Origin of the sequence: Pseudogemmobacter blasticus, from assembly GCF_003071405.1 — a bacterium.
In the GTDB taxonomy this organism is placed as follows: Bacteria; Pseudomonadota; Alphaproteobacteria; order Rhodobacterales; family Rhodobacteraceae; genus Pseudogemmobacter; species Pseudogemmobacter blasticus.
This window is the reverse complement of record NZ_CP020470.1, coordinates 3,332,843-3,387,440: the sequence shown is the minus strand read 5'-3', so window position 1 is coordinate 3,387,440 and position 54,598 is coordinate 3,332,843. Positions and strand designations below refer to the sequence as shown.

The following is a 54,598-nucleotide window of genomic DNA, read 5'->3' as shown; positions in this document are numbered from 1 at the left end:
GATTGCCACCCCGATGTGATGCAGGCCCGTGGCCTGCCGCCCGAAGCGGTGCGTCTGGCCGAGCGCCGCCTGATCGCCATCAACGCCGCCTGGGCCGAGATTTCGGGCAAGGTCGCTGCCTGATGGCCCGCGACTTCCTGCGTCTGGCGACCTATAACGTCGAATGGTTCAACGCGCTGTTCAACGACCGGGGCCGGATGCTGGAAGACAGCGCCCCCTCGGCCCGCCACAAGATCAGCCGCGCCACGCAACTGGGGGCGCTTGGCATCGTCTTTACCGCGCTGGACGCCGATGGCGTCATGGTAATCGAGGCGCCCGATACCAGTTCGAAACGCTCGACCGTGCAGGCGCTGGAAACCTTTGCCCGCCATTTCGGCCTGCGGGCGCGGCGCTGCCTGCACGGCTTCAATTCGGAGACCGAGCAGGAGATCGCCTTCCTGTACGATCCCGACCGGATCAGGTCAACGCATGACCCGCGCGGCAACCATCAAGGGCCGGGCGGCCCACCCAGCCCCGACAGCCCGCGTTTCGACGGCAGCTTCCGCTATGATCTGGACACCGACACCGCGCCAGAGACCATCGCCTTTTCCAAGCCACCGCTGGAAGTGGCGCTGACCGGCCCCGACGGGCAACCGCTGCGGCTGATCGGGGTTCATGCCAAGTCGAAAGCCCCGCATGGCGCGACCGACCCGGTGCAACTGCTGCGCCTGTCGATCGAGAACCGTCGCAAGCAACTGGCGCAATGTATCTGGCTGCGCGCCCGGGTCGAGGAACATCTGGCCCGCAAGGAAAGCCTGGTCGTCATGGGCGATTTCAACGATGGTCCCGGACTGGACGAGTTCGAGCGCCTGTTCGGCAAATCGGGGATCGAGATCGTCCTTGGTTCGGACGGCGATCCGGCGTTGCGGCTGACAGATCCCCATGCCGCCATGGCGCTGCAAAGCCGCGTCGCCATGGCGCCCACCTCGGCCCGGTTCTGGCACGGGCCAAAGCAGCATTACTTCGAGGCGCTGCTGGATTTCATCATGGTCTCACCCGATCTGGCGCTGCGCAGCCCGGACTGGCGGATCTGGCACCCGTTCAATGATCCGGCCATCGCCGCCGTGCCCGAGTTGCGCGAGGCGTTGTTGCAGGCGTCGGATCATTTCCCCGTCACGCTGGACCTGCCGCTTTCCGCCAAGGCGCCCCGCCGTCGCCAAACGTGATTTGCGCGGGCGCGGGGGTCTTCCCATATTAAGCCAGAGTTACTGATGGGAGTGCTGTCCATGCGCCGCACCGCTGCCTGCATGATGATCTGCCTTGCGCTGGCCCCGCTGCCACTTGCCGCCGAAGACCCGGCCCCCAAGGGCGAAAGCGAGGGGTTCTCGCTGATGGAGGAAGGCGCGAAGCTGGTGCTGCGCGGGCTGATGTCGGAAATGGAACCGACGTTCAAGGAAATGGACAAGGCGCTGTCCGACATGAAACCGATGGTCGAAGAGATCGGACCGCGGTTTCAGGAACTGATCGCCCTGATGGGCGACGTGCATAACTATCAGGCGCCCGAAGTGCTGCCGAACGGCGACATCCTGATCCGCCGCAAGGTTCCGCTTGTGCCGAAGATCGGCCCCCGGCTGCCCGGCCCGAATGGCGAGACCGAGCTTTAAGACCATCCCATGATGCCGCCCGCCACCAAACGGCGGGGGCGGCGGACAGGATCAGATCTGCTTTTCGGGCATGTGGACGATCAGCCCGTTCAGGGCCGGCGTCACCTTGAGCTGGCAGGTCAGGCGCGACCGCACCGGATCGGGCTCATAGGCGAAGTCGAGCATGTCCTGCTCCATCGCGTCCTTCTTCGGCAGCTTGTCCACCCAGGCCGGATCAACATAGACATGGCAGGTCGAACAGGCGCAGGCGCCGCCGCAATCGGCCTCGATGCCCGGAATCCCGTTGTCGCGCGCGCCTTCCATCACGGTCAGCCCGTCGCGGACCTCGATCTCATGCGCCTTGCCGCCGTATTCCACATAGGTGATCTTCGCCATCGCCGTCCCCGGATCTTGCTGTCCTCGCGGACATAGGACGATTCCGCCGCCTTTGCCAGAGGGGCAGGACGCTTTCCCCCGGCCGCGCGGGCGGTTAGGCTGGCCACCCGCCAACAGGAGCCTACCATGAACGCCCTGCCCCTTGCCGCCCTGCAATCTGCCTGCGAGGCCGAACTGAACCGGCTTTGGGCCGGGCAAGACGACGGGGCGCATGATCTGGGCCATGTCCGCCGGGTGCTGGCCAATGCCCGCCGGATTGCCCTGGGCGAAGGCGGCGCGGATGAAGAGGTGCTGGTTCCGGCCGCGATTCTGCATGATGCGGTGAACCTGCCCAAATCCGACCCGGACCGCGCCCGCGCCTCAACGCTGTCGGCCGAAGCGGCGGCGCGGTTTCTGGCCGGCCTGCCGGGGTATCCGGCGGCAAAGATCCCCGCCGTCGCCCATGCCATTGCCGCGCACAGCTTTTCCGCCGGCATTGCCCCCGAAACGCCCGAGGCGGAAATCCTGCAGGATGCAGACCGGCTTGAGGCCCTGGGGGCCATCGGCATTGCGCGGATGTTCCATGTGGCGGGGCAGATGGGGGGCGGTCTTTTCGACCCCGATGATCCCATGGCGCTGCATCGCCCGCGCGACGACCGCCGCTTCGCGCTGGACCATCTGGAAACCAAGCTGTTCCCGGTGGCCGAAGCCATGCGCACCGCCACCGGGCGGACCATGGCGGCCGAACGGGCCGACTGGATGGCCAGCTTCCGCACCCGCCTGCTGCATGAGGTAGAATAACGAAAAGGGGCGGCCGGGTTGCCCCGCCGCCCCTGCCCCGCGCGGTGCTGGCCCGCGCCGGATCAGTCTTCGATGTTCAGCGCCACGAAGCGCGGGTTGCCATCGCGGCGCACCAGCAAGAGCAGCGACTTGCGTCCCGCCTCGCGCGCCTCGGCCACGCGGTCTTCCATATCCTTCAGCCGCGTCAGCCGTTGCTGGCCGGCCTCGGTGATCAGGTCGCCGTCGCGCAGGCCCTTGGTATAGGCCTCGGATTCGGGGTTGACCTTCAGCACCACCAGACCGGCGGTATCGGCATCAAGGCCCATCTGGCTGCGCATGTCCTCGCCCAGCGGCGCCAGCGTCAGGCCCAGCATCTCTTGCTGCTGCGGCTCACCGGGGCCGGTGGCCTTGACCGGGGTCGCCTGTGCCTCGGCTTCCTCGCGGCGGCCCAGCGTCACCTCAAGCGTCATGGTCTTGCCTTCGCGCAACACCACCAGCGCCACCTTTTCCCCCACGGCGGCATCGGCCACCTGGCGGGTCAGGTCTCCGGCATGTCCGATGGGCTTGCCGGCGAACTGGGTGATGACATCGCCCACCTCAAGCCCGGCTTCCTTGGACGGGCCGTCCATCACCGTGGTGACCAGCGCACCCTTGGCATCGGCAAGGCCCATCGATTCCGCGATGTCGGGCGTTACGTCCTGAATCGACACGCCCAGCCAGCCGCGGCGGGTTTCGCCGAATTCCTTCAACTGGTCGACAACCTTCGACACCACGTTCGACGCCATCGAGAAGCCGATCCCGATCGAGCCGCCGTTGGGCGACAGGATGGCGGTGTTCACGCCGATCACTTGCCCGTCCATGTTGAACAAGGGGCCGCCCGAGTTGCCCCGGTTGATGGCGGCATCGGTCTGAAGGTAATCGTCATAGGTGCCCGAGAGTTCGCGGTTGCGGGCCGAGACAATGCCCGCGCTGACCGAGAAGCCCTGCCCCAGCGGGTTGCCCATGGCGACCACCCAGTCGCCCACGCGCATCAGGTCGGAATTGCCAAAGCTGACATAGGGCAAGGGTTTCTTGGCATCGACCTTCAGAACCGCAATGTCGGTCTTGGGGTCGGTGCCCACCAGCTTGGCCGGCAGCTTCTCGCCGCCGAAGAACTCGATCTCGATCTCGTCCGCGCCTTCGATGACGTGGTTGTTGGTGACGATATAGCCGTCCTCGCTGATCACGAAGCCAGATCCCAGCGCCTCGGACCGCTGTGGCCCCTTCGGGCCAAGATCGGGGAACAGATCCTGGAACGGGCTGCCCTCGGGTACCATCGGGCCGCCTTCCATCGGGGCCGAGACGGTGGCGCGGGTGGTGATGTTCACCACCGAAGGGCTGATCTTGTCAGCCAGCTCGGCAAAACTTTCGGGCGCGCCGAAGGCCAGCACCGGGGCAGGCAGCGAAACCGCAAGGCCGGCGCCCAGCGCCATGGCCAGAACGGAAGCAGAGGTCAGGGAGCGGAAAGTGGACATCTTTGCGCGGGACACGGGCGTGGTCTCCTCTTGCGTGTCAAGCAGCGGGCGGGGGCTGTCCCCGGGGGCCGCTTCGAACCTGACAGAACAGTTAGGCAAGGCGAGGCGCAATGCAAACCCCGTCGCGCCGTTTCAACCCCATGTGAACGGACTGTCACGAAAGGGGCCATGATCGGCAAGGCCGCCGCGTCAGGGTCAGGCGCCCAGACTGCGGGCCAGCCAGACCAGCGCCACCCCTGCCGCCAGCGCGACCAGCCCCAGCATCCGCCGGGTGTCGCGCGGCATTTCGGCAAACAGCCGCAGCGCGTCTTCCATGCGCGAAGGGGCCAGCGCAAGCGCCAGCCCCTCCACCGCAAGCACCAGCCCGATGGCCAGCACCACCAGACTCATGGCGTGGGCGCCGGAGCCGCGGGTGCCGGGGCGGCAGGCACCGCTCCGGCGCCGTCATCCCCCCGCAGATAGTGGAAGAATTCACTGTCGGGCCGCATCACGATGCTGGAATTGCTGCCCTTGAGCGAGGTTTCATACGCCCGCAGCGACCGGGTGAAGGCAAAGAACTCCGGGTCGCGGCCATAGGCTTCGGCCAGCAGCCGGTTGCGTTCGGCATCGGCCTCACCGTGGATCACATCCGCCTGCCGCTTCGCGTCCGATGTCAGCTCCACCACCTCGCGGTCCGCCGCCGCCCGCACCCGCTGCGCGGCTTCGCCGCCGCGGGCGATCTCGTCCGCCGCCTCGCGCTGACGTTCGGCCCGCATCCGGGCAAAGGTCGCGGCAAGGTTCTGCTCGGGCAGGTCGGTGCGGGTCAGCCGCACGTCGATCACATCGACGCCCAGCGCATCACCCTCGCGTTTGGCGATGGCAAGGATCTGGTTCATCAGCGCCGTCCGGTCCAGGCTCAGCACCCGGTCCTGGGTGGTGTTGCCCAGCACTTCGGGAATGGCCTGCGTCAGGATGTTGTTCAGCAGCGCCTGCGCCCGGTCTTCGCCCGCACTGCCCACCGCGCGGCGGAAGGCCACCACATCGGTGATGCGCCAGCGCGCGAAGGCATCGACCACCAGCCGGCGGTCAGACAGCAGCGTCACTTCGATCGGGGCGGTCTGCAGCCCCAGGATACGGTCTTCGTAATAGACCACGTCCTGAATGAACGGCAGCTTGAAGCCCAGACCCGGGTCTTCCTTGACCTGGGTCACGTCGCCGAATTGCAGAACAAGCGCCTTCTTGCGTTCATCCACGATGAAGACCGATGACAGCGCGGTCACCAGGATCACGACGATCACCGGAACAATATACATCGCCCGCATCAGTTGGTTCCTCCCGTGGTCGCGCCAGCCGTGCCGCCCGACCGCATCAGTTCGTTCAGGGGCAGGTAGGGCACCACGCCGCCCGTCCCGCCAGCGCCATCGACACCGTCAAGGATCACCTTGTTGATGCCGCCGAACACCTTTTCCATGGTCTCCAGATACAGCCGTTGGCGCGTCACTTCGGGCGCCTTCACATATTCGGCATAGACCGACAGGAAGCGCGCCGCCTCACCCTGGGCCGAGTTGATGGCCGCCGCCCGGTAGGCTTCAGCGTTTTCCAGCACCGAGGCCACTTCACCCCGGGCGCCTGCCGTCACCTTGTTGGCATAGGCATCCGCCTCCTTCTCAAGCCGGTCGCGTTCCTGTTGCGCCGCCTGCACCTCGCGGAAGGCGTCGATCACGTCTGCCGGGGGCTGGGCGCGCTGAAGGTTGACCCGGATCACGCTGATGCCGGAATTGTAGGTGTCCAGCGTCGCCTGCACCGCGGTGCGCAGGTCGGCCGCGATCACGCCACGGTCACGGTTGAGAATGGGCGACAGTTCGCTGCGGGCGATGATGTCGCGCATGGCGCTTTCCGAAACGGCGCGGATGGTGCCTTCGGGATCGGCCAGGTTGAACAGGTATTTCTCGGGGTCCGAGATGTTCCAGACCACCTGGAACCCGATGTCCACGATGTTCTGGTCGCGCGTCAGCATCAGCCCGCCATCGGCGGTCTGGCCGGTGCCGATCTCGGTGGTGCGTTCGCCGGTGACCTGCACCTTTTCATAGGTGACAACCGGCCAGGGGGCAAAATTCAGACCCGGCTGGCCGATGCCCGAGCTTTCGCCCAGGAACAGTTCGACCGCACGTTCTTCCTGATTGACCTGGTAGAACGACATGAAGGCCCAGCCCGCCACCAGCGCCAGCGCGCCCAGCGCCAGCCCCTGCCGGGTGAACAACGGCGAGCCGCCGCCAAGGCCCGGTCCGCGCGGACCGCCGCCCCCGCCGTTGGCGCGGCTGCGGCCGCCCATCAGGACGCGAAGCTGCTCTTGTCCCTTGCGGACGATTTCGTCGATTTCGGGGATCTGCGGGCCGCCTTCGCCGGGCCGCCGGGGGCCGCCACGCTTGTCGTCATCGTTCCGGCCGCCGCGGTTGCCGCTGCCGTTACCCTCGTCATCGCCGCCTCCGCCGCCCCAGGGGCCGCCGCTTCCTGCCATGAACCTTGTTCCCTTTTGCTCGTGTCGCTGCCTAACCTGTGCATCCGCGACGGAATTTCAAGCCTTGTCAGCCCGTTCGCACAGGCTTCCGCATCGTTACCAATTCCTCGGCCATGGTCGGGTGCACCGCCACCGTGCGGTCGAAGTCTTCCTTGGTCGCGCCCATGCCGATGGGAATCGCCGCCAACTGGATCATTTCGCCCGCGCCGGGGCCAACGATATGGCAGCCCAGAACCTTGCGGCTGGCCGCATCGACGACCAGCTTCATCAGCACCCGGTCCTGCCGCCCGGCAAACAGCGTCTGCATCGGGCGGAAGGTCGCGGCATAAACCTCGATCGGCCCCAGTGCGCGGGCCGCCTCTTCGCTCAGGCCCACCGTGCCCAGTTCCGGCCGGGTGAAAACCGCGCTGGCGATCAGGCCGTGATCGAATTTCGTCGGCACCCCGCGAAACACCGTATCGGCAAAGGCATGGCCTTCACGGATGGCGACCGGCGTCAGGTTCACGCGGTTGGTCACATCGCCCACCGCATGGATCGAGGGCACGGCGGTCTGGCTCCAGTCATCCACCACCACCTCGCCATGGCGGCCAAGTTCCACACCCAGCGCCTCCAGCCCAAGACCCGCGGAATTGGGCCGCCGCCCGGTGGCGTACAGCACCAGATCGAACTCGCGCTCGGTGCCATCGGTCGCCACGGCGCGGATACCGCCCGGCGTGCGTTCCAGCCGCAGCACATCGGTGCCGCAATGAATGGCAATGCCCGCCGCCTGCATCGCGTTCGACACATGGCCGCGCGCCTCATCGTCAAAGCCGCGCAGAATCTGGGCGCCGCGATAGTATTGCGTCGTGTGTACCCCCAGCCCGTGCAGGATGCCGGCGAATTCGCTGGCGATATAGCCACCGCCCACCACCAGCGCCCGCCGGGGAAGCGCCGGCAGATGGAACATCTCGTTCGAGGTGACGGCCAGGTCGGCGCCCGGAATGTCGGGGACGAAGGGCCGCCCGCCGGTGGCGATCAGGATGTGCTTGGCCGTGATCCGTTCGCCGGTGGCCAGCCGCACGGAATGGGCATCCTCGACCGTGGCGCGGGTGTCGTGCACCTGCACGCCCGCCCCGGCCAGCGTGCCGCGATAGGCGGTCTCAAGCCGGGACAGCTCGGCCTCAAGCGCGGTGCGGAACCGGGTCCAGTCGAAGGCGCCCGGCTGCACGTCCCAGCCATAGGCGCGGGCATCGGCAATCTGGGTGGGGAAGTCGCTGGCAAAGACCATCAGCTTCTTCGGCACGCAGCCACGGATCACACAGGTGCCGCCCATGCGGCTTTCCTCGGCCAGCGCGACGCGCGCGCCCCCCTCGGCCGCCGCGATCCGCGCGGCGCGCACCCCGCCCGAACCGCCGCCAATGACAAAAAGATCAACGTCGAAGGCCATGTGCCCCCCTTCCTGTTCCCGGCCACAAGACCAAAGCCGCCCGATGGGCGACGATACGCGTCTAGTCCTGCCCGGCGAAGATGTTTTCGACCGGCGGCAGCGCCACCCGGTCCTCATCGAACCGGCCCGAGTTGATGTCGCGCACCTGCACCCGTCCATCGGGGTGCCCCACAACAACGGTATCGCAGATGTCGATGAAAAGCCCGTTCTCCACCACACCTGGAATCTGGTTCAGCACCAGCGACAGTTGCCGCGGATTGCCGATCCGGTTCAGGTGCAGGTCAAGGATATGGTTCTGCCCGTCGGTGCGCAGCGGCTGGTCGCCTGTCATCCGCAAGGTGACTTCGCGGCCGATCACATCCATGCTGACCAGCGTCTCCTCGACCAGCGCCTTCGTGGTGCGCCAGCCGAAGGGGATCACCTCGACCGGCAGCGGAAAGGCGCCAAGCTGGGCCACTTCCTTGGCCGCGTCCGCGATCACGATCATCTGGTCCGAGGCGGTGGCGACAATCTTTTCCTGCAGCAGCGCCGCCCCGCCGCCCTTGATCAGGTTCAGATGCGTGTCGAACTCGTCTGCCCCGTCGATGGTCAGGTCCAGCCACTTCACCTCATCCAGCGTGCGCACATCCAGCCCCAGGCCAACGGCAAGCTCGGCCGTGCGGCGGCTGGTGGCCACGCAGGTGACCCGCAACCCCTCGTCGCGAACCCGCTCGGCCAGGCTGCGCACCATCCAGGCGGCGGTCGATCCGGTGCCAAGGCCCAGCTTCATGCCATCCTCGACAAAATCGACCGCGCGCCGCGCCGCCACGAACTTGGCGTTGTCGATGGGATTCAGATCGGCGGGCATGTCACACGCTCCCTGCGGTCGGGTCATCTGGCGGATCGAAGAATACAGCGCGGCTTAACGCAAAGCCGGCACAAGGGCAAAAGGCTTTTCCCGCTTTCACCGCCCCTTGGCGACACCCCGCTTTGGCTTGCGGTTGGTACTGGAAAATCACGCCAATGTCGCGGATAGAAGATACATGGCGCAGTCTGCCGACTCGCAAACCGCGCATCTGTGTCATGCTATGCAAGATCCCCCCGCTCCCGATGAGAACTGGCCATGCTTGCGCTTTACACCGCTCCGGACACGGCCTCGACAATCATCCGGCTTGCCCTGGCCGGCCGCGGAATTCCGCTTGAGCTGCGCCCGGTTCCGCGCTCGCCGCTGGCCTTGCAGGGCCATGACTGGCGGGCGGTGAACCCGACCGGCAGCTTTCCCCTGCTGCAAACGCCGCAAGGCCCGGTGTCGGAAACCGGCGCCATCCTGCTGTGGCTGTCCGATTTCCACCGCCTTGGCCCCGGTGCTGCCGATGCGGCGCGCCCCGCCTTTCTGAAATGGCTGTTCTTCCTGTCGAACATGGCCAATGCCGAACTGCGCCCGCTGGTCTGGCCGCAGAACTATGCCCCCGCGGAATCCGGCGCCGGGCAGGTCACGCTGACCGCGGGGCGGTTCCTGACGGCGCTTGCCCATGTGGATGAGGCTCTGCGCACCACGCCCGAGATGTTTCCCCTGCTGGGGCCGCTGTCGGCCTATGTGCTGATGCTGGGCCGCTGGGCGGCGCAATATCCGCTGAATCACCCGCGCTGGTTCCACCTGACCGCCTTCCCCGACCTTCTGGCCCACGCCCTTGCCGCCGAGACCCTGCCCGAGGCCCGGGCCATCGCCGCCGAGGAAGGGCTGGGCGAAACCCCGTTCAGCGCGCCGCCACCCGCACCGCCGCTGTCCTGAACAAAGCTGCGGCATCCTGACGCGGACCGCGCGCGGAATGTCGGATTCCGCCCTTGCGGATTACGCCGCGCCCTTCATCCTCCGCCAAAGCCCGGAGGACCGCATGTTTCTGTCCGTTTTCGACATGTTCAAGGTGGGGATCGGCCCCTCGTCCAGCCACACCATGGGCCCCATGGTGGCGGCGGCCCGTTTCCTTGACATGCTGCGCGCCTCGCCCTTCCACTTTCGCGGGCTGCAGGCCAGCCTGCACGGCTCGCTTGCCTTCACCGGGGTCGGCCACGCCACCGACCGCGCCACCATCCTTGGCCTTGCCGGGTTTCACCCCGAAACCTATGACGCCGACAGGGCCGAGGCCGCCATGGCCGAAATCCGCGCGACAAAGACCATCTCGCCGCCCGGCCTGCCGCCGATGCACTTCGACCCGGCCACCGACCTGCATTTCGACTATGGCCCCGCCCTGCCCGGCCATGCCAACGGCATGATCCTGAAGGCGACCGATGCCGAAGGCGACGTGATCCTTCAGGAAACCTTCTACTCGATCGGCGGTGGCTTCGTGCTGACCGCCACCGAACTGGCCGAAGCCGGCGGCACCCGCTCGCAAGCCCGCGCCGATGTGCCCTGGCCCTTTGAAACCGGCGCCGAAATGCTGGAAATGGCCCGCCGCTCCGGCCTCTCCATCGCCGGGATGAAGCGCCAGAACGAGTTGAAGTTCCGCTCCTCCGCCGATCTGGACCGTGGCCTTGCCCGGATCTGGGAGGTGATGAACGGCTGCATCTCGCGCGGGATGCAGGGCGAAGGCATCCTGCCCGGCGGGCTGAAGGTCCGCCGCCGCGCCAAGGGCATCCATGACGCGCTGATGGCCGAACGCGGTCTGAACCTTGTCGCCCCGCATACGATCAACGACTGGATGAGCATGTATGCCATGGCGGTGAACGAGGAAAACGCCGCCGGCGGGCAGGTCGTCACCGCGCCCACCAATGGCGCGGCCGGCGTGGTGCCGGCCGTAATCCGCTACTGGCTGGACCATGTGCCCGGCGCCACACCCGGCCGGGTCGGGGAATTCCTGCTGACCGCCGCCGCCATCGGCGGGCTGTGCAAGCACAACGCCTCGATCTCGGGGGCGGAATGTGGCTGTCAGGCCGAAGTGGGCAGCGCCTCGGCCATGGCGGCGGCGGGGCTTTGCGCCGTGCTGGGCGGCACGCCGGAACAGGTGGAAAACGCCGCCGAAATCGCGCTGGAACACCACCTTGGCATGACCTGCGACCCGGTGAAGGGGCTGGTGCAGGTGCCCTGCATCGAACGCAACGGGCTGGGCGCCATCAAGGCGGTCTCGGCTGCCTCGCTGTCGATGCGCGGCGACGGCATCCATCTGGTCAGCCTTGACGCCGCCATCGAGACGATGCGCCAGACCGGCCACGACATGCACGAGAAATACAAGGAAACCTCGCTGGGCGGCCTTGCGGTGAACGTGCCCAACTGCTGACCGGCCGTCAGGTCTGGTCGCTCCGCCTCGAAACCGCCCCTTCCCCCGGCGCGCCGCATCCGTTATGGGATCGGCGCAATTCCGATCAGGGGAAGGACCGCTGCCAATGGCCAACGTGGTTGTCGTGGGCGCCCAGTGGGGCGACGAAGGCAAGGGCAAGATCGTCGACTGGCTTTCCGAGCGCGCCGACATCGTCGCCCGCTTCCAGGGTGGCCACAATGCCGGCCATACGCTGGTGATCGACGGCGTGGTCTACAAGCTGTCGCTGCTGCCCTCGGGCATCGTGCGCGGCGGCAAGCTGTCGGTCATCGGCAACGGTGTCGTGCTTGACCCTTGGGCGCTGCTGACCGAAATCGACAAGCTGGCCGGCCAAGGCGTGACCATCACCCCCGACAACCTGCTGATCGCCGAGAACACCCCGCTGATCCTGCCGGTGCATGGCGAACTGGACCGGGCGCGCGAATCGCAGAATTCGGTGGCCAAGATCGGCACCACCGGCCGCGGCATCGGCCCGGCCTATGAAGACAAGGTTGGCCGCCGTACCATTCGCGTCGCCGATCTGGCCGATGAGGCCACGCTGGACACCCGCATCGGCCGGCTGCTGACGCACCACAACGCGCTGCGCGCCGGGCTGGGCCTTGCCCCGATCGACGCCGCCGCGCTGAAGGCGCAACTGCTGGAAGTTGCGCCGAAGATCCTGCCCTTCGCCAAACCCGTCTGGAAGGTGCTGACCGAGGCCCGCCGCGCCGGCAAGCGCATCCTGTTCGAAGGCGCGCAAGGCAGCCTGCTGGACGTGGATTTCGGCACCTATCCCTATGTCACCTCGTCGAACACGCTGGCCGGCATGGCCGCCACCGGCACCGGCCTTGGGCCGACCTCGATCGACTTCGTGCTTGGCATCGTCAAGGCCTATACCACCCGCGTCGGCGAAGGCCCCTTCCCGACCGAGCTTTTCGATGCCGATGGCGACCGCCTTGGCACCCGTGGCCATGAATTCGGCACCGTCACCGGGCGCAAGCGCCGTTGCGGCTGGTTCGATGCCGTGCTGGTGCGCCAGACCTGTGCCACCAGTGGCGTGTCGGGCATCGCCCTGACCAAGCTGGACGTGCTGGACGGGTTCGAGACGCTGAAGATCTGCACCGGCTACATGCTGGATGGCGAAAAGCTGGACTACCTGCCCACCGCCGCCAACCTTCAGGCCCGCGTCACCCCGGTCTATGAGGAACTGGAAGGCTGGAGCGAGTCGACCGCCGGCGCCCGAAGCTGGGCTGACCTGCCGGGCGCCGCGATCAAATACGTCCGCCGCATCGAGGAACTGATCCAGTGCCCGGTGGCGCTGCTCTCGACCAGCCCCGAACGTGACGACACCATTCTGGTGACCGATCCCTTCGCCGACTGACCATCCTTCCGGGAGCACGCCCCTTGGCCCTCAGCCACGCCGCCCGCAAACGCCTGTCGCTGCTGATCCTGGTGATCGGGATGCCGCTTTATGTGGTGGTGGCGGTCAGCGTGGTGAACTGGGCTGATGCCCGCTGGGGCCGCCTGCCGTTTCTGGCGGAAATGGCGGTCTATATCGTGCTCGGGCTGCTTTGGGCCCTGCCCTTCCGCAGCCTGTTCCGCGGCGTGGGCCAGGCCGATCCGAATGTAGAAACGGATCAGGCGGAAGGGCCCGGCCCCTCCGCCTGATCAAGGTTCCACGCGGGCTCCCCGGATCAGGGGGAGATGTCCCGCGCCCTTGCCAGAACCGCTGATCCCTCGGGCAGCGCAAAGCGGCCGCGCCGCGCCCGGGTGATCCGCCCGTCCCGCAACAGCCCGCCAAAGGCGCGCAGGCAATCCTCGCGGCTGCCAGCGTCCGCACCGACATAGCGCAGCAGATGCGGCCGGGTGAAATCCTCCTGCCGCTCGACACAGGTCACATAGGCCGCGGCAGCCTCCAGCCGCTGCGACAGATCCCCGGCCTCCAGACGGCTGGCAAAGGTCTCGAAGGCCCCGCGATCCTGTGGCGCGAAGGCGGTCTCGTCCTCATCCTCGGCCTCTTCCGCCGGGGCGGGCGCAAGGATAGGGTCGCGCAGCGACAGGACCGGCGGCGTCTCCTCCTCATCCTCGACATAGGCCGCGGCGGCAACGGCGGCGCTGCCGGCCATACGGCGCGGACGCAGGGGCGTGGCGGGCCGGTCGATCCGCAGCTCCGACACCAGCACCAGCGGCGCCGGACGGTCGGTTTCGGGGCGGTCGGATGCGGGCCGCTCGGCAACCGGGCGGTCCTCCGGCGGCAGGTCGGGCACGGCCACCGGGGTGGGGCGCGCGGCGGCGGGGCGGGCCGGGCGCACCACGCGGGCCAGATCGGCGCGGTAGGGATCGGCGCGCAGGGTTTCCGAGGGCTTCTTCACCCCGGCCAGCCGGTCGGCAACCGTCGCCGCCACCGCCGCCTTGAGATGCTGGATCGCCGACAGCCGGCGCTGGTTTTCCTCGACCGCCATCTCGTCATCGGCCTGGCGCAACAGCCGCGCCACATCCGGTTCGGCCCCTGCCTCTGCCGGGGGTTCAGTCGGTTCGGACGCAACGGCCCCGGCGGCGGGCAGCTCAGGCAGGTCGGCATCGGCGCGGCGGATCTTGATCACCCGCGCCCGCGCCCGCTGCGCCTTTTCCATCACCTCGGCCGCATGGCGGGCCGCAGCGACCAGCGCCAGCGTATCCTCGGGGGCTTCCTCGGGCGCCGTGGCCGCTTCGGGCTTCGCCGCGGAGGCCGGCAAGTCATCGGCCCCTTCGGTCTCGGCCTCAAGCTCTGCCGCAAGATCCTCGGGTAGCGCGTCGATCAGGTCGTCGGGCGAGACCAGCGGCAAAGCCTCGACCGCGGGCGGTTCGGACAGGTCATACAGCGACTCGTCCAGTGCAAGGCCGGTCTCTTCGGCAAAAGGATCTGTCGCGGTCTGCGCCGCATCCTCGGCCATCTCCGGCACGGCCAGAACGGGCGCGGCTCCGGCTTCCTCGGCCACGACACCGGCCGAGGCCGTTACCTCGCCACCGGCCAGCGTGGCGATCAGGCTTTCCAGAACCACATCCGTCGCATCGCCGGCCACCGCTTCCGCCTGCACCGGCGGCTCTGCGGCCCCGGTCGGAACGGGCGCAAAAGCCTCGGCCGGCAGCGGCGCCACGTCCATGGTCTCGGTATTCTCATCGTCAAACGCATCCGGGGCCGCAGCCGCCGGGGCCAGGGGCACCATCGGCACCACCACACCGCCCGATGCCGCGGCAACCGCCTGACGCAAGCGGGCCAGCTTGGCCGCCACCCCTTCGGGCATGGCCGGGCGCAGCGTGGGGGCGGCGGGCTGCGGTGCGGCCGTCGCGTCCGATGGCATCGTCACCACAGGGTTCGCAACATGAGTCGGCGGGACAGCCTGCACCGCCACCGGCACCGCAGCCACAGGGGCAGCAGCCGCAACCGGCATCGGCGCAGGTTCGGCCGCAACAGGCGGCGGCGCGGCGGGCGCGACTTCGGCAACGGCAGCCTCGGCCGCCGGCTCGGTCAGCGCCTCTCCGGCGCGCAGCAGAACACCATTGTCCTGAACCCGCGTCTCGACCCGGCGCTGCACCTCACGTTCGGCGATACGGTGCAGCATGGCGGCATCGGGCTGCGGCGGCTCGGCCCCGAAATAACGATCCTCGGCCGCAAGATCGCGGAAATACTCGGCAATGGACCGCATCGTGTTGAACGGATCGTCGAACCCTTCCAGCGTGCAGCTGAAGGTGCCATACGAAACCGTAAGTATCTTGCTCGCACCATTCATGGATGCAGACCTCTCACTTCCACGTCGTCAGACCCTGCCTTGCCGGCTGATCAATTCGATGGACAGACATGGGTAATTTGAAGGATTGATTGTGACCCGCAAACAGCCAGCCTGCCTTATTTCGTCAGTATCGCCATGAACCAGCCGATTCTCCAATCCTCTTATGGGGTTACGCTTGTCGGGGGTGGGCCCGTCACCGGGCGCGACCTGAAGACCGCCCTGAAAATGGCACCTGTTGTGGTTGGCGCCGATGGCGGGGCCAACAGGTTGATGCAGGCCGGCATCGCACCGCAGGCGGTGATCGGCGATCTGGATTCGATTTCCAGCCAGACCCGCGCCGCCCTGCCGCCCGACGTGCTGCATCACCTGACCGATCAGGCCACCACAGATTTTGACAAGGCGCTGCGTTCGATTGTGGCGCCCTTCGTTCTGGCCCTGGGATTCGCCGGCGCGCGAATCGACCACGGTCTGGCCGTGATGAACGTGCTGGTGCGCCATGCCGACCGCCGCTGTCTGGTCGTCGGGCCGCAGGACGTGGCCTTCGCGGCCCCGCCCGATCTGGCGCTGCGCCTGCGGCCCGGCGATCCGCTGTCGCTGTTCCCCATGGCCCCCGTCACCGGCCACAGCACCGGGCTGGAATGGCCGATCACGGGGCTGCATTTCGCGCCCGACGGATTCATCGGCACCTCGAACCGGGTTTCCGCCCCGGATGTTCGGCTGACCTTCGAAAGCCCCGGCATGATCGTGATCCTGCCGCGCGCGCGCCTGAAGGCGGCGGTCACGGCCCTGCGGGCACTTCCGGCTCGGCCGAGGGCGCCCGGTCACGATGCGCCGCCCGCTCACGCGAAATGATATACAGGCCCGAGGCCACGATCACCGCGATGCCCGCAGCCGTCATCAGGTTCGGCAGGTCATCGAAGATCAGATAGCCCAGCAGCACCGCCACCACGATCTCGAAGTAGTGCAGCGGCGCCAGCGTGGCGGAAGGCGCGAATTTCAGCGCATAGGTCATGCACATGTGGCTGACCGCCGCCCAGAACCCCACGCCGAACAGCCACAGCCAGACCACCCCCTGCGGCCAGATCGAGCCCAGTTCGGGCACGCTGCCGCCATGGAAGGCCCACATCACCGGCAGGCACAGGACAAGCCCGGTCCAGCTTGTGTGGAACTGCATGGCCACCGGGTGCATGTAGGCCGAGATGGCCCGCGTCACCAGCATGTAGAAGGCAAAGAAGAACGCGGTTCCCAGGGGCCACAGCGCCACCATCCCGAACACTGCCAGCGACGGCTGGATCACCAGCAGCGCCCCGCCGAAGCCCACCAAGCAGGCCGCAATGCGCCGCGGCCCCACCGCATCGCCAAAGATCAGCGGCCCCAGCAAGAGCAGGATGAACGGTTCGACAAAGGCAATGGCCAGCGCATCGGCCAGCGGCATCACCGCAATGCCCGACACGAAGGAAAAGGTGGACAGGATCAGGAACGCCGCCCGCAGCGTGACAAATCCCAGCGCCCGCCGGTCCAGCCGCAGCGGCACGCCCATGAACAACACAACCGGCAGCATCAGCGCGCCCTGCACCAGAAAGCGCGCGGTGGTGATCTGGCCGACCGGCACCCCGGCCTCGGCCGCCAGCTTGGACGACACATCCAGAAGCGGGGCCAACATGCAGAAGGCCAGCATCAGCAGGATGCCGGGAAGGATACGGTCACTGTTCATTCCCAACCGCTAACCGCCCCGCCGCCGCCCCGCCATCCCGAAAACGACACCGGCCTGCAGTTCGTTCCTCGGGGCAGACGGCCGCCCGATGTCGCGGCCGCCCTTGCGCGACCCGTCGCTTCCGCCTAGATAGCCGCATCGGCCGCGAAGGACCAAGCCCCATGGAAACCGTCATCCTCACCGTCCACCTGATCCTTGCCCTTCTGCTGATCGGCGTGGTTCTGCTGCAGCGCAACGAAGGCGGCGCGCTGCTGTCGGGCGGGGGCAACATGCAGGCCCGCGGTCAGGCCACCGCGCTGACCAAGCTGACCTGGGTCTTTGCGGCGGCCTTCATCGCCACCTCGATCACGCTGACCGTTCTGGGCACGCGCGGCACCGGCACCGGATCGGTCGTCGATACCATCGCACCGACCGCACCCGCGCAGGACACACCCGCCGCGCCGGTTCCCGGCGCCGACCTGCTGCCACCCGGCCCGGCCGACGCGCCCGCCGCACCGCCGGTTCCGGCTGCACCCGCAGCACCGGCCGCGCCTGCGAACAGCACCCCGACCACCCCCTGACCACAATCCTTTGACGGGAACGGGCCGCCGCAGACATGATCTTGCGGCAACGGTTGCGCGCAGCCGCGCGCAGCGTTATAACCCAAATCCCGTGGTGCCGCGATTCCACCCCCCCGAATCGCGCTTTTGACAACACGGGAGTCCCGCCTTGGCGCGTTACATCTTCATTACCGGCGGCGTGGTTTCCTCTCTGGGCAAGGGCCTTGCCTCCGCCGCCCTTGGCGCGCTGTTGCAGGCCCGCGGCTATACCGTCCGCCTGCGCAAGCTGGACCCCTACCTGAACGTCGATCCGGGCACGATGTCGCCGTTTGAGCATGGCGAGGTCTTCGTGACCGATGACGGCGCCGAGACCGACCTGGACCTTGGTCATTACGAACGCTTCACCGGCGTCCATGCCCGCCAGACCGACTCCATCTCCTCGGGCCGCATCTATTCCAACGTGCTGGAAAAGGAACGTCGCGGCGACTACCTTGGCAAGACCATCCAGGTCATCCCCCACGTTACCAATGAAATCAAAGACTTCCTCCATATCGGGGATGATGAGGTCGATTTCATGCTGTGCGAGATCGGCGGCACCGTCGGGGACATCGAGGGGCTGCCGTTCTTTGAAGCCATCCGCCAGTTCATCCACGAACGCCCGCGCGGCCAGTCGATCCTGATGCACCTGACGCTGCTGCCCTACCTTGCGGCCAGTGGAGAGCTGAAGACCAAACCCACCCAGCACAGCGTCAAGGAACTGCAATCCATCGGCCTTGCCCCCGACGTGCTGGTCTGCCGCAGCGAACACCCGATCCCGGATCGTGAGCGGGAAAAGATCGCCCTCTTCTGCAACGTCCGCAAAGAGGCCGTCATTCCCGCCTATGACCTGAAGACCATCTACCAGGCACCCCTTGCCTATCACGCGGCCGGGCTGGACCAGGCGGTGCTGGATGCCTTCGGCATTACCCCCGCGCCGAAGCCCAACCTTGCCCGCTGGGAAGACGTGATGGACCGCCTCAGCCACCCCGAGGGCGAGGTGCGCATTGCCATTGTCGGCAAATACACCCAGCTTGAAGATGCCTACAAATCCATTGCCGAGGCGCTGACCCATGGCGGCATGGCGAACCGCACCAAGGTTCGGGCCGAATGGATCGACGCCGAGATCTTCGAACGCGAAGACCCCGCTCCTTACCTGGAAAACTTCCACGCCATCCTTGTTCCCGGCGGCTTTGGCGAACGCGGCACCGAGGGCAAGATCAAGGCCGCCCGCTATGCGCGCGAAAAGAAGATCCCCTACCTTGGCATCTGCCTTGGAATGCAGATGGCCGTGATCGAGGCCGCCCGAAATCTGGTGGGCCTCAAGAACGCCGGGTCCGAGGAATTCGACCACGAGGCAGGCGAAAAGCGCTTCACCCCGGTGGTTTACCACCTCAAGGAATGGGTGCAGGGCAACCACACCGTCCGGCGCAAGGCCGATGACGCCAAGGGCGGCACCATGCGGCTGGGCGCCTATACCGCCAACCTGAAAGAAGGGTCGAAGGTGGCGCAGGTCTATGGCACCACCGTGATCGAAGAACGCCATCGTCACCGCTACGAGGTGGACATCCGCTACCGCGACCAGCTTGAAAAATGCGGCCTCAGCTTCTCGGGCATGTCCCCCGACGGCCGCCTGCCCGAAATCGTCGAGGTGCAGGATCACCCCTGGTTCATCGGCGTGCAGTTCCACCCCGAACTGAAATCCAAACCCTTCGCCCCCCACCCGCTGTTCGCGGATTTCGTCCGTGCCGCGGTCGAGGTCAGCCGGCTGGTTTAGGCGGCCCTCCACGCCGTTTGCCCTGGCCCATCGGGGTGTCTGAGGATCGCGCGGATCACGCCCGCGCGGCTTGGACCAAGCTCATCTGGCGCCGGGCTCGGCCATTTGGCCCCGTGGCGACAGGGCGTTTGGAAGTCCTGCGATGACTTTAGCCCGATGCCGCCCCTGCCCCGATCTGTCGGCGGGTGGACCCCGGGCCGTCTTGCGCGCCCCCGAACCGCGCCCTATATTGGCTTTGTCCGGGGCAACCCGGACTATGGCGATAAACGCACCTGTAATAATCGGCTCGGACCCGGGGGCGGTACCCGGCGGCTCCACCAGACTTTCCCGTTCATTGCGGGCGTGTGGGGCCGAAATAGGATCGACGAACGACCAAAGAGGCCAGCTTTCGCTCGGTGAGGTACCACCGTGATCGGTCCAAGATCACAGTTGCCAATGACAACCGTGCTCCGGTGGCGCTGGCTGCGTAAGCAGCTCGCAATACCAAACCTAAGCCCTTCCGCTTAGCCGCGTAAGGCGGGGTCCGCAGGTACCTGGCAACAGAAACCTGCACCTTCCCCCTTCTTTCGCGGTTGCCCTGTGACAATCCGGCGCTACGGTGCCCGGCCATGACAACACCCGGCCTGCCTGAACTGACCCGCACCTTCGCCCGCATCGGCTGCCTGTCCTTTGGCGGCCCAGCGGCGCAGATCGCGCTGATGCACCGCGTGGTGCTGGACGAGAAGAAGTGGGTGTCCGAACAGGAATACTTGCGGGCGCTGTCCTTCTGTATGCTGCTGCCCGGCCCCGAGGCGATGCAGCTTGCCACCTGGATCGGCTGGCGGCTGCATGGTGGCCTGGGCGGGCTGATCGCGGGCGGGCTGTTCGTGCTGCCCGGTGCGCTGGTGGTGCTGGCGCTGTCGGCGCTTTACGCGGGTTTCGGAACGGTGCCGGCGGTTGCCGCGCTGTTTGCCGGGGTGCAGGCGGCCGTCATCGCCATCGTGATCGAAGCGTTGATCCGGCTGTCACGCCGGGCCTTGCGCGGGCGGGCGGACCTGCTGCTTGCGCTGGCTGCCTTCCTTGGCCTGTTCGTGCTGGCCCTGCCCTTTCCGGTGATCCTGATCGCCGCGGGGCTTTGGGGTTTTTTGCGTTCCGCCCCGACCACAGCCGCCCCGCCCGTTGACACCGCGCCCCCCCGCCACCCGACCACCGCCGCCGGGCTGGCGCTGGCGCTGTGGCTGGTGCCGCTGGCGCTGGTGTGGGCCTTTGCCCCGGACCGGCTGGCCGAAATCGCGCTCTATTTCTCGAAGCTGGCCTTGCTGACCTTTGGCGGCGCCTATGCCGTTCTGGCCTGGATGGCGCAAGAGGTGGTCGAGGTGCGCGGCTGGCTGACGCTGCCGCAGATGATGGACGGCTTGGGTCTGGCCGAAACCACACCCGGACCGCTGATTCTGGTCACCGAATTCGTCGGCTACATGGCAGGCCACGGCGCCGGGGGCTGGGCGATGGGGCTGGCCGGGGCGGCCATCGCGGTCTGGATGACCTTCGCCCCGTCCTTCCTGTTCATCTTCGCCGGGGCGCCCTTCATCGAACGGCTGACCCGGATGCCCCGGCTTTCGGGCGCGCTGGCCGCCATCACCGCCGCCGTGGTGGGGGTGATCGCCAGCCTGTCGCTGTGGTTCGCGCTGCATGTGCTGTTCGGCAGCGTGCAGCGCCTGACACTTGGCCCGGTCAACATGCCCTGGCCCGATCTGGCCACGCTGCAACCGCTGTCGCTGGGGCTGGCGTTGCTGGCGGGCTGGCTCCTGCTGCGCCAGCACTGGCCTCTGCTGGCGGTGCTGGGTCTTTCCGCCCTGCTTTCCATCATCCTGCGCGCGATCTGACGGCGGCGGTGCATCCGCAGGCCGTCGCCCCCTTTCCTTGGCCCGCGAATCCCCTATGCTGGGCCGCAGCGAAGGGGGACACCGGATGGTCCGCAGCATCGACTATGGCAATCTCATGCATCAGGCCATGCGCGGCCTGATCCAGACCGTTCTGCGCGATGTTGCAGAGCATGGCCTGCCGGGCGCGCACCACTTCTTCATCACCTTCGACACCACCCACCCGGATGTCGCCATCGCCGATTGGCTGAAGGCACGCTATCCCTCCGAAATGACGGTGGTGATCCAGAACTGGTATGAGAATCTGGAAGTCACCGACGACGGCTTCTCGATCACGCTGAACTTCGGCAACAACCCCGAGCCGCTGGTCATTCCCTTCGATGCGGTCCGCACCTTCGTAGACCCCTCGGTCGAATTCGGCCTGCGCTTCGAAAGCCACGAAGAAGAAGGGGACGAAGACGAGGGCGAAGAAGGGGATGACGCCGAAGAAACCCCGGTCCCCGTGCACGACGCCGAAATCGTGCGCCTCGACCAGTTCCGCAAGCCCTAGGCCTTTGGCCAACGATCTGGACCTGTTCCGCCGCCGGCTGCTGCAAAATCCGCGGCAGGTGTCCGCCATTGCCCCCTCGTCGCGGACGCTGGCACGCGCGATGACGCTGGGGCTTGGCCCGCAATCGGGCCGCGTGGTCGAATTCGGGCCCGGCACCGGCCGGCTGACCGAGGCGATCCTGGCCCGTGGCGTGCCGCCGCAGAATCTGACGCTGTTCGAACTGGACGAGGAATTCGTCGCCCATCTGAAAAGCCGCTTTCCGGGCGTGACGGTCATCCAGGCCGGGGCACAGACCGCCGCCGATCATGTGGCGCCGGGCGTGCAGACGGTGATCTCCGGCCTGCCGCTGCTGTCGATGCCCGAAGCGGTGCGCGAAGGCATCGTCGCGGCGGCGTTCCGCGTTCTGGGCCCGCGCGGCACCTATGTGCAATTCACCTATGGCAACCGCCCGCCGCTGCCGCCCGAGGTGATTGCAGCCCTTGGCCTGCGGGTGAACAAGGGCCACAAGATCTGGGCCAACCTGCCCCCGGCCCGCGTCTTCCGCTTTCGCCGGAGCTGACCGCGAAACCAACGGTATGCGACGGTATGCCGATTGATTTCACCCCGGCGCGGGTCTATTCGGGCGGCGAGAGTTTGCTGGAGGCACCCGATGACCGCGACCCGCACCGAAACTGACAGCTTTGGCCCGCTGGAGGTTCCCAGCCACAAGTATTGGGGCGCGCAGACGCAGCGCTCGATCATCAATTTCCCGATCGGCTGGGAAAAGCAGCCGGTGCCGATCATCCGTGCCCTTGGCGTGATCAAGAAAGCCGCCGCCATCGTGAACGAGGCACAGGGCGACCTGCCGGCCGACCTGTCCCGGGCCATCCAGCAGGCGGCGCAGGAAGTGATCGACGGCAAGTTCGACGACAACTTCCCGCTGGTGGTCTGGCAGACCGGCTCGGGCACCCAGTCGAACATGAACGCCAACGAGGTGATCTCGAACCGCGCGATCGAGATCATGGGCGGGGTGATGGGCTCGAAGAAGCCGGTCCATCCGAATGACCATGTGAACATGGGCCAGTCGTCGAACGATACCTTCCCCACCGCCATGCACGTTGCCATCGGCACCCATACGCGTGACGTGCTGATCCCCGGCCTTGAAAAGCTGTCCCGCGCGCTGTGGGCCAAGGTCGAGGAGTTCAAGGACATCATCAAGATCGGTCGCACCCATACGCAGGATGCCACGCCGCTGACGCTGGGCCAGGAATTCAGCGGCTATGCCACCCAGGTTGACCGCGGCATCGAACGGGTCAAGCTGGCCCTGCCGCATATCTACGAACTGGCGCAGGGCGGCACCGCCGTGGGCACCGGGCTGAACACCCGCAAGGGCTATGATGCGCGCGTGGCGGCGGAAATCGCCGCGATCACCGGCCTGCCCTTCGTCACCGCCCCCAACAAGTTCGAGGCACTGGCCGCCCATGACGCGATGGTGTTCTACTCGGGCGCGCTGAAGACGGTGGCGGCGGCGCTGTTCAAGATCGCCAACGACCTGCGGCTGCTGGGTTCGGGTCCGCGCTCGGGCCTGGGCGAACTGATCCTGCCGGAAAACGAACCCGGCTCCAGCATCATGCCGGGCAAGGTGAACCCGACCCAGGCCGAGGCGCTGACCATGGTCTGCGCCCATGTCATGGGCAACGATGCCGCCGTGGGCTTTGCCGGCAGCCAGGGCCATTTCGAACTGAACGTCTACAACCCGATGATGAGCTACAACGTGCTGCAATCGATCCAGCTTCTGGGGGATGCGGCCAGTTCGTTCACCGACAACATGGTTGTGGGCACCAAGGCCAATGTGGCCCGGATCGAGAAGCTGATGAAGGAAAGCCTGATGCTGGTGACGGCGCTGGCGCCGACCATCGGCTATGATGCCGCGACCAAGGTCGCCAAGACCGCGCACAAGAACGGCACCACCCTGCGCGAAGAGGCGATTGCCCTTGGCTATGTCGATGGCGAAACCTTCGACCGCATCGTCCGGCCGGAAGACATGATCGGCCCCAAGGACTGACCATGGCCGAGATCGTCAACCTTCGCAGCGCGAAAAAGCAGGCGGCCCGCAAGGCCGCCCGCGCGAAGGGCGACGAGAACGCCGCGAAGTTCGGCCGCAGCAAGGCCGAGCGCGAGCTGGAGAAGGCGCGGGCGGAAAAGGCCGCCCGCGACCACGACGGCCACCGGCGCGATCCGGATTAACCGAGGGTTAACCTTGATCGGCAAGGCTTCCGCCAGTTTCAGGAGGAGAGCCATGACGCCGCTTCCCGCACCGATCACGCCAGACCGCTGGCTCTGTCAGTTGTTCTCCGCACAGACTGCCGCATCAGGCGGCATTGTCCGCCGGCAGGTGCGGGATGTCGAACGGCTGGTCGGGCGTGACCGCTTTCTGCATGAAATCCGTCGCAGGGGTTTTCGCGCTGTTGAAAATGCCGGGCATTTCGTGATCTTCTGCAATACGGAGCCGGTCCATGTGCTGACATGACCGGCAGGAAAGGCAAATTTCTTCGAAGAAATTTGCAAATTCCTTCGAAGGAATTTGCCCAGTGACCACCCGCCCCGCGAAACACTCCCTCACCCTGCACGGCCATCGCACCAGCGTCTCGCTGGAGCCCGAGTTCTGGGAGGCGTTCCGCGACATTGCCACCCTGCGGGGCCTGTCGGTGAACCAGCTTGCGTCCGAAATCGACGCCGCGCGTCGCGGAGAGGAGGGCCTTGCCTCGGCGATCCGGGTCTTCTGCCTGAAACATCATCAGGGCACCTGACAGCCGGAAGGGAACACCCATGCGCGCCGCCGTCCTTCGCGCCTATCGCGAACCCCTGTCGCTGGAAACCGTCGCAGACCCGGTCTGCGAGGCTGATGGCGTGGTGCTGAAGGTGCTGGCCTGCGGCATCTGCCGGTCAGACTGGCACGGCTGGGTGGGCGAACACCCCAAGGTGCGCCCGGGCGACATTCCGGGCCATGAATATTGCGGCGAGGTGGTCGAGGCCGGGCCGCTGGCGAAATGGTGCCCCGGCGACCGGGTGATCGCCCCCTTCATCCTGGCCTGCGGCGACTGCCCCGACTGCCGCTCGGGCCAGACCACAACCTGTCGCAGCCAGCGCGTGCCGGGCTTTGGCGACCGGGGGGCCTGGGCCGAATATGTCTCGGTGCCCCATGCCCACAACCTGACCCGCCTGCCCGACAGCCTGTCGCCCGCGCTGGCCGCGGGCTTGGGCTGCCGTGTCACCACCGCCTATCACGGCCTGACCGGCCGCGCCGCCTTGCAGGCGGGCGAATGGCTGGCGGTGCATGGCACGGGCGGAATCGGCCTGTCCTGCCTGCTGCTGGGGCAGGCACTTGGCGCGCGGGTCATCGTTGTTGACGTGGTGCCGGAAAAGCTGGCCCATGCGCGGGCACTGGGGGCCGAACATGCACTGGATGCGCGTCAGGGCGATGTGGCGGCGCAGATCGTGGAACTGACCGGCGGCGGCGCCCATGTCAGCGTCGAGGCGCTGGGGATCGAGGCCACCGCCAATGCCTCGCTGCGCTGTCTGCGTCCGCTGGGCCGGCATGTGCAGGTCGGCCTGCCGGTCGGCCATACCGCCACCATGCAGATCGACATGAACGCCCTTTACATGCGGCAGTTGTCTGTGTTCGGCACCCGTGGCATGCCGGCCTGGCGCTACCCCTCGCTGTTGTCGCTGATCGAGACCGGGCGGGTGGACGTATCCCCCATCGTAGCCCGCACCGTAGCCCTGTCGCAGGCCACCGGCGAGTTGCGCGCCTTCGACGGTCCCACCGCCCCCGGCGTTGCCGTCATCACCGATTTCGCCGCCTAGCCGGCCACCCGCGCCAGCACCGGCACCAGGTCACCATAGCCGGTGAAGCGCCGCTCATAGGCCAGCCCCAGCCGGGCGGCGCAGTCCTGCGCCCTGGCATCCAACGCCGGGTCATTGGTCTGGGCCTGATAGACCAGCTTGGTGTAATTGCCGAACATCATGTCCCGCAGTTCCGGGTGCCGGTCCAGACCCATCGGCCGCCAGACGAAGGCATCGAACTGGCGCACCAGAAAATCGGTCAGGTAGAAGGCGGTGATTTCGCTTTCGGAGTGGCGGGCGAAGACCTCATTCCCTTCAAAAAACGAATAACAATGCGGGCCTTCGACCATTTCGACGCCCAGTTCCTTGCACTTTTCGAACAATTGACCGCCAGTACCGCAATCTGCGTAGACCACGAAGATCTGTTCGTAATCCGCGCGCCGGTCCCGCACCACCGCCTCAACCGCCGTCACAATCCGGTCCGGCCAGAGGTGCAGGTTGGCGGGCAGGCATTGCAGATCAAGGTGCGTCCAGCCGTTCGCCGCGCGGACGTCCAGAATCTCACGCGCCAACGCGCCACAGGCCACCAGCAGGATGCGCCCCTGCCGCGCTTCGGCCAGCCCGTCCTGCGTCAGCGTCTCGTCGGGTGGCGTCAGCGCCACTGACGCGCCCCGACGATCAGGCTGCCGACCAGCGTTGCGAAGGCAACGGCCGCAAGCGGGGCCTTGACCCAGACCAGCAACAAAATGGTCAGACCAGCGGCCAGAATGACCAGCGCCAGAAGACCAAGGAAATGTGTGAGTGGCATGATCTCGCCCTCCGTTCCTTCAATCTGGTCCTTCTTCGGACCGATTCCAAGTCACGAATGAAAGAGGCCCCGGAAATACCGGGGCCGCCTTGGAAATTTCGCCTGGCTCAACCGTTGAGCTGGTTGTGCTTGCGGCTAACCAGTTGCTTGGCGGTCTCGACCGCGACGGCCGCATCGCGGCAATAGGCATCGGCCCCGATGGCACGGCTGAACTCTTCGTTCAGGGGCGCACCGCCGACCAGCACGATATAGTCCTCGCGCATCCCCTTTTCCTTCAGCGTGTCGATCACGACCTTCATGTAGGGCATGGTCGTGGTCAGCAGCGCCGACATGCCAAGGATGTCGGGCTTTTCGCTGTCCAGCGCGTCCAGGTATTTCTCGACGGCATTGTTGATGCCCAGGTCCACCACTTCGAACCCGGCGCCTTCCATCATCATCGCGACAAGGTTCTTGCCGATGTCGTGGATGTCGCCCTTGACGGTGCCGATCACCATCTTGCCCATCCGCGGCGCGCCGGTTTCGGCCAGCAGCGGCTTCAGGATGGTCATCCCCGCCTTCATGGCATTGGCCGACAGCAGCACTTCCGGCACGAACAGGATGCCGTCGCGGAAGTCGTCGCCGACGATCTTCATGCCGGCAACCAGCGCCTTGGTCAGCACGTCATAGGGCGTCCAGCCGCGTTCCAGCAGGATGTTGGTACCGTCCTCGATTTCTTCCTTCAGGCCGTCGTAAAGATCGTCATGCATCTGCAGGACAAGCTCGTCGTCCGAGAGTTCGGAGAGGATGATTTCTTCGTCGTCGGCCATGGGGCACTCCGGGGTGTCGGTCTCTGCCATTGTGCATGCGGCGAAAGCGCCTCTTGCACTTCTCAGTAAGCGACATGCGCCGGATGAAAGCCGACAGCAAGCGGAAAAGCGGGGCCAGGATGCAAAGCAGGACCTTGGCAAATGTTCACTTTTCGTTCTATCATGCCGCCATGCTAGCGCCCCACCCTTCCCTTCTGCCCGGACAGCGCAAACGCGGCCGTGGTGCCGCGTCCAACATCACGGGCCGGTTCGAAGGCCACAGCCGCGAAAGCGCCGATGACGGCTGGGACATCCCCGAGGAAGAGCGGCTGATCGCGACCGAGGTGCGCGAGGAACAGCCGCGGTCCGCCCTGAGCTGGAACCGCTCGCCCGACCTGCCCTTCGACCGAAGCATCAACCCCTATCGCGGCTGCGAACATGGCTGCATCTACTGCTTTGCCCGGCCGACCCATGCTTACCTGAACCTCTCGCCGGGGCTGGATTTCGAAACCCGGCTGATCGCCCGCCCCGGCATCGCCGCCGTGCTGGAGCGTGAGCTGCGGGCGCGGTCCTACAAGGTCGCGCCGGTGGCGCTTGGCACCAACACTGACCCCTATCAGCCGGTCGAGGCGAAATGGCAGATCATGCGCGATGTGCTGAAGGTTCTGGCCGAGTTCCGCCACCCGCTGGCGATCACCACCAAGGGCACGCTGATCGAGCGCGACCTTGACCTGCTGGCACCGATGGCGGCGCAGGGGCTGTTACGGGTGGGTGTCTCGGTCACCACGCTGGACGCGGGGCTGTCGCGCCGGCTGGAACCGCGCGCCCCTGCCCCGGCGCGGCGGCTGGAAACCATCCGCCGGCTGACCACTGCCGGCATCCCGGTGCGGGCGATGGTGGCGCCGGTGATCCCCGGCCTGACCGATGCCGAACTGGACGCCATCCTGGAAGCCACGCGCGATGCCGGCGCCAGCGCGGCAAGCTGGATCATGTTGCGCCTGCCGCTTGAGGTGGCCCCACTGTTCCGCGACTGGCTGGCCGAACATGCCCCCGGACGCGCCGCCAAGGTGATGGACCGGGTCCGGCAGTCGCATGGAGGCAAGGATTATGACGCCGCCTGGGGCAAACGGATGCGCGGCGAAGGGCTGTGGTCGCGGCTGATCGCGCAAAGGTTCGACAAGGCCATTGCCCGGCTGGGGCTGGACAAGGCCCTGCCGCCCCTGCGTTGCGACCTGTTCGCCGTCCCGTTCCGGCGCGGCGATCAACTGGGTCTGTTCTGACCGGAGGCCATCTGTCGGCAAATTCCTTCGAAGAAAATTGCCCGGACCCTTCGCAGGGTCCGGTGTCCGGCCTCAGCCGCGCCGCCCGCGCCGTTCGCGGCGGGCGGGGCCTTCGCCATCGGTCCCGTCCGAGGCAGACGAGAACGCGCCCAGCTTGGCCTGAATATCCTCGACCGTCGGGCGCGGGCCCTTGGGCCGGCTTTCCAGCGCGGCGCGCATCGCCTTCAGGTGCTCGGGCATGGTGCCGCAGCAGCCGCCAATGATCCGCACCCCGGCATCGCGCGCCAGCACGGCATATTCCGCCATCAGTTCGGGCGTGCCGTCATAATGGATATGGCCGTCGTGGAACTTGGGAATCCCGGCATTGCCCTTGGCGATGACCGGCCGCTGCGATCCGGTGGCCATGAAGCCCAGAACCGTGCGCATCAGATCGCTGGCGCCCACGCCGCAATTCGCACCGAAGGCAATCGGCGGATTGGGCAGCTTTTCCACCATCTCGGCCATGGCGGCCGAGGTGACGCCCATCATCGTGCGCCCGGCGGTGTCAAAGCTCATGGTGCCGCACCAGGGCATCCCCGCCAGCGCCGCAGCTTCGGCTGCCGCCCGGTATTCCTCTGGCGCGCTGATGGTTTCCACCCACAGCACGTCTGCCCCGCCTTCCTTCAGCCCCTCGGCCTGCTCATGGAATATCTCGACTGCGGCCGCATGGGTCAGGCTGCCGATGGGTTCGAAAATCTCGCCCGTCGGGCCCACCGATCCGGCCACCACCACCGTGCGGCCCGACTTGTCGGCGATCTCGCGCCCCAGCGCGGCGCCAACGCGGTTCAGCTCGCGCACACGGCCCTGGGCATTGTGCAGCTTCAGCCGCGCCGCATTGCCCCCGAAGGTATTGGTCAGAAAGATGTCCGACCCCGCCTCTACCGCCGAGGCATAGAGCTTGCGGATGTTGTCGGGCTTGTCGATGTTCCACAGCTCGGGCGGTTCGCCCGAAGACAGGCCCATGTTGAACAGGTTGGTCCCGGTGGCCCCGTCGGCCATCAGCCAGTCACGGGTAGACAGCAGTTTCGTCAGCGCATCGGTCGCCATCACGGGGCCCTTCCTGAAAACACCTGTTTCAACGGGGCCAAGCTGTGCCATGGCCCCGCAAGGGATGCAATCCAAACCGAAGGCCGGCGTCACCGGCCAGGGCGCAGCGGGCAAGGGGCGGTGTCAGACTTCCGTCATCAGCTGCGCCTTGGCAACCGGCAGCAGCTCGGCCAGCTTGGCGCGGACGGTTTCTGCGGTGGCCTTGCCGGCCAGATCGGCCACGACCTTGCGAACCACATCCTCGTGCCCGGCTTCGGCCAGATCGGCGCCGACCACTTCCATCGCATAGGCATCTGCCTGATCGCCTGTCTTGCCCATCAGATCTGCCGCCCAAAGGCCAAGCAGCCTGTTGCGGCGCGCCTCGGCCTTGAACTGCATCTCGCTGTCATGGGCGAACTTGGCTTCGAAGGCCTGTTCGCGATCGTCGAAGGTGGTCATGGTATCCCCCGGGCGCGTTGGAACTGTTCCTCGTCATATGCCCACCTCGGGCGTTGCCTGCAAGCCCCAAGCCGCCCGCCTTGCGACGCGCGGCCCCTTGGCTTATAGGCCAAAGGCAAGCATGGGGTGGCTGGGCCGCCCCTTTCGTCATTTCTCCCCGGAGCAAGCATGGCACGGCGCAAGAAGGTTTACGAAGGCAAGGCCAAGATCCTGTTCGAGGGGCCCGAACCGGGCACGCTGGTCCAGTATTTCAAGGATGACGAACAGACCACCACCGTTTCGCCGATCAGCGCCGCGGTTGAAGGCAAGGGCGTGCTGAACAACCGCCTGTCGGAATTCTTCATGTCCGGCCTGAATGCCATCGGTGTGCCCACGCATTTCATCCGCCGTCTGAACATGCGCGAACAACTGGTCCGCATGGCCGAGATCATTCCGCTGGAAGTGGTGGTCCGCAACTTTGCCGCCGGCGACATCAGCCAGCGGCTTGGCATCCCGGAAGGCACGCCGCTGCCGCGGCCGATCGTCGAATACTACTTCAAGGATGACAAGCTGGGCACCCCCCTTGTGGCCGAGGAGCACATCATCGCCTTCGGCTGGGCCAACCAGCAGGATCTGGACGACATGATCGCGCTGGCGCTGCGGGTCAATGACTTCCTGTCGGGCGTGATGCTGGGCGTAGGCGTGCGCCTGGCCGACTTCCGCATCGAGGTGGGCCGCGTCTGGGAAGGCGATTTCATGCGCCTGATCGTGGCCGACGAGATCAGCCCCGATTCGATGCGCCTGTGGGACATGCGTCTGACCGAGCGCGCCGATGGCACGCAGGCCGACCCCGGCCCGCTGACCGATGTCCATACCGAACTGGCCCGCCGCCTGGGCGTGCTGCCGTCGAACGTGACGCACCCGGCCAAGCCGTCGCTGATCAACTGACGCCGGCCCGCGCCGGGGCTACAGCGCCTCGGCCAGGGCGGCCAGCTTGGCCATCGTGGTCTGGCCCAATTCGACCGCCCCGAAGGACTCGGCCCCCTTCTTCATGGCCTCGGTCGGGAAGGTCATCACATAATCCTGCCGCGTGCCCTGCCCTTCGGGGGCCAGCATCACCACGATTTCCGCCGGATCACCCGACCCTTCGCCATCATCCATCATGAATTCGATCCGATCCATCGGTCGCATCAGCCTGTAAAGGTGGTGGTTGGGCCAGACCGTCCCATCCGGGCCGGTCATGTCGAATACCCACTGCCCGCCCTGCCGCAGGTCGATGCTTTTCGTGGTGCAGGAATAGCCCGCCGGGCCGAACCAGCGCGGCAGAAGCGCGGGGTCGGTCCAGCAGCGCCAGACCTTGGCCGGCGGCGCGGCAATCACGCGCGTCAGCGTCAAGGTGCGGTTGGCCCGGTCATCCATGATCAAGCCCCCCCCTCTCACAGCCCCTGCGCCAGCGCATCAAGCTGATCGGCGGCGGTGCCCCAGCCGTCATGGAAGCCCATCTTCTCATGCTCGTCCCGCTGGGTCGGGGTGCGGTGCAGCGCGACCGCTCGGTAAAGCGTGCCGCTGCCTTCGGGTTCCAGCAGGATGAAGGCGGTGAAGCCGAAACTCTCGCCGTTCGGGCGCCAGCCGCCTTGCAAGAGGTCGGTCCAGACCAGCCGGCGCTCGGGCACCACCTCAAGAAAGCAGCCGTGACCCGGCATTTCGCCATAGCCCGGCACATCCATCACGGTCTTGAAGCTGCCGCCGGGGCGCAGGTCGATTTCCACATCGCGGGTGACCACCGGCTTCGGGGCAAACCATTGTTCCAGAAGCCGCGGCTCGGTCCAGCAGCGCCAGATCTTGGCCGGCGAAGCCTTGAGGTGGCGGACCAGTTCCAGGTCGGTTGCGGGGTCAATCTTCATCACTCGTCCTCCATCGTTGACAACAGGGCCTCCAGCCGGTCGGTGCGCGCTTCCCAGTCGGCGCGGACCCGGGCCAGCCAGTCTTCGGCCTGTGCCATGGCGCCGGGCACCGGGCGGCAGATCCGGCTGCGGCCGGATTTGCGGGTTTCGATCAGGCCCGCCGCTTCCAGCACCGACAGATGGCGCAGGATGGTGGGCAGGCGCAGGCCGCTGGGTTCCGCCAGTTCGCTCACCGCCGCAGGCCCCGCCGACAGCCGCAGCACCATGGCCCGGCGGGTGGGGTCGGACAGTGCCTGAAAGATTAGCGACAGATCAGGATCATGCTTAGCCATGAAGCTAAGTATCATTGAACAGGCGCGGCGGGCAAGGCTTGCTTTTCGTGCAGCCGTCTTGCTGCGATGAGGGTGGCGCCCGACCGCGGGTGGGCGCCCGACAGTGCGATGCCGGCGCTTTATGGCGCAATCCCGCCGGAGTGCAGAGCAGGTAGCTGCCGCACAAAAGCGCCCGCCCGGGGGGCGGGCGGGCGCTGCCCGGGCCGCTGGCGCGGCTGTTCCGGGCAAAAGCCCCCTTCGCCACAACTTTCAGCCTTTCGCGAAAGGTGCTGCGCGCCCGGCCCCGGCAATCGGGCCGCCCTGCGGCCTTGCCGGGGGGACAGGCCGCGCCCTATCCTGCGCCGCAGACCCAGCAAGGACCACAGCCCATGACCACGCGCATCAACAAGGCGGGCCTTCAGGTCGCCACCGAACTGGCCGACTTCCTTGAAACGCAGGCCCTGCCCGGCACCGGCATCGACGCGGCGCGGTTCTGGGACGGGCTGGCCGGCCTGCTGCGCGACTTTGCCCCGCAGAACCGGGTGCTGCTGGCCCGGCGCCAGGATCTTCAGGCGCAGATCGACGCCTGGCATATCGCGCGACGCAGCCAGCCGCATGACCATGCCGCCTACAAGGCCTTCCTGACCGACATCGGCTATCTGCGCCCCGAAGGCCCCGATTTCACCATCGAGACTACCGGCGTCGATCCCGAGGTCGCCTCGGTGGCCGGGCCGCAGCTTGTGGTGCCGGTCACCAATGCCCGCTACGCCCTGAACGCCGCCAATGCCCGCTGGGGCAGCCTGTACGACTGCCTCTATGGCACCGATGCCATGGGCTCGGCCCCGCCGAAGGGCGGCTATGACCGGGGTCGCGGCGCGCGGGTGGTGGCCCGGGCGCGGGTGTTCCTGGACGAGGCCTTTCCGATTGTCGGCACCAGCCATGCCGATGTGCGGCGCTATCACGTCAAGGACGGCGCGCTTCTGGTGGATGACCTGCCGCTGGTGCAGCCGGAAAAATTCGTCGGCTATCGCGGCAACCCCAGGGCGCCCGAGGCGGTGCTTCTGCGCAACAACGGCCTGCATGTCGAACTGGTCTTCGACCGGGCGCATTTCATCGGCGCCCGCGATCAGGCCGGTCTGGCCGATGTGCAGATGGAAAGCGCGCTGACCGCAATCATGGATTGCGAGGATTCGGTCGCCTGCGTCGACGCGGTCGACAAGGTGCAGGCCTATGCCAACTGGCTGGGCCTGATGACCGGCACCCTGAGCGAACGGTTCGAAAAGGCCGGCCGTCCGGTGGACCGGCGGCTTGCCCCCGACCGCGCCTATCTGGACCCGGCCGGAACACCCTTCACCCTCAAGGGTCGCGCGCTGATGTGGGTGCGCAACGTGGGCCATCTGATGACCAACCCCGCGATCCTGCTGCCCGACGGCAGCGAGGTGCCCGAGGGGCTGATGGATGCCATGGTCACGGTGACCATCGCCCTGCACGACCTGCGCAAGACCGGGGGGCTGCGCAACTCGGCCAAAGGGTCGGTCTATGTGGTCAAGCCCAAGATGCACGGCCCCGACGAGGTGGCCTTTGCCGATGCGGTGATGGGCCGGGTGGAACAGCTGCTTGGCCTGCCCGCCAACACCGTCAAGCTGGGCATCATGGACGAGGAACGCCGCACCACGGTGAACCTCAAGGAATGTATCCGCGCGGCCAGGGCACGGGTTGCTTTCATCAACACCGGCTTCCTTGACCGCACGGGGGACGAGATCCACACCAGCATGGAAGCCGGGCCGTTCAGCCGCAAGGATTTCATCAAGCGGAAATCCTGGATCACAGCCTATGAAAACCTGAACGTCGACATCGGCCTGGAATGTGGGCTGGCCGGGCGCGCGCAGATCGGCAAGGGCATGTGGGCCATGCCCGACCTGATGGCGGCCATGCTGGATGAAAAGATCGCCCATCCCCGCGCGGGGGCGAACACGGCCTGGGTGCCCTCGCCCACCGCCGCCACACTTCATGCGCTGCATTACCACAAGGTCGACGTGGCCGCCGTTCAGGCGCGGCTGGCGCGCGGCGGTCGGCGGGCGCATGTCGATGGGGTGCTGGATATTCCGCTGGCCAGCTTCCGCACCTGGACCCCGGCCCAGATCGCGCGTGAGGTCGAGAACAACGCGCAAGGCATCCTGGGTTATGTGGTGCGCTGGATCGACCAGGGCGTCGGCTGTTCCAAGGTGCCCGACATCAACGATGTGGGTCTGATGGAAGACCGCGCCACCTGCCGCATCTCGGCGCAGCATGTGGCCAACTGGCTGCATCATGGCGTGGTCAGCGCCGATCAGGTCATGGCGGCGCTGCAGAAGATGGCGGCGGTGGTGGATCGCCAGAATGCCGGAGACCCGGCCTATCGGCCCATGGCGCCGGGATTTCAGGGCATCGCCTTCCAGGCTGCCTGCGATCTGGTGTTCAAGGGGCGCGAACAGCCTTCGGGCTATACAGAACCGCTGCTGCACGCCTGGCGGCTGAAGGCCAAGGCGGCAGGCTGATACAGCCCCCGCAGCGGCCGCAGGGAAAGCCTGCCACCTTTCATCTGTCCTCAAATATCCCGGGGGTGCGGGGGCAGCGCCCCCGCGGCGGGACGGTCAGCCGATGTCCAGCGCGATGGCATGGATGCGCGTCGTCAGGTCGCCAAGCGCGCGGTTGACGGCCCGGTGCCGATCGACACGCCCCATCGCGGCCAGGCTGGCGGCCCGGATGCGGATGCGGTAATGGCTGTCGCCGCTGCCGTCATCGCCCGCATGTCCGGCGTGGCGATGGCTTTCGTTCTCGATCTCCAGCTCCTGCGGTGCAAAGGCGGCGGTCAGCCGCGCCGCAATCTCGTCCCTCACGTTCATTTTTTTCCACGCCCCTTCAATCTGCTGCCGAAACACCTAAACTTGGCCGCCCGAGTCGGAAAGGCATGCAAAGGCCCCCTGCCCCATGGTTACCAAACCTCCCTTTGAATTCGACATCCGTGTCAGCGCCGAGAAGAAGCGCAAGTCCGCCGGCCGCCGGGGCGGTGCCGCCGCACCTGCCGAAGCGGCGGGCCGCGCCTGCGACTATCCCGGCTGCAAGGGTGTCGGTGCCTTCCGCGCCCCGAAATCCCCCGACCTGCTGGATGAGTTCTTCTGGTTCTGCAAGGACCACATCCGCGAATACAATCTGAAATGGAACTTCTTCAACGGCACCACCGATGAAGAGTTCCAGAAATTCCTCGACAAGGACCGCGTCTGGGGCCGCGAGACCAAGCCCTTCTCGCGTCAGGGCGACGGCAATGCCTGGGCCCGGATGGGCGTGAACGACCCGATGGAAATTCTGGGCGAGAAGGCCACGCTGAATCGCGGCCCGTCCCCCGCCTCGGGCGCGACGCGCAAGCTGCCGCCGACCGAACGCAAGGCGATCGAGATCCTCGACGCGCGCGATAGCTGGACGAAGACGGAAATCCGCAAGCAGTACAAAAGCCTGGTCAAGGATCTGCACCCCGACATGAACGGCGGCGACCGGCGCGACGAGGAACGCCTGCAAGAGGTGGTCTGGGCCTGGGACCAGATCAAGGACAGCCGCCACTTCCGCGAATAGGCGGCGCGCGTGGCCCGCTGCGGGGCGCAGGCCGCGCCCCGCGGGCTGATCAGCCCTTGCGGACCAGCAGGTTCTTCGGACGTGCCGCCTCAGAGGCGCGGAACAGGCTGAAGGTCTGGTTCATCAGCGAAGCCACCCCCGTCATCGACGCAATCCAGCGCTCCATATCCGGGGTCCGCTCCACCTCGACCACCTGCACCGGGCGGTCCGGGCCATCGGCCTCGAACTGGCAATAGAACAGCGGATCGCCGCGCTTCAGGATCAGATCCTTGGTGGTGTCATGCCATTCAAAGGCCCACATCAGCGGCCGCACCCAGGCATGAATCGGGAAACGCCCGCCGAAAATCGTGCCGGGCAGCGGCACCGGCCGGTAATGGGCGAAGGAATCGATCTGGCTGATGTAGCAGACCTCTTCCGACACGAAGCAATAGCCCAGGCCAAGCTGCACCGTCGGCTTGTCGGGGTAGCGCCACTCGGCTTCGTTCACCAGATGCAGGATGCTGCCCAGCTTGCCCGACCGCACGCCGCCACGGTCGCCCGCCCGGTTCACAAGCCGTGCCTGCCCCTTGTCATCGCGGGCAAAGCCGATGTGCAGGTCGTACGGGCAGCGTACCAGAAAATAGCGGCTTTCCAGTTGCACAACACCCGGACAGCGCGACGCGGATTTGGAATGTCCCTTGTTGGCCCCCCGGAAACTGACCCGCTCCGGCGGGAACATCATGATCGAGGATTTGTCGTCATGATAGAACCAGCCCACGGTGACAGGGCCAGACTGGGGGCTGCCCTCGGGCCGCTCCAGCGTGATGTTGATGTCCATGGTCAGACCACTTCGTTAAGGCCACTCGTTCTGCACAAAGGCGGGAAGAGGGCGATTGCTCTCTTCCCGCCTCTGTCAGCAACAGGGGTTTACCGTTACCCGAAGACCTCAGGCAACCTTCGAATTGCCCTTGCGGGCCACCCGTTCGGCAAACCGGCGGGCCGGACGGCCCGGCACCAGCAGGCGAACCGGCGCACGGCTGTTGTCAGGATCGGCGGCAAGACCCGGGAAGATCGTCAGGATTTCCTCCAGCGCCTCGGGGCTGACCGACTTCAGCGCCTCGGGGCCGGTGTGCAGGCTTTCCGTCGCCGCCCCGTTCGAGAACACCACCTCATGCGCATCGAACAGGAAGTGCCAGTAGGTCACTTCGGCCATGTCCTCGGCAACCTCGATGCCCGGAAGCGCCAGCAGATGCTTGACCGCCATCAGCACCTCGGCCTCGCCGAACATGCGCTCTGCCACTTTCGACCGCACCAGCACGCGGTGCTGCGGCGAAACCACAAGGTCGGTTTCCGGCTGGTTGACCCCCAGCGCCCCCGCACGGATGCGGATCGGGCGCAGGTTCGGCTGTGCGGCCAGATCCTCGGCCGTCAGATGACGCGACCCGATCCAGCGCACCGGCTGATAGCCGTTGTCCAGCGTCAGCACGTCCATGCCGGCTGCCAGCGACTCGATCGCAACCTCGCCGTCTTCGGTCTTGATCAGGGTGCCCGTCGTGAAACAGGTGACGCCCGTGGTGTCAAAGTTCAGCGGGGCCGAACCGTTGACGGTCAGGCTGCCAGTGATGCCAAGTGCAGTCCGGTAGTCAACGCCGTTGATGATGCCGTCAACGACACCGTCTGCGGCGTCCTGGTTCAGCATGTCCAGCGCGTGCACGAAGGGCCCGCCGGAATCTCCAACGGTCGTGTCGTTGTACCAGCTCGTCAGATCAACAAAGTCGTTGTTGCCCTGATTGGCGTCATCGTAAGGCCCGCCGCTGTCCACGCCGAAGTCGGTGATGATGTCGTTGCTGGCACCGTCCCAGACAAAGATGTCATCGCCGGTGCCGCCGGTCAGCGTGTCATCGCCGGCATCGCCTTCCAGGTAGTCGTTGCCCGTGCCGCCCGACAGAGAGTCATTGTCGGCACCGCCCCAAAGCACGTCATTTCCGACGTCGCCAGCCAGCGTGTCGCTGCCGGCATCGCCTTCAAGGTAGTCATCGCCAATACCACCCGAAAGCGTGTCGCTCCCGTCGCCGCCCCAGAGATTGTCATTCCCGGCGTCACCGCTGATGGTATCGTTCCCGACTTCGCCCTGAATAGCATCGTCATTGTCGCCGCCATACAGCGCATCGGCCCCGTCCCCGCCAAACAGCGTGTCGTTGCCTGCGTCGCCATAAACGATGTCGTCATTGTCGCCGCTGACAAGGTTGTCAGCGCCATCGCCGCCGGAAAGCGTGTCGTTGCCGGTTCCGCCGAAAAGCGTGTCATTTCCGGTATCGCCAGACAGGCTGTCGTCCCCGGCATCGCCCAGAACCTGGTCATTGTCGGCACCACCGAACAGCGTATCGTTTCCGTTGCCGCCAAAAACCGAGTCATTCCCGGCATCGCCGTACAGCGAATCCGACCCATCTTCACCCCAAATTCGGTCGTTTTCGGCCCCACCATAGGCAAGATCATTGCCGCCGCCTGCCCAGATCCGGTCATTCCCCTCGTCACCGTAAAGGGAATCGTTCTGGCCGACGCTGGCGCTGGCGCCATCGCCAACTATGTCGTCATTGCCTACACCACCATAAACCAGATCGGCGCCGGCCTGCCCCTGGATATAGTCGTTGCCGCCATCGCCATAGATCGAATCGGCGCCATCAGCCAGGGTGTCAAGGCGCGCACCGACAATGTAGTCATTGTCGTCACCTCCATAAAGCAGGTCAGCCCCGATCCCGCCAATCTCGGTGTCAGTACCCGCGCCTCCGTACATGGTGTTCGCGCCGGTGTCGGTATCGCCTGCTGAAATGTTGTCGTTGCCGATGCCGCCCTCGGCGTAATTGTCGCCAGCCCCGACCGAGATCGAGTCATTGCCGTCGCCGCCGAACATGGAATCGTTGCCATCTTGGCCATAAACGGAGTCGTCACCCGAGCCGCCGTAAAGCGAGTCATTGCCGATGCCGCCGTAAAGCGAGTCAGCCCCGGTCTCGCCAAACATGGTATCGTTGCCATCACCGCCGTCGAGCAGGTCATTGCCGTCTGCGCCACTGCCCCCGTTGGCCTGCACATAGTCGTCGCCCGTGCCGCCGTACAGGGTATCAGAGCCTTCGTTGCCGTAGATACTGTCGTTGCCCGCATCACCATAGATCAGGTCGTTGTCCGTTCCGGCATCCCCCCCGGCACCGTTGTTGCCCAGCAGGTTATCATTGCCAGCTCCGCCATAGACGCTGTCATTACCTCCACCGGCCGCGATGGTATCATTGCCGCCCACGCCCGCCCCGTCCGCACGGTCGCCGTAGATTGAATCATTGCCGATGCCACCGAAGACCAGGTCAGACCCTAGCTGCGCAAAGATCGTGTCATTGCCGTCGCCACCATAGATCTGGTCATTGCCCGTATCGGCCAGCGCGACGCTGTCCCCTTCGATGTAGTCGTCGCCGCCATCACCGAAGATCGAGTCAATCCCGTTGCCGCCGAACAGGGAATCGGTACCGGTTCCGCCCTGCATCTCATCACGGCCGTCGCCCCCGAAAAGGCGGTCGGCGCCAGAGCCGGAAGCCATGGTGTCGTTGCCGTCGCCGCCAAACATGGAATCGTTACCGGATGACGCCCCTTCATCCAAGACATCGTTAGACCCGTTGCCGTAATACAGGTCGTTGCCGTTGCCACCGTAGATCCAGTCACCGTTGGCCGCCGCGTTCGACCCCGGGAACAGCACCCCGGTGCCGTTGCCTCCGGTCATGGTGTCGTTGCCATCCCGACCGAAGTAGCGGTTGTTGGTGTTGTCGTTGTTCCAGGTGTCGTTGCCGTTGGTTCCGGTAATGTCAGTCATGGGCGGGTCAACCTCTTAATTTTCGTGCCGTTCGCGGGCGATTTCAGACCTTGCCATGAAGGCTGAAAGTCCTGTTGCTGCGCCTGTGGCCGTTCAAGGGCGGGTGGGTTTCAGGAGGGGCGGGAGGAGGGGTATCTTCTCGATAACTCGCCAGAAACGGGGGCTATGCCGCCCGACAAGGCCCGGATGTCGAACAGACAAACCAGCTAAAAAATCCAGAACCATCACGATCACAATCCCGATTCGCACATGTGGATACAATCCACTAAGTTACTTTACCTATGCACCATACCACTGGCGAAACGTCAAGCGTTTCACGTCACGCAAAACACCCCATGACACGCAAAACATTTCACGACACATCAAGGCGTTAGAAGTTCCGCGCCACAACACCGGCGCCCGGCCAGGCATCGTGCACGATATGGCGAAATTTCTTCCCAATCGGCCCCATGATCGCCGTTCATCTTTCCAAAACGGAAGAAGAAATGCCAAATCTTGATCATATCGGAACCACAGGCCAAGGCAGGCACGGCGCACCCGCTGCGCAGCCGATCGTGCTTCAAAATGCGACAACTGACGAAACATCCGGCGTCACGCGAAAGGACGCCCGCCCCCCCTGTCAGGCCAGCCGATACAGGCCATGAAACAGTTCATGCCCGTCGCACTTAGGTGAATTTCGCCATACCCGGCCCGCAAACGCGGGCTCTGCCCGGCGCCGGGCGGGCAAGAGCCTGCGCCGCAACGGGCCGCGAAGACATATGATGTGGGGGAAGAGTGGTACCGACTCCCCGGCTCGAACGGGGGACCCCCAGATCCACAATCTGGTGCTCTAACCAACTGAGCTAAGCCGGCACTCGGGCGGCATTTACGCGCCCCCGCCCGCGATTGCAAGAGCCGGATTTCAGCAGCAGGATTGCAGAATGGCCGCGCCCGCGCTAGGCGCTGGGGTCACAGGCCGGAGGACCGCCATGAGCATCAACAAGCAAAGCGACATCGCCGCCAACATCCAGATCGGTCCCACCGATCAGGGCATGGTGCGCATCTATATCGAGGCCGATGGCGGCATCGAACTGCCGCTCGACTTCGACCCGGAAGAAGCCGAGGACATCGCCGAAGAACTGCGCGCCGCCGCCGAGGCCGCCCGCGCCGTGGCCGAAGGCAAGGGCCGCCGCCGGTAACCGCCCCTTGCCGCCGCCGCGCCGCTGCCTAGACTGCCCGCATCAGCAGGAGGCACGGCCATGACGTGGCAAGACTACCTGGATCGCGAACAGCCGCGATTCGTGGACGAGTTGCTTGAGTTCATCCGCATCCCCTCGGTCTCGGCCAAGCCCGAGAACATGGCCGATGTGCGCCGCGCGGCCGACTGGGTTGCCGCGCGCCTGACCGCCGCCGGGGCCGAGAACGCCGAGGTTCTGCCAACCGCCGGCCACCCGGTTGTCTGCGCCGACTGGCTACATGCCGGGGCCGACAGGCCCACGATCCTGATCTACGGCCATTTCGATGTGCAGCCCGCCGAACCCTTCGATCTGTGGACCACGCCACCCTTCGACCCGCAGGTCCGCGACGGGCGCGTCTGGGGCCGGGGCGCCTCGGATGACAAGGGCGGGATGCTGATCCCGATCCTTGCCTTCGAAGCAATGCTGCGCAGCCGGGGCAGCCTGCCGGTGAACGTGAAATTCTTCTTCGAGGGGCAAGAGGAAATCGGTTCGCCCGATCTGCCGCCCTTTGTGGCTGCCCAGGCCAACCGGCTGAAGGCCGACATGATCTTTTCCGCCGACGGCCTGCAATGGGCACCCGACCAGCCGCTGGTGCTGGAAGGGCTGAAGGGGCTGGTCTCGCTGGAAATCACCCTGCGCGGCCCGCGGTCGGACCAGCATTCCGGTCTGCATGGCGGCGGCATCGCCAATCCGGCGCTGGCGCTGGCGCAGGTGCTGGCCGGGCTCAAGGCGCCGGACGGCACGGTTCTGGTCAGCGGCTTTTATGACGATGTGCTGCCGCTGACCGAGGCGGACCGGGCCGCCATCGCCCGTATTCCCTATGACGAAGCCGCCTATCTGGCCGAAACCGGCGCGCCTGCGGCGGTTGGCGAGCCGGGCTATTCCACCCGCGAACGGCTTTGGGCGCGGCCCACGCTGGATGTGAACGGCCTCACCTCGGGCTGGCAGGGCGCCGGCACCAAGACCGTGCTGCCGGCCGAGGCGCGGGCCAAGATCACCTGCCGTCTGGTCGCCGCGCAATCGCCCGAACGGGTGTTCGCGGCGATCCGCGATCATGTTCTGGCCCATCTGCCCCCCGGCGTGACGGCAGAGGTGACGCAGAACCCCGGCCGGGCCGATCCGTTCCTGCTGCCCCCCGGCCACAACGCCACTGCAATTGCCGGCAACGTGCTGCGGCAGGTCTATGGGCGCGAACCCTATCGCACGCGGATGGGCGGCTCGATCCCGGTGATGACCACCCTGCTGGAACATCTGGGCGTGCATGGCGTCATGTTCGGCTTCAGCCATGACGATGAAAACCTGCACGCCCCGGACGAATTCTTCCGTCTCGATGCCTTTCGCCGCGGCCAGACCGCCTATGGCAAGCTGTTCGAGGCGCTTGGCGGCGCGGGCTGACCGCCCCCCGCCGGCCAGCGGTTTTCAACCCGCCGCAACTTGCGGCCGGGGTCAAATCCAAGCGGCGCGCGGCGCAAGCTGACGGCTACCGCAAGGCCCCGCCGGTTTATCTGCGCCTGCAGCGCCGCCTGCGCGGCCTGTGCCGAAGGCGCGGGCACCTCGGGCGACAGGATCAGCACCAGCCCCTCCCGCGCCTCGCGCCAGATGCGGAAATCGGTGATGTCGCGGGCGGCATCCAGCACCGCGTTGCGCAGCACATCGGGCGTGACCAGAATCGCCGTGCCATCGGCCCGGTCAAAGGTGAAACTGTCGTCCATCCGCCCCACCACCTCCTCCACCACGCGCAGGGGCGATCCGCAGGGGCAGGCGTGGGGCGACAGGCGCAACAGGTCGTTCATGCGGTAGCGCGCCATGATCTGGAAACGGCGGCGAAAGCCGGAGATCAGCGGCGTCACCAGCCCGTCACCCACCGGCAGGAATTCGAAATGAACCGAATCCTCGGCCAGATGCAGCCGCCCCTGCGGACAGGTCACGGCAAACAGCCCCTCGGTCGCCATGTAGATCTGGCCCAGCGGCAGGCCGAACCGCGCCTCGATCACCGCGCGGTCGATCGGGTCCAGAGTCTCGGCCCCCGAATACAGGCGGCGCGGCGACAGGGGCAGCGGCAGTTCGGCCAGCCGGCGCAGCACGCGCGGCGGCGCGATCACGCAGGTCGGCGCAAAGGCCGTCAGCCGGTCGGCCCAGCTTTCGACCCCCTGCCCCAGATCGAAGAACTGCAGCTTCAGGCGCCGGGTGCGCCCGGCGCTGTCATACAGGGCCGAGGCTTGCGGCAGGATCACCGCCACCCGTTCGGTCTGCCACAGAAAGCCGGGCACGGTCTTGGCCAGCATGGTGCCCACCCAGCGGGCCTGTTCTTCCGGCGTCACGGCATATAGCATCCGGTTGCCGCTGGTGCCGGTGCTGGCCCCGATGCTGACGGTGCCGATCCGGCCCGCCCCGGCAAAGGCCAGCCAGCCCTGATCGGCCGTGATGCCACCACGGTTGAAATCCTGAAACCGGGCCATGACCACGGCCTTGTCGATCACCGGCAGGTCGTGCAGGCGCGGCGGCGCATCGGCGTAAAACGCCACGCGGGGCAGGTCACGGGCAAGCCAGCGGTCAAGCTGCCGCTTCTGCCACGCCTCGAACCGCGTCCGGCCCTGCCCCGCCCGGCTGGCCCAAAGCGTGCCGGCGAACCCGGCAACGGCGGGCCAGATCGCGGTCATCGGGCGGCCGCCGGCAGATCGAAGGGCGTGTCTTCCGGCTGGTGGCACAGCACCACCTGCCCGCCCGCCCGCGCAAAGGCCGCCACCTGCGCGGTCGTGGCCGCCCAGGCGGCCCGATCCTCGGCCACGGCGCGGGCCGGATAGCCGGGGGCACGGCCCGGCTCCAGCGCCTGCACCCGCCATTGCACATCGCAGGCATAAAGCAGCGGCGGCGACAGATGCGGGAAACACAGGCCGAAATGCCCCTCGGCATGGCCGGGCAGGTCAATCGCCAGCACCGACCCGTCACCGAACAGATCGTGCCCGTCGGGCAGGCCGGGCGGGGCCGCAACGCGCGGCAGGCTGTCAATGTCGGTGCAGCGGTCCATCAGGCCGGGGGGCAGCAGTTCGGGAAAGATGCCCCGATGCAGGTTCGCAAAGCGCGACCGGCCCAGCGTGGCGGCCAGCACCGCACGGCGGGTCAGGAGGCGGGCCTGCGGAAACTCGTCCAGCCGGGCCACATGATCGGCATGAAGATGCGTCAGGATCACCCGCCGAACATCCGCCGGCGCGAACCCCATTCGCGCCAGCACCGCCTGCGGCGCCTGATCCGCCACAAGCGCCGGCCGCAGGACACTGGAATACAGCCGCAGCGTCAGGCTGCGCCCCGGCGCTGCCGTCACCTGCGGGCCATAGCCGGTGTCAGTCAGCACCGGCCCGTGAACCGGGTGGACAAACAGGCCATAACGCACCTTCAACGCCACCCGCCCCGGCGGCGCCTTGCGCAGCACCAGCCGGCCGTTCACGGTGACAGTCGCGCTGTTGGGGAAAACCGGCTTCATCCCGCAACGCCCCGTGCCGCCGCCAAGGCGTCGTCCAGCCCGGCCGACAAGGGCATGACCGGCCGCCAGCCCAGCAGGGACCGAGCCTTGGTCAGGTCAAGGCTTTGCCGGAACGCGAACAGCCCCAGCGCATAGGGTGTCACCACAGGCTCGCGCCCGCCGGGCAGGGCCAGCGTCATCGCCTCGGCCAGCCGCGCCAACGCCATCAGCGGGCGTAGCGGCATCGGGCGCCAGCGGACCGGCAGGTCCAGCGCCGCGCCGACCCGGGCGACGATCTCGCGCACCGGCGCCATCTCGCCGCCCGAGATGTGGAAGGTCTGCCCCGCCACCGCAGGGCCGGCCAGAACCGCCGCCTGAATGGCACCGACCACATCGCTGACATGCGTCAGGTCGATGGCCGCCACCCCGCCGCGCAACAACGGCATCGGCCCCCGCCGCAGCGCCGCCGCCAGCCGTGGCAGAAGCGTCTGTTCCCCCGGCCCATAGATGCCGCGCGGGCGCAGCGTCACCGGCCCCAGCGCCCCCCGCGCCAGCACCAGCCGCTCGGCCAGGGCCTTGCTGCGGGCATAGGCGTTGATCGGCGGCGGCAGCGGCGCCTCTTCCCGCAGCCCGATCTGGTCGCGCAGCGCAAATCCCACCGCGGGGGACGAGATATTGACGAAGCGCCGCGCGCCCAGCGCCCCGGCCAGATCCAGCGCCGTTCGGGTGCCGGTGACATTGGCCGCCTCAAACGCCACCCACCGCCCCCAGGGGGCCGACAGCGCCGCGCAATGCACCACCGCATCAACCGCGCCGATCCGCGCCGCCAGCGCCGGATCGAAGCCCCCGGCCAGGTCAAGCCGGTGCACCGCATGGCCCTGCCCCGCCAGCCGGGCATAGGCCGCCGCATCGCGCCCGGTCAGCACCAGCGGCCAGCCCTGCGCCTGCAACGCCCGCGCCAGGTGCCCGCCCAGATAGCCGGTCGCCCCGGTGATCAGCACCCGTGGTCCGCTCATGCCACCAGCGCCATGCCGCCGAAACTGACCCCGGCCGAGGTTCCCAGCAGCAAGACCCGCGCCCCCGGCCCGATGCGGCCATCGCGGGCCGCACTGTCCAGCGCGGTGGGGATCGAGGCGGCGATCTGGTTACCCAGCCGCGCCGCCATGTTCACCACCCGCTCCGGCGCAAAGCCGGTTTCGCGCACCATATGCTCCAACGCCAGCGGGCTGGCCTGATGCGGCACCACCAGATCGACATCCGCCGCCGTCCAGCCAGCCGCCGCCAGCAAGCGCCCGACAAAGCCGGGGAAATGCCGATGCGTCACCCGGAACAGCGCCTTGCCGTCCATCTGGAACCGCGCCTCGGCGGCAAAGCCATGAGGATCGCGGTGAAAGTCGATCCGCGTGCCGCCCGCGCCAAGACGGCAGGCGTCATAGGCGGCGGGATAGGTTTCCATCAGGCTGGCCCGGATGCCCTGCCCCGGCAGCGCCGCCCGCGTGACAACCGCCGCCGCCGCCCCGTCCCCGAACAGCGCCGCAACCTCGGGCTGTGTGTCCCAGGGCAACGCGCGTGAGGCGACTTCGGACGAGAACACCAGCACGTTGCGCGCCATTCCCGCCGCAATGCGCAGCGCGGCAAGGTCCAACGCGGCCAGAAAGCTGAGACAGGTCGCGTTCACGTCAAAGGCGGCGGCGCGGCCTTCGGGCAGGCCCAGCCGCTGCATGACCAGCGGCGCAGTGGCGGGCAGCGTCTGATAGGGAATCCCGCAGGCCCCCAGCACAAGGTCAATGTCCCCCGGCCCCATCCCCGCCCGGTCCAGCGCGGCCTGCGCGGCGGCGACGGCCAGGTCGATCTGGTCCTCGGCCCCGCAGACCCGCCGCGCCACCACCCCGGTCGCGGCGGCCAGCGTGCCGGGCCGCAGCCCAAGCCGCGCATCCATCTCGGCCGACGTCACCTCGGCCACGGGCAGCGCGTGTCCGGTGCCGGCAATCCGCACCGGCAGCAGCGCAGGCGCGGCCTTCGGCGTTTCCGTCTGGCGGGGAACGGGGCGATCATGTTTCACGGCGACACACCTTTTTGCCAGAGTAAGACCCCGCAGCGCCGCAAGGGCAAGGCAGGGTTTCCATCCCCCGGCGGGCTTCGCCGCATGGGCGCGACTGGCCCTTCCCCGCCACAGCCGCAACGCGACTCCAAGCTGGACCGGCCCCGGTGTTGCCGCTAACAATTGTCAGGGGCGGCCCGGCACACCGGGCGAATCCTGGGGAGGGTTTCCATGGCAATCACAGGCGCGCATGTGGCGCGGGCGCCGCGCATCCGGCTGGGCATGGTCGGCGGCGGGCGCGATGCCTTCATCGGCGCGGTGCATCGCATCGCGGCCCGGCTGGATGACCAGTATGACCTGGTCGCGGGCTGCTTCTCATCCTCGGCGGAAAAGGCGCTGGCCTCGGCGGCCGATCTGGGCGTGCCCCGCGCCTATGCCAGCTTTGCCGACATGGCCGCGCGCGAAGCCCGACGCAAGGACGGGATCGAGGCGGTGGCCATCGTCACCCCGAACCATATGCACGCCCCTGTGGCGATGCAGTTCCTGAAACGCGGCATCCATGTGATCTGCGACAAGCCGCTGACCGCCACCCTGCCCGAGGCCAAGAGGCTGGCCCGCGCGGCGGAAGCCAGCGGCGTGATCTTCGCGCTGACCCACAATTACACCGGCTACCCGATGATCCGCCACGCCCGCGCGCTGGCGCAATCGGGTGCCCTGGGTGAAATCCGGGTGGTGCAGGTGGAATATGCGCAGGACTGGCTGGCAGAACCGATCGAACAGTCGGGCCAGAAACAGGCCGACTGGCGCACCGACCCCGCCCGTACCGGCGCAGGCGGCAGCACCGGCGACATCGGCACCCATGCCTTCAACCTGGCCGGTTTCGTCACCGGACTGGAACTTGAGGAACTGGCCGCCGACCTGCAACGCTTCGTGCCGGGCCGGCGGGTGGATGACAACGGCCATGTGATGCTGCGCTACAAGGGTGGCGCGCGGGGCATGTTGTGGTGCAGCCAGGTGGCGACCGGCAACGAAAACGCGCTGCGACTGCGGGTCTATGGCACGAAGGCCGGCATCGAATGGGCGCAGGAAGACCCGAACTATCTGTGGTTCACGCCGCTTGGCCAGCCGCGCCAGCGCATCACCCGCAACGGCCCCGGCGCCGGCCCCGAAGCGGCGCGCGTCTCGCGCATCCCCTCGGGCCACCCGGAGGGGTATCTGGAAGGCTTCGCCAATATCTATGCCGAGGCCGCCCGTGCGATCATCGCGCGGCGCGACGGCGCAACGGCGGACCCGGCGGTCACCTTCCCCGGCCTGCGCGAAGGGGTTGAGGGCGTGGCCTTTGTCGATGCCTGCGTGCGGTCAAGCGCGCGCAACGGGGCCTGGGTCAAGCCCGCGCTTTAGCGGCACACCGCACCGAAACGGGGGGAGAAGGGAGAGCACGATGCAGACCATCAAGGGACCGGCGCTGTTTCTGGCGCAATTCGCCGGCGACGCCGCGCCGTTCAACACCTGGCCCGACATCACCCGTTGGGCCGCCGATTGCGGCTATGTGGGCGTGCAGGTGCCCAGTTGGGACGCGCGTCTGTTCGATCTGGACAAGGCCGCCGCGTCAAAGGGCTATTGCGACGATTTCAAGGGACAGGCCGCCGCGAACGGCATCGCCGTGACCGAACTTTCCACCCACCTGCAAGGCCAGCTTGTGGCCGTGCATCCGGCCTATGACACCGCCTTCGACGGCTTTGCCGCGCCGCAAGTCCGGGGCAACCCCAAGGCCCGCGCCGAATGGGCGGTGGATCAGGTGAAGAAGGCGCTGACCGCCAGCCGCAACCTGGGCCTGACCGCCCATGCCACCTTCAGCGGCGCGCTGGCCTGGCCCTATGTCTACCCTTGGCCGCAACGCCCCGCAGGGCTGGTGGAAGAAGCATTCGACGAACTAGCCCGGCGCTGGCGGCCGATCCTGGACCATGCCGAGGATTGCGGCGTCGATGTCTGTTACGAGATCCACCCCGGCGAAGACCTGCATGACGGCATCAGCTACGAGATGTTTCTGGAGCGGACCGGCAGTCATACCCGCGCCTGCATGTTGTATGACCCTTCGCACTACGTCCTGCAGCACATGGATTACCTGGAAAACATCGACATCTACCACGACCGGATTCGCATGTTCCATGTGAAGGATGCCGAGTTGAACCCCACCGGACGGCAGGGCGTCTATGGCGGCTACCAGTCCTGGGTGAACCGCGCCGGCCGCTTCCGCAGCCTTGGCGACGGGCAGGTCGATTTCGGCGGCGTGTTTTCAAAGCTGACGCAATACGGCTTTGACGGCTGGGCCGTGGTGGAATGGGAATGTTGCCTCAAGCACCCCGAGGACGGGGCGCGCGAAGGGGCCGATTTCGTGAAGGCCCATCTCATTCGCGTCACCGAAAAGGCGTTCGACGATTTCGCCGGGTCGGGTGCCGATCGGGCCGCGAACCGCCGGATGCTGGGGCTGGACTGATCCGGGCTCCGGGGGCAACCCCCGGATTCCCATGGGATATGTGCAGAGCAAGCCGCAGGTCAGGCCTTGGCCAGATCCTCGAACAGACGCGCCACGCCTTCTGCGCCGGGGTCGTTGAACCCTTTCAGCTTGTCGGCGGACAGATAAGTTGCCCGCCCGGCCCGGGCGCGGGTCATGGCGGCGGTGCTGTCGGCCCCGGCACGGGCGGCGGCGGCGGCGGCCCCCACACCCTGCGGCAAGGCGGCAAGCGCCGGGGCCAGCGCGTCGATCATGGTGCGGTGGCCGGGCGCCGCGCCGCCCACCTGCATCACCCGGTCCAGCCCTGCCGAAAGCGCACCGATCCAGTCCTTCCCGCCCGCCGAGGCGTCGCCCGCAGCGGCGAAGAAGATCGCCAGCAGCACCCCGGACGATCCCCCCATGGTCTGCGCCAGTTCCATGCCGATGGCGCGGTAAAGCTGGGTCGGGTCCGCCAGCGGCAGCCGGTCCAGCGCCGCCTGCAAGGCCCGCGCCGCCCCGGCCAGCGTGCTGCCGGTGTCGCCGTCGCCGGATTTGGCATCCAGCGCGTTCAGATCCTTTTCCACCGCGATCAGCGCCGCGCAGCAACGCGCGATCAGCGCCCGCCGCGCCGGATGGGCCGAAGGCACCGGCTGGATCGGCGCCAGCCCGTCGGGCAAGGGCCGCACCGCCACCGGCCCCAAGGGCAGGCAGCCGGGCCAGGCATGGGGGGCCACCGGGGCCGCCAGCAGCCGCGCGCGGTCTTCGTCCAGCGGCAAGAGCGACAGCGAGAATCCGTGCATGTCGAGCGAGGTCATCAGCGGGGCCGGCCCGATCAGCGCCTTGATCTGCCCCGCAATGGGCGACCGCGCCAGTTCTTCGGCCAGCAGGCTCATTTCCAGCGGCGTGGTGGAGCCAAGGTTGTTCAGCAAGGCCACATGGTCGCCCTTGCCCATATGCGGCGACAGCCGTGCCGCGACCATCTGGATCGCCGCCCGCGCGCCCGAGAAATCAACCTGTTCGACCCCGGCTTCGCCATGGATGCCAAGGCCCAGTTCCGCCTTGCCCTGACCGATGCGGTCTTCCTTGGGGCTGCCGGGCACGGTGCAGGTGTCAAGGCTCATCCCGATGGAGATGGCGCCCTTGATCACGCCTTGGGCTGCGGCGGCGATGGTGTCGAGATCGGCGCCCGCCTCGGCCAGCGCGCCGGCGATCTTGTGCACGAAAAGCGTACCCGCAACGCCGCGCGCCTGCGGCAGATCGGGCAGCGCCACATCGTCATCAACGATCACCATGGCGACCTTCAGCCCGAAGGCGCGGGCGCGTTCGGCGGCAAGGCCGAAATTCAGCCGGTCGCCCGTGTAATTCTTGACGATCAGCAGACAGCCGGCCTTGCCCGTGACTGCCAGGATACCGGCCAGAACGGCATCGACCGAAGGGCTGGCAAAGACATCGCCGCAGACCGCCGCCGTCAGCATCCCCTGCCCGACAAAGCCCGCGTGCGAAGGTTCGTGCCCCGAACCGCCGCCCGAAACCAGCGCGACCTTTCCCCGGTCCCAGTCGGTGCGGACCACCACCTTGATATGCGGGTATCCGTCCAGCCGCGCCAGCCGCCCGCCCGCCGTGCGCAGCAGCCCGTCGATGGCCTCGGTCACCAGGGTTTCCCTGTCATTCATGAACTGTTTCATGCGGGGCCTCCTTGCAGGCGGTTTCCGGCGGCGTCGAACCAAAGCGGCGTTTGCGGCCGGATCTGCACGGTATCGCCCGGCGCCAGCCGGGTATGCGGATCGGCCAAGGTGACAATCTGGTGCGGGCCAAGGCTCAGGTGCAGCCGGGTCTGGTCGCCCAGATGTTCCACCCGGCCCACTGTGGCGGGCTGGCCTTCGCCAAGGGCAATGTGTTCGGGCCGCAAGCCCATCTGAACCGCGCCCGGCGGCGCACCGGGACCAAAGGCATCGGCCGGCAGCAGGGTGATGCGCGGCTGGCCCAGCCGGCTGGCAACATAGGTGGACACCGGGGCTTCGTAGATCTCGCGCGGGGTGCCGAACTGCACCAGACGGCCTTGGTCCAGCACGCCGACATGGGTGGCCATGGTCATCGCCTCGATCTGGTCATGCGTCACATAAAGGAAGGTCGCACCCAGATCGGCGTGGATGCGCTTCAGCTCGATCCGCAGGTCGGCGCGCAGCTTGGCATCCAGCGACGACAGCGGTTCATCCATCAGGTAAATGCGCGGATTGCGCACCAGCGCGCGGCCGATGGACACGCGCTGCATCTCGCCGCCCGACAGCGCGGTCGCCTTGTTGTCCAGCTTGTGCGGGATGCGCAGCACCTCGGCCACCTCGGCCACGCGGGCGGCGATCTGGTCTTCCGGCATGGCGATCATCGGTGACCGCAGCGGGAAGGCCAGATTGTCCCGCACGGTCATGTGCGGGTAGAGCGAATATTGCTGGAACACCATCGCCACGTCGCGCATCGCCGGTGTGTCCGACAGGACCGAGGCGCCACCGATGCGGATGTCGCCGGCATCGGGCCGGTCCAGCCCGGCGATCAGCCGCAGGGTGGTGGTCTTGCCCGCCCCGGTGGGGCCAAGCAGCACCACGAAAGACCCGTCGGGAATGGTCATCGACACATCCTTCAACGCCTGCACCGCGCCGTAGGACCGGCTCAGCCCGGACAGCACCACCTCAGCCATGGAACACCCCCGCATTGGCCGCCGTGCGGAAGGCGCGGCCGGTGCCCTGATCGAACAGCGACAGCTTTGACGGGGCGAAGCTGAGGCCCACCGTCTCGCCCGCGCTGGCGCGCTGGCCGGAGGGCGCACGGGCCTTGATCTGGCCCTGCGCGGTGTCCAGCGTGATGATCTGGGTGGTGCCCAGATATTCGGTGGCCACCACCCGGCCGCGATAGGGGCCGTCTGCGGTCAGCGTCACATGTTCGGGGCGCACGCCCAGCACCAGCTTGCGACCCTCGGCCTCTTCCTCAAGCTGCGGCACCTCGATCTGGGTGCCCGCCAGCGTGACGGTGGTGCTGCCGGGGCGGAAGCCGCCTTCGAAATGCAGGAAGTTCATCGACGGGCTGCCGATGAAATCGGCCACGAACAGGGTGGCGGGGTGGTCGTAAATCTCTTGCGGGGTGCCGAATTGTTCGACGACGCCGTGGTTCATCACCACGATCTTGTCGCCCATCTGCATCGCCTCCAACTGGTCATGGGTCACATAGACCGTGGTCGCGCCCATCCGGTCATGCAGGGCGCGCAGCTCCTCGGCCATGATCTCGCGGAATTCGGCATCCAGCGCGCCAAGGGGTTCGTCCATCATGAAGGCCGCAGGGTTGCGGACGATGGCACGGCCCAGCGCGACGCGCTGCCGGTCGCCGCCCGACAGGCCGCCCACGCCCTTGTCCAGCAGGTGTTCGATCCGCAGGATTCGCGCCACCTCGGCCACGCGGGCCTGCACCTGCGCGCGCGGCATCCCTTGGCTAACCAACGGATATGAAATGTTTTTCCGAACACTCATATGCGGGTAAAGCGCGAACATCTGGAACACCATGGCGATGTCGCGCTGGCTGGCGGGGCGTTGCGACACGTCTTCGCCGTCGATCAGGATTTCGCCGGAGGTGGGCAGTTCCAGCCCCGCGATCATGCGCAGCGTGGTGGTCTTGCCGCAGCCCGAGGGGCCAAGAAGCATGAAGAATTCGCCATCGCCGATGGTGAAGCTGGACCCCTTCACCGCCGTGAAGGCGCCGAATTCCTTGCGGAGATTGCGAATGACGATCTCGGCCAAGGGCTTACTCCGGGAAATGGCTGGTGATGATGAACATCACCGTGCCGGTCAGCGTCACAAGGAAGGACCAGGTGAAGGCCCAAAGCGCGAAGGGCTGCATCAGCATGAAGACGCCAAGCGCGATCAGGATGGTGGCCAGAGTTTCCCACGGGCCGCGGCGCAGGCGGAGAAGGCCGGTCAGGAAGCGGGACAGGATGCCGGTCATCGGACAGTCTTCCTTGCGTCTTCCTTTTGTCTTGCTGGCGTCTTGCTCATTTGCGGACCGCTCCGAAGGTGATGCCGCGCAACAGATGCTTGCGCAGGAGGATGGTGAACACCATGACCGGCAGCAGGAACACGGTCGCGCCGGCGGCCACCGCAGGCCAGTCCTGCCCGCCGACGCCGATGATGGTGGGAATGAAGGGCGGCGCGGTCTGGGCGTTGCCCGAGGTCAGCAGGACCGCGAAGGCGTATTCGTTCCAGGCGAAGATCAGGCAGAAGATCGCGGTCGAGGCGATGCCCGTGGCCGCCTGCGGCAGCACCACCTTGCGGAACGCCTGAAACCGCGTGTAGCCGTCAATCAGCGCGGCCTCTTCGTATTCGCGGGGGATTTCGTCGATGAAGCCTTTGAGCAGCCAGACCGCCAGCGAGATGTTCACCGCCGTATACAGCAGGATCATCCCCAGATGCGTGTCCGAGAGGCCCAGTTCGCGATACATCAGATAGATCGGGATGGCGACGGCGATGGGCGGCATCATCCGGGTGGACAGGATGAAGAACAGCAGATCGTCCTTCAGCGGCACCTTGAAGCGGCTGAAGGCATAGGCCGCCAGCGTGCCCAGAAAGATGGACAGCGCGGTTGAGCCGAAGCCGATGATGACCGAATTCAGGAACCGTTCGCCAAAGCGCGACGGGCCGGCGATCACCATGCCGCTGCCGCGCACGATCCGGTCATACCAGGTTTCGGGCGGCGGCAGGGCGGCGAATTCCTCGGCCCCCAGCCGGGTGCGGGTGGTGAACAGGTTGACGTAGCCTTCGAGGCTGGGTTCGAACAGCACCTTGGGCGGGTAGCTGATGCTGTCGGGCCCGGACTTGAAGCCGGTCGAGATGATCCAGACCAGCGGCAACAGCGTGACGATGGTGTAGAAGGTGACCAGCAGCCCGGCCGCCCATTTCGACAGTTTCGACGGTTCGGTGACGGACCAGGCGCTCATCTTTCCTTCACCTTGTTCAGGGCTTTGACATAGATCGACGCAAGGCCGAAGACGGTGACGAACAGGATGATGGCATAGGCCGAGGAATAGCCGGTCCGCCATTTTTCAAACGCCTCGCGTTTGAGGTCGATGCTGGTCAGCAGCGTCTCGTTGCCGGGGCCACCGCCGGTGAGCAGGGCCACCATGTCGAACATCTTGAAATTCTCGATGCCGCGGAACAGCACCGCCAGCATCAGGAAGGGCAGCACCATGGGCACGGTGATCGTCCAGAATTGCCGCCATTTCGAGGCGCGGTCCACTTCGGCCGCCTCGTAGATGTAATCGGGGATCGACCGCAGACCCGCCAGACAGATCAGCATGACGAAGGGTGTCCACATCCAGGTGTCGACGATGATGATCGACCAGGGCGCCAGCCCGCCCGGCCCCAGCATGGAAAACGAACTGGCCGGCGTGCCGGTCAGCAGTTCGGCCACATAGTTCACCAGGCCGATCTGCGGCTGGTAGAGGAAGGTCCAGAAATTGCCCACCACGGCGGGCGACAGCATCATCGGGATCACGATCAGCGTGGTCAGCAGATCGTTGCCGCGGAATTTCCGGTTGATCAGCCAGGCCAGGGTGAAGCCGATCACCACCTGCAGAAGCAGCGTCCAGAACAGGAAATGCGCCGTGGTCTGCATGGTGGCCCAGATGCCGTCATCGGTCAGGATGCGCTGATAGTTGCGCAGGCCCACCCATTTCACCTCGGCGTTCGGCTTGTTGGCGGCGTAATTGGTGAAGGACAGCCGGACCGTCCAGATCAGCGGAAAGATGTTGATCGCCAGCA

Annotated in this window: 57 protein-coding genes, 1 tRNA gene and 1 other RNA gene (2 of these 59 cut by a window edge); 28 read left to right on the top strand and 31 right to left on the bottom strand. The window is 66.8% G+C overall.

The genetic code is table 11. The annotated features are described in order from the left end of the window. The 3 genes in view from B6K69_RS16490 to B6K69_RS16480 are tightly spaced (at most 45 nt apart) and all read left to right on the top strand, a layout consistent with a single transcriptional unit that may run on beyond the window. Positions 1–123 carry the end of a molecular chaperone DjiA gene (locus tag B6K69_RS16490; protein ID WP_108644572.1) on the top strand. 591 nt of this gene lie to the left of the window's left edge, so the window shows 123 of its 714 coding nt (coding positions 592–714); its start codon lies beyond the left edge, outside the window; it ends in the stop codon at positions 121–123. Next, entirely contained in the window at positions 123–1,205 is a 1,083-nt protein-coding gene (locus B6K69_RS16485; RefSeq protein WP_108644571.1) for an endonuclease/exonuclease/phosphatase family protein, read from the top strand. The genes B6K69_RS16490 and B6K69_RS16485 overlap by 1 nt, the downstream gene beginning before the upstream one ends. A gap of 45 nt (positions 1,206–1,250) precedes the next feature. Beyond that, positions 1,251–1,643 carry an AAA+ family ATPase gene (locus B6K69_RS16480; RefSeq protein WP_228156766.1) on the top strand — a complete coding sequence of 131 codons (393 nt, stop codon included), beginning with the start codon at positions 1,251–1,253 and terminating at the stop codon, positions 1,641–1,643. 51 nt (positions 1,644–1,694) lie between these two features. Here the strand turns inward: B6K69_RS16480 and B6K69_RS16475 are convergent, their stop codons facing one another. Continuing rightward, positions 1,695–2,018 carry a 2Fe-2S iron-sulfur cluster-binding protein gene (locus tag B6K69_RS16475; protein ID WP_107672077.1) on the bottom strand — a complete coding sequence of 108 codons (324 nt, stop codon included), beginning with the start codon at positions 2,016–2,018 and terminating at the stop codon, positions 1,695–1,697. Positions 2,019–2,144: 126 nt separating this feature from the next. Between B6K69_RS16475 and B6K69_RS16470 the strand changes: the two genes are divergently transcribed. Beyond that, the gene (locus tag B6K69_RS16470) at positions 2,145–2,798 is read left to right on the top strand and encodes an HD domain-containing protein (protein WP_108644570.1); all 654 of its coding nucleotides are present in this window, start codon (positions 2,145–2,147) and stop codon (positions 2,796–2,798) included. A 62-nt stretch (positions 2,799–2,860) separates the two neighbouring features. Here B6K69_RS16470 and B6K69_RS16465 read toward each other — a convergent pair whose 3' ends face one another. The 6 genes from B6K69_RS16465 to rpiA all read right to left on the bottom strand — a co-directional run bounded on the left by B6K69_RS16465 (position 2,861) and on the right by rpiA (position 9,061). Beyond that, positions 2,861–4,291 carry a DegQ family serine endoprotease gene (locus B6K69_RS16465; RefSeq protein ID WP_418260565.1) on the bottom strand — a complete coding sequence of 477 codons (1,431 nt, stop codon included), beginning with the start codon at positions 4,289–4,291 and terminating at the stop codon, positions 2,861–2,863. Positions 4,292–4,486: 195 nt separating this feature from the next. Then, a complete protein-coding gene (locus B6K69_RS16460; protein ID WP_108644568.1) occupies positions 4,487–4,681 on the bottom strand; it encodes a DUF2065 domain-containing protein in 195 nt (64 codons plus the stop codon). Next, on the bottom strand, positions 4,678–5,595 hold the full coding sequence (hflC, locus tag B6K69_RS16455; RefSeq protein WP_107672081.1) for a protease modulator HflC: 918 nt from the start codon (positions 5,593–5,595) through the stop codon (positions 4,678–4,680). The genes B6K69_RS16460 and hflC overlap by 4 nt, the downstream gene beginning before the upstream one ends. Further along, positions 5,592–6,788 carry an FtsH protease activity modulator HflK gene (hflK, locus tag B6K69_RS16450; protein WP_107672082.1) on the bottom strand — a complete coding sequence of 399 codons (1,197 nt, stop codon included), beginning with the start codon at positions 6,786–6,788 and terminating at the stop codon, positions 5,592–5,594. Before hflK ends, hflC begins: the two co-directional genes overlap by 4 nt. A 67-nt stretch (positions 6,789–6,855) precedes the next feature. Further along, positions 6,856–8,214 (bottom strand): glutathione-disulfide reductase, encoded by a 1,359-nt coding sequence (gor, locus tag B6K69_RS16445; RefSeq protein ID WP_108644567.1) that lies wholly within the window; start codon positions 8,212–8,214, stop codon positions 6,856–6,858. Between the two features lie 61 nt (positions 8,215–8,275). Next, entirely contained in the window at positions 8,276–9,061 is a 786-nt protein-coding gene (gene rpiA, locus B6K69_RS16440; protein ID WP_108644566.1) for a ribose-5-phosphate isomerase RpiA, read from the bottom strand. Between the two features lie 255 nt (positions 9,062–9,316). Between rpiA and B6K69_RS16435 the strand changes: the two genes are divergently transcribed. The 4 genes from B6K69_RS16435 to B6K69_RS16420 all read left to right on the top strand — a co-directional run bounded on the left by B6K69_RS16435 (position 9,317) and on the right by B6K69_RS16420 (position 13,154). Then, positions 9,317–9,985: a glutathione S-transferase family protein gene (locus B6K69_RS16435; protein ID WP_108644565.1), complete on the top strand. Its 669-nt coding sequence runs from the start codon at positions 9,317–9,319 to the stop codon at positions 9,983–9,985. Positions 9,986–10,088: 103 nt separating this feature from the next. Continuing rightward, on the top strand, positions 10,089–11,468 hold the full coding sequence (locus B6K69_RS16430) for an L-serine ammonia-lyase (RefSeq protein ID WP_108644979.1): 1,380 nt from the start codon (positions 10,089–10,091) through the stop codon (positions 11,466–11,468). A gap of 106 nt (positions 11,469–11,574) precedes the next feature. After that, positions 11,575–12,867 carry an adenylosuccinate synthase gene (locus B6K69_RS16425; protein ID WP_108644564.1) on the top strand — a complete coding sequence of 431 codons (1,293 nt, stop codon included), beginning with the start codon at positions 11,575–11,577 and terminating at the stop codon, positions 12,865–12,867. Positions 12,868–12,890: 23 nt separating this feature from the next. Continuing rightward, positions 12,891–13,154, top strand: coding sequence for a DUF2842 domain-containing protein (locus B6K69_RS16420; protein WP_108644563.1), 264 nt, complete (start codon positions 12,891–12,893; stop codon positions 13,152–13,154). A 26-nt stretch (positions 13,155–13,180) separates the two neighbouring features. On the opposite strand, the gene B6K69_RS16415 is transcribed toward B6K69_RS16420, so the two are convergent. Continuing rightward, positions 13,181–15,256 carry a hypothetical protein gene (locus B6K69_RS16415; RefSeq protein WP_108644562.1) on the bottom strand — a complete coding sequence of 692 codons (2,076 nt, stop codon included), beginning with the start codon at positions 15,254–15,256 and terminating at the stop codon, positions 13,181–13,183. Between the two features lie 135 nt (positions 15,257–15,391). On the opposite strand from B6K69_RS16415, the gene B6K69_RS16410 reads away from it, so the two are divergent. Next, positions 15,392–16,108 (top strand): thiamine diphosphokinase, encoded by a 717-nt coding sequence (locus B6K69_RS16410; RefSeq protein WP_108644561.1) that lies wholly within the window; start codon positions 15,392–15,394, stop codon positions 16,106–16,108. Here B6K69_RS16410 and B6K69_RS16405 read toward each other — a convergent pair. Continuing rightward, on the bottom strand, positions 16,035–16,970 hold the full coding sequence (locus tag B6K69_RS16405; RefSeq protein WP_418260056.1) for a DMT family transporter: 936 nt from the start codon (positions 16,968–16,970) through the stop codon (positions 16,035–16,037). The two genes, B6K69_RS16410 and B6K69_RS16405, sit on opposite strands and share 74 nt — an antisense overlap. Positions 16,971–17,131: 161 nt before the next feature. Here B6K69_RS16405 and secG point away from each other — a divergent pair, with 161 nt between their 5' ends. From secG to B6K69_RS16350, 11 genes are all read left to right on the top strand, one after another. Further along, entirely contained in the window at positions 17,132–17,530 is a 399-nt protein-coding gene (secG, locus tag B6K69_RS16400) for a preprotein translocase subunit SecG (RefSeq protein WP_108644559.1), read from the top strand. A 148-nt stretch (positions 17,531–17,678) separates the two neighbouring features. Then, positions 17,679–19,322: a CTP synthase gene (locus tag B6K69_RS16395; RefSeq protein WP_108644558.1), complete on the top strand. Its 1,644-nt coding sequence runs from the start codon at positions 17,679–17,681 to the stop codon at positions 19,320–19,322. Positions 19,323–19,520: 198 nt separating this feature from the next. Continuing rightward, positions 19,521–19,876: a transfer-messenger RNA gene (gene ssrA, locus B6K69_RS16390) on the top strand. Between the two features lie 54 nt (positions 19,877–19,930). After that, complete coding sequence (gene chrA / locus B6K69_RS16385; protein WP_108644557.1) at positions 19,931–21,184, top strand: chromate efflux transporter; 1,254 nt, start codon at positions 19,931–19,933, stop codon at positions 21,182–21,184. A gap of 85 nt (positions 21,185–21,269) precedes the next feature. After that, positions 21,270–21,731, top strand: a complete 462-nt coding sequence (locus tag B6K69_RS16380; protein ID WP_107672184.1) for an SspB family protein — start codon at positions 21,270–21,272, stop codon at positions 21,729–21,731. A 4-nt stretch (positions 21,732–21,735) separates the two neighbouring features. Beyond that, positions 21,736–22,290, top strand: a complete 555-nt coding sequence (locus B6K69_RS16375) for a class I SAM-dependent methyltransferase (protein ID WP_164681984.1) — start codon at positions 21,736–21,738, stop codon at positions 22,288–22,290. 90 nt (positions 22,291–22,380) lie between these two features. Continuing rightward, entirely contained in the window at positions 22,381–23,775 is a 1,395-nt protein-coding gene (gene fumC / locus B6K69_RS16370) for a class II fumarate hydratase (RefSeq protein ID WP_107672094.1), read from the top strand. A gap of 2 nt (positions 23,776–23,777) precedes the next feature. After that, positions 23,778–23,957, top strand: a complete 180-nt coding sequence (locus B6K69_RS16365; RefSeq protein WP_108644555.1) for a DUF4169 family protein — start codon at positions 23,778–23,780, stop codon at positions 23,955–23,957. 52 nt (positions 23,958–24,009) lie between these two features. Beyond that, positions 24,010–24,240: an N-(5'-phosphoribosyl)anthranilate isomerase gene (locus tag B6K69_RS16360; RefSeq protein WP_108644554.1), complete on the top strand. Its 231-nt coding sequence runs from the start codon at positions 24,010–24,012 to the stop codon at positions 24,238–24,240. A gap of 61 nt (positions 24,241–24,301) precedes the next feature. Continuing rightward, positions 24,302–24,520 carry a ribbon-helix-helix domain-containing protein gene (locus B6K69_RS16355; RefSeq protein WP_108644553.1) on the top strand — a complete coding sequence of 73 codons (219 nt, stop codon included), beginning with the start codon at positions 24,302–24,304 and terminating at the stop codon, positions 24,518–24,520. Positions 24,521–24,539: 19 nt separating this feature from the next. After that, complete coding sequence (locus tag B6K69_RS16350) at positions 24,540–25,577, top strand: zinc-binding dehydrogenase (RefSeq protein WP_108644552.1); 1,038 nt, start codon at positions 24,540–24,542, stop codon at positions 25,575–25,577. Here the strand turns inward: B6K69_RS16350 and B6K69_RS16345 are convergent. From B6K69_RS16345 to B6K69_RS16340, 3 genes are all read right to left on the bottom strand, one after another. Beyond that, positions 25,574–26,212, bottom strand: a complete 639-nt coding sequence (locus B6K69_RS16345; RefSeq protein ID WP_108644978.1) for a DUF1638 domain-containing protein — start codon at positions 26,210–26,212, stop codon at positions 25,574–25,576. The two genes, B6K69_RS16350 and B6K69_RS16345, sit on opposite strands and share 4 nt — an antisense overlap. Further along, positions 26,209–26,364, bottom strand: coding sequence for a DUF4175 domain-containing protein (locus B6K69_RS18275; RefSeq protein ID WP_164681983.1), 156 nt, complete (start codon positions 26,362–26,364; stop codon positions 26,209–26,211). The genes B6K69_RS16345 and B6K69_RS18275 overlap by 4 nt, the downstream gene beginning before the upstream one ends. A gap of 107 nt (positions 26,365–26,471) precedes the next feature. Next, complete coding sequence (locus tag B6K69_RS16340) at positions 26,472–27,170, bottom strand: corrinoid protein (protein ID WP_108644551.1); 699 nt, start codon at positions 27,168–27,170, stop codon at positions 26,472–26,474. Positions 27,171–27,340: 170 nt separating this feature from the next. Here B6K69_RS16340 and B6K69_RS16335 point away from each other — a divergent pair, with 170 nt between their 5' ends. Then, positions 27,341–28,429, top strand: coding sequence for a PA0069 family radical SAM protein (locus B6K69_RS16335; protein ID WP_108644977.1), 1,089 nt, complete (start codon positions 27,341–27,343; stop codon positions 28,427–28,429). Positions 28,430–28,501: 72 nt separating this feature from the next. Here B6K69_RS16335 and bmt read toward each other — a convergent pair whose 3' ends face one another. Both bmt and B6K69_RS16325 read right to left on the bottom strand, forming a co-directional pair. Continuing rightward, positions 28,502–29,515, bottom strand: a complete 1,014-nt coding sequence (gene bmt, locus B6K69_RS16330; RefSeq protein WP_108644550.1) for a betaine--homocysteine S-methyltransferase — start codon at positions 29,513–29,515, stop codon at positions 28,502–28,504. 123 nt (positions 29,516–29,638) lie between these two features. Then, positions 29,639–29,953 carry a DUF1476 domain-containing protein gene (locus B6K69_RS16325; protein WP_107672100.1) on the bottom strand — a complete coding sequence of 105 codons (315 nt, stop codon included), beginning with the start codon at positions 29,951–29,953 and terminating at the stop codon, positions 29,639–29,641. 168 nt (positions 29,954–30,121) lie between these two features. Between B6K69_RS16325 and B6K69_RS16320 the strand changes: the two genes are divergently transcribed. Continuing rightward, positions 30,122–30,880 (top strand): phosphoribosylaminoimidazolesuccinocarboxamide synthase, encoded by a 759-nt coding sequence (locus B6K69_RS16320; protein ID WP_108644549.1) that lies wholly within the window; start codon positions 30,122–30,124, stop codon positions 30,878–30,880. 18 nt (positions 30,881–30,898) lie between these two features. On the opposite strand, the gene B6K69_RS16315 is transcribed toward B6K69_RS16320, so the two are convergent. Genes B6K69_RS16315 through B6K69_RS16305 form a run of 3 tightly spaced genes read right to left on the bottom strand, consistent with a single transcriptional unit; the run spans position 30,899 to position 32,168 of the window. Beyond that, complete coding sequence (locus tag B6K69_RS16315) at positions 30,899–31,351, bottom strand: SRPBCC domain-containing protein (RefSeq protein ID WP_123876586.1); 453 nt, start codon at positions 31,349–31,351, stop codon at positions 30,899–30,901. Between the two features lie 17 nt (positions 31,352–31,368). Then, a complete protein-coding gene (locus B6K69_RS16310; RefSeq protein ID WP_108644547.1) occupies positions 31,369–31,836 on the bottom strand; it encodes an SRPBCC family protein in 468 nt (155 codons plus the stop codon). Continuing rightward, positions 31,836–32,168 (bottom strand): ArsR/SmtB family transcription factor, encoded by a 333-nt coding sequence (locus B6K69_RS16305; protein ID WP_108644546.1) that lies wholly within the window; start codon positions 32,166–32,168, stop codon positions 31,836–31,838. The genes B6K69_RS16310 and B6K69_RS16305 overlap by 1 nt, the downstream gene beginning before the upstream one ends. A gap of 368 nt (positions 32,169–32,536) precedes the next feature. Here B6K69_RS16305 and B6K69_RS16300 point away from each other — a divergent pair, with 368 nt between their 5' ends. Then, on the top strand, positions 32,537–34,684 hold the full coding sequence (locus B6K69_RS16300) for a malate synthase G (RefSeq protein ID WP_108644545.1): 2,148 nt from the start codon (positions 32,537–32,539) through the stop codon (positions 34,682–34,684). A gap of 96 nt (positions 34,685–34,780) precedes the next feature. On the opposite strand, the gene B6K69_RS16295 is transcribed toward B6K69_RS16300, so the two are convergent. After that, complete coding sequence (locus B6K69_RS16295) at positions 34,781–35,032, bottom strand: BolA family protein (RefSeq protein WP_107672106.1); 252 nt, start codon at positions 35,030–35,032, stop codon at positions 34,781–34,783. 85 nt (positions 35,033–35,117) lie between these two features. Here B6K69_RS16295 and B6K69_RS16290 point away from each other — a divergent pair, with 85 nt between their 5' ends. Further along, the gene (locus B6K69_RS16290) at positions 35,118–35,756 is read left to right on the top strand and encodes a J domain-containing protein (RefSeq protein ID WP_107672107.1); all 639 of its coding nucleotides are present in this window, start codon (positions 35,118–35,120) and stop codon (positions 35,754–35,756) included. Between the two features lie 49 nt (positions 35,757–35,805). On the opposite strand, the gene B6K69_RS16285 is transcribed toward B6K69_RS16290, so the two are convergent. From B6K69_RS16285 to B6K69_RS16275, 3 genes are all read right to left on the bottom strand, one after another. Next, positions 35,806–36,573, bottom strand: coding sequence for a hypothetical protein (locus B6K69_RS16285; RefSeq protein ID WP_108644544.1), 768 nt, complete (start codon positions 36,571–36,573; stop codon positions 35,806–35,808). A gap of 108 nt (positions 36,574–36,681) precedes the next feature. Beyond that, a complete protein-coding gene (locus B6K69_RS16280; protein WP_108644543.1) occupies positions 36,682–39,588 on the bottom strand; it encodes a Hint domain-containing protein in 2,907 nt (968 codons plus the stop codon). 775 nt (positions 39,589–40,363) lie between these two features. Then, a tRNA-His gene (locus B6K69_RS16275) sits at positions 40,364–40,440 on the bottom strand. Between the two features lie 116 nt (positions 40,441–40,556). Here B6K69_RS16275 and B6K69_RS16270 point away from each other — a divergent pair. Then, complete coding sequence (locus B6K69_RS16270; RefSeq protein WP_108644542.1) at positions 40,557–40,766, top strand: DUF6324 family protein; 210 nt, start codon at positions 40,557–40,559, stop codon at positions 40,764–40,766. Between the two features lie 60 nt (positions 40,767–40,826). Beyond that, positions 40,827–42,200: a dipeptidase gene (locus B6K69_RS16265; protein ID WP_108644541.1), complete on the top strand. Its 1,374-nt coding sequence runs from the start codon at positions 40,827–40,829 to the stop codon at positions 42,198–42,200. Here the strand turns inward: B6K69_RS16265 and B6K69_RS16260 are convergent. From B6K69_RS16260 to B6K69_RS16245, 4 genes are read right to left on the bottom strand one after another with little or no spacing between them, the layout of a single operon-like run. Further along, positions 42,161–43,465 carry a CoF synthetase gene (locus B6K69_RS16260; protein ID WP_108644540.1) on the bottom strand — a complete coding sequence of 435 codons (1,305 nt, stop codon included), beginning with the start codon at positions 43,463–43,465 and terminating at the stop codon, positions 42,161–42,163. The genes B6K69_RS16265 and B6K69_RS16260 overlap by 40 nt on opposite strands. Then, positions 43,462–44,286 carry an MBL fold metallo-hydrolase gene (locus B6K69_RS16255; RefSeq protein WP_108644539.1) on the bottom strand — a complete coding sequence of 275 codons (825 nt, stop codon included), beginning with the start codon at positions 44,284–44,286 and terminating at the stop codon, positions 43,462–43,464. Before B6K69_RS16255 ends, B6K69_RS16260 begins: the two co-directional genes overlap by 4 nt. Beyond that, the gene (locus B6K69_RS16250) at positions 44,283–45,281 is read right to left on the bottom strand and encodes an NAD-dependent epimerase/dehydratase family protein (protein ID WP_108644538.1); all 999 of its coding nucleotides are present in this window, start codon (positions 45,279–45,281) and stop codon (positions 44,283–44,285) included. The genes B6K69_RS16255 and B6K69_RS16250 overlap by 4 nt, the downstream gene beginning before the upstream one ends. Beyond that, positions 45,278–46,327: a 3-oxoacyl-ACP synthase III family protein gene (locus tag B6K69_RS16245; RefSeq protein ID WP_228156765.1), complete on the bottom strand. Its 1,050-nt coding sequence runs from the start codon at positions 46,325–46,327 to the stop codon at positions 45,278–45,280. The genes B6K69_RS16250 and B6K69_RS16245 overlap by 4 nt, the downstream gene beginning before the upstream one ends. A gap of 210 nt (positions 46,328–46,537) precedes the next feature. Between B6K69_RS16245 and B6K69_RS16240 the strand changes: the two genes are divergently transcribed. Together B6K69_RS16240 and B6K69_RS16235 are read left to right on the top strand one after the other, a co-directional pair. Further along, entirely contained in the window at positions 46,538–47,707 is a 1,170-nt protein-coding gene (locus B6K69_RS16240) for a Gfo/Idh/MocA family protein (protein ID WP_108644537.1), read from the top strand. 40 nt (positions 47,708–47,747) lie between these two features. After that, the gene (locus tag B6K69_RS16235) at positions 47,748–48,803 is read left to right on the top strand and encodes a sugar phosphate isomerase/epimerase family protein (protein ID WP_107672115.1); all 1,056 of its coding nucleotides are present in this window, start codon (positions 47,748–47,750) and stop codon (positions 48,801–48,803) included. Between the two features lie 59 nt (positions 48,804–48,862). On the opposite strand, the gene B6K69_RS16230 is transcribed toward B6K69_RS16235, so the two are convergent. The 6 genes in view from B6K69_RS16230 to B6K69_RS16205 are tightly spaced (at most 46 nt apart) and all read right to left on the bottom strand, a layout consistent with a single transcriptional unit that may run on beyond the window. Continuing rightward, entirely contained in the window at positions 48,863–50,485 is a 1,623-nt protein-coding gene (locus B6K69_RS16230) for a dihydroxyacetone kinase subunit DhaK (RefSeq protein ID WP_108644536.1), read from the bottom strand. Beyond that, positions 50,482–51,492, bottom strand: a complete 1,011-nt coding sequence (locus B6K69_RS16225) for an ABC transporter ATP-binding protein (protein WP_108644535.1) — start codon at positions 51,490–51,492, stop codon at positions 50,482–50,484. The genes B6K69_RS16230 and B6K69_RS16225 overlap by 4 nt, the downstream gene beginning before the upstream one ends. Further along, positions 51,485–52,582 (bottom strand): ABC transporter ATP-binding protein, encoded by a 1,098-nt coding sequence (locus B6K69_RS16220; protein ID WP_108644534.1) that lies wholly within the window; start codon positions 52,580–52,582, stop codon positions 51,485–51,487. The genes B6K69_RS16225 and B6K69_RS16220 overlap by 8 nt, the downstream gene beginning before the upstream one ends. Before the next feature lie 4 nt (positions 52,583–52,586). Next, positions 52,587–52,787: a hypothetical protein gene (locus B6K69_RS16215; RefSeq protein WP_108644533.1), complete on the bottom strand. Its 201-nt coding sequence runs from the start codon at positions 52,785–52,787 to the stop codon at positions 52,587–52,589. 46 nt (positions 52,788–52,833) lie between these two features. Then, positions 52,834–53,775: a carbohydrate ABC transporter permease gene (locus B6K69_RS16210; protein ID WP_108644532.1), complete on the bottom strand. Its 942-nt coding sequence runs from the start codon at positions 53,773–53,775 to the stop codon at positions 52,834–52,836. Further along, on the bottom strand, positions 53,772–54,598 hold the 3' portion of the coding sequence (locus B6K69_RS16205; RefSeq protein ID WP_108644531.1) for a carbohydrate ABC transporter permease. Its footprint extends 118 nt past the window's final position; the window shows 827 of its 945 coding nt (coding positions 119–945); the start codon falls outside the window, past its right edge; its stop codon occupies positions 53,772–53,774. The genes B6K69_RS16210 and B6K69_RS16205 overlap by 4 nt, the downstream gene beginning before the upstream one ends.

Excerpts from the sequence above, each read along its gene's own strand:
- B6K69_RS16485 (WP_108644571.1), top strand. The coding sequence starts at position 123 with ATGGCCCGCGACTTCCTGCGTCTGGCGACCTATAACGTCGAATGGTTC.
- B6K69_RS16480 (WP_228156766.1), top strand. The coding sequence starts at position 1,251 with ATGGGAGTGCTGTCCATGCGCCGCACCGCTGCCTGCATGATGATCTGC.
- B6K69_RS16475 (WP_107672077.1), bottom strand. The coding sequence starts at position 2,018 with ATGGCGAAGATCACCTATGTGGAATACGGCGGCAAGGCGCATGAGATC.
- B6K69_RS16470 (WP_108644570.1), top strand. The coding sequence starts at position 2,145 with ATGAACGCCCTGCCCCTTGCCGCCCTGCAATCTGCCTGCGAGGCCGAA.
- B6K69_RS16465 (WP_418260565.1), bottom strand. The coding sequence starts at position 4,291 with ATGTCCACTTTCCGCTCCCTGACCTCTGCTTCCGTTCTGGCCATGGCG.
- B6K69_RS16460 (WP_108644568.1), bottom strand. The coding sequence starts at position 4,681 with ATGAGTCTGGTGGTGCTGGCCATCGGGCTGGTGCTTGCGGTGGAGGGG.
- hflK (WP_107672082.1), bottom strand. The coding sequence starts at position 6,788 with ATGGCAGGAAGCGGCGGCCCCTGGGGCGGCGGAGGCGGCGATGACGAG.
- gor (WP_108644567.1), bottom strand. The coding sequence starts at position 8,214 with ATGGCCTTCGACGTTGATCTTTTTGTCATTGGCGGCGGTTCGGGCGGG.
- rpiA (WP_108644566.1), bottom strand. The coding sequence starts at position 9,061 with ATGCCCGCCGATCTGAATCCCATCGACAACGCCAAGTTCGTGGCGGCG.
- B6K69_RS16435 (WP_108644565.1), top strand. The coding sequence starts at position 9,317 with ATGCTTGCGCTTTACACCGCTCCGGACACGGCCTCGACAATCATCCGG.
- B6K69_RS16430 (WP_108644979.1), top strand. The coding sequence starts at position 10,089 with ATGTTTCTGTCCGTTTTCGACATGTTCAAGGTGGGGATCGGCCCCTCG.
- B6K69_RS16425 (WP_108644564.1), top strand. The coding sequence starts at position 11,575 with ATGGCCAACGTGGTTGTCGTGGGCGCCCAGTGGGGCGACGAAGGCAAG.
- B6K69_RS16415 (WP_108644562.1), bottom strand. The coding sequence starts at position 15,256 with ATGAATGGTGCGAGCAAGATACTTACGGTTTCGTATGGCACCTTCAGC.
- B6K69_RS16410 (WP_108644561.1), top strand. The coding sequence starts at position 15,392 with ATGAACCAGCCGATTCTCCAATCCTCTTATGGGGTTACGCTTGTCGGG.
- B6K69_RS16405 (WP_418260056.1), bottom strand. The coding sequence starts at position 16,970 with ATGAACAGTGACCGTATCCTTCCCGGCATCCTGCTGATGCTGGCCTTC.
- secG (WP_108644559.1), top strand. The coding sequence starts at position 17,132 with ATGGAAACCGTCATCCTCACCGTCCACCTGATCCTTGCCCTTCTGCTG.
- chrA (WP_108644557.1), top strand. The coding sequence starts at position 19,931 with ATGACAACACCCGGCCTGCCTGAACTGACCCGCACCTTCGCCCGCATC.
- B6K69_RS16380 (WP_107672184.1), top strand. The coding sequence starts at position 21,270 with ATGGTCCGCAGCATCGACTATGGCAATCTCATGCATCAGGCCATGCGC.
- fumC (WP_107672094.1), top strand. The coding sequence starts at position 22,381 with ATGACCGCGACCCGCACCGAAACTGACAGCTTTGGCCCGCTGGAGGTT.
- B6K69_RS16365 (WP_108644555.1), top strand. The coding sequence starts at position 23,778 with ATGGCCGAGATCGTCAACCTTCGCAGCGCGAAAAAGCAGGCGGCCCGC.
- B6K69_RS16360 (WP_108644554.1), top strand. The coding sequence starts at position 24,010 with ATGACGCCGCTTCCCGCACCGATCACGCCAGACCGCTGGCTCTGTCAG.
- B6K69_RS16350 (WP_108644552.1), top strand. The coding sequence starts at position 24,540 with ATGCGCGCCGCCGTCCTTCGCGCCTATCGCGAACCCCTGTCGCTGGAA.
- B6K69_RS18275 (WP_164681983.1), bottom strand. The coding sequence starts at position 26,364 with ATGCCACTCACACATTTCCTTGGTCTTCTGGCGCTGGTCATTCTGGCC.
- B6K69_RS16340 (WP_108644551.1), bottom strand. The coding sequence starts at position 27,170 with ATGGCCGACGACGAAGAAATCATCCTCTCCGAACTCTCGGACGACGAG.
- B6K69_RS16335 (WP_108644977.1), top strand. The coding sequence starts at position 27,341 with ATGCTAGCGCCCCACCCTTCCCTTCTGCCCGGACAGCGCAAACGCGGC.
- bmt (WP_108644550.1), bottom strand. The coding sequence starts at position 29,515 with ATGGCGACCGATGCGCTGACGAAACTGCTGTCTACCCGTGACTGGCTG.
- B6K69_RS16325 (WP_107672100.1), bottom strand. The coding sequence starts at position 29,953 with ATGACCACCTTCGACGATCGCGAACAGGCCTTCGAAGCCAAGTTCGCC.
- B6K69_RS16320 (WP_108644549.1), top strand. The coding sequence starts at position 30,122 with ATGGCACGGCGCAAGAAGGTTTACGAAGGCAAGGCCAAGATCCTGTTC.
- B6K69_RS16315 (WP_123876586.1), bottom strand. The coding sequence starts at position 31,351 with ATGGATGACCGGGCCAACCGCACCTTGACGCTGACGCGCGTGATTGCC.
- B6K69_RS16310 (WP_108644547.1), bottom strand. The coding sequence starts at position 31,836 with ATGAAGATTGACCCCGCAACCGACCTGGAACTGGTCCGCCACCTCAAG.
- B6K69_RS16305 (WP_108644546.1), bottom strand. The coding sequence starts at position 32,168 with ATGGCTAAGCATGATCCTGATCTGTCGCTAATCTTTCAGGCACTGTCC.
- B6K69_RS16300 (WP_108644545.1), top strand. The coding sequence starts at position 32,537 with ATGACCACGCGCATCAACAAGGCGGGCCTTCAGGTCGCCACCGAACTG.
- B6K69_RS16295 (WP_107672106.1), bottom strand. The coding sequence starts at position 35,032 with ATGAACGTGAGGGACGAGATTGCGGCGCGGCTGACCGCCGCCTTTGCA.
- B6K69_RS16290 (WP_107672107.1), top strand. The coding sequence starts at position 35,118 with ATGGTTACCAAACCTCCCTTTGAATTCGACATCCGTGTCAGCGCCGAG.
- B6K69_RS16285 (WP_108644544.1), bottom strand. The coding sequence starts at position 36,573 with ATGGACATCAACATCACGCTGGAGCGGCCCGAGGGCAGCCCCCAGTCT.
- B6K69_RS16280 (WP_108644543.1), bottom strand. The coding sequence starts at position 39,588 with ATGACTGACATTACCGGAACCAACGGCAACGACACCTGGAACAACGAC.
- B6K69_RS16270 (WP_108644542.1), top strand. The coding sequence starts at position 40,557 with ATGAGCATCAACAAGCAAAGCGACATCGCCGCCAACATCCAGATCGGT.
- B6K69_RS16265 (WP_108644541.1), top strand. The coding sequence starts at position 40,827 with ATGACGTGGCAAGACTACCTGGATCGCGAACAGCCGCGATTCGTGGAC.
- B6K69_RS16260 (WP_108644540.1), bottom strand. The coding sequence starts at position 43,465 with ATGACCGCGATCTGGCCCGCCGTTGCCGGGTTCGCCGGCACGCTTTGG.
- B6K69_RS16255 (WP_108644539.1), bottom strand. The coding sequence starts at position 44,286 with ATGAAGCCGGTTTTCCCCAACAGCGCGACTGTCACCGTGAACGGCCGG.
- B6K69_RS16250 (WP_108644538.1), bottom strand. The coding sequence starts at position 45,281 with ATGAGCGGACCACGGGTGCTGATCACCGGGGCGACCGGCTATCTGGGC.
- B6K69_RS16240 (WP_108644537.1), top strand. The coding sequence starts at position 46,538 with ATGGCAATCACAGGCGCGCATGTGGCGCGGGCGCCGCGCATCCGGCTG.
- B6K69_RS16235 (WP_107672115.1), top strand. The coding sequence starts at position 47,748 with ATGCAGACCATCAAGGGACCGGCGCTGTTTCTGGCGCAATTCGCCGGC.
- B6K69_RS16230 (WP_108644536.1), bottom strand. The coding sequence starts at position 50,485 with ATGAAACAGTTCATGAATGACAGGGAAACCCTGGTGACCGAGGCCATC.
- B6K69_RS16225 (WP_108644535.1), bottom strand. The coding sequence starts at position 51,492 with ATGGCTGAGGTGGTGCTGTCCGGGCTGAGCCGGTCCTACGGCGCGGTG.
- B6K69_RS16215 (WP_108644533.1), bottom strand. The coding sequence starts at position 52,787 with ATGACCGGCATCCTGTCCCGCTTCCTGACCGGCCTTCTCCGCCTGCGC.
- B6K69_RS16210 (WP_108644532.1), bottom strand. The coding sequence starts at position 53,775 with ATGAGCGCCTGGTCCGTCACCGAACCGTCGAAACTGTCGAAATGGGCG.